The organism is Serinicoccus kebangsaanensis (genome assembly GCF_008919445.1).
In the GTDB taxonomy this organism is placed as follows: Bacteria; Actinomycetota; Actinomycetes; order Actinomycetales; family Dermatophilaceae; genus Ornithinicoccus; species Ornithinicoccus kebangsaanensis.
In genome coordinates, this window is record NZ_VSLG01000013.1 from 55,032 (window position 1) to 95,651 (window position 40,620).

Here is a 40,620-nt window from a genome sequence, read left to right on the forward strand (position 1 = left end):
CCTTGGCCAGGACGAGCAACGGGTTGATCCGCAGGTCGCGCAGGGCACGGTCCGCCTTGAGCCGCTCGATGAGCTCCATCGTGCGGGTCACGTCGACGGTGATGAACTCGGTGACGTGCGGCGCGCTGAACGCCGACCCGACCATGGCCTGGGCGGTCATCTTCCGGACGCCCTTGACGTCGATCCGCTCCTCGCGCTCGCCGGAGCGGTCGAGCACCGGCCGCTGGTATGCGCTCGCGCCGGTCGCCGGGGCGGAGGCGCCCTCGACCTCCGGTGCGGTCGGGGCGCCACCAGGGTCGTCGCCCGGTGCAGCAGGTGAGGACCCTCCGTCGACGAAGGCATCGATGTCGGAGCGCCGGACGATCCCGGTCGGGCCGGCGGCCGTGACCTGGTTGATGTCCACGCCGCGGTCCTGGGCGTACTTGCGCACCGGGGGCGAGGCCTTGGCCTTGCGCTGCGGCGTGGCGTCCGCCTCGGCCTCGGCACCGGACGCGCCCCGCCGCCGCTTGCGCCGGGTCGTCGACCCCTCGATCGCGCCGTAGCCGACGAGCATCGCCTCCCGCTTGCTCTCGGTGCCGCCCTGCCCGCCCTCGGGCGCCGTGGGGACCAGGTCGTCGGAGGCCGCGGTCGCCTCGTCGGTGACCTCGGCCGGGTCGTTCCCGCCGGACGCGGCGGCACCCCCACCGCCGCTCGCGCCGCCCCCGTCGCCGTTGTCGATGAGCACGATCGGGGTGCCGACCTCCACCTCGTCGCCCTCGGCGGCGAGCAGCTCGGTCACCGTCCCGTCCCAGGGGATGGGCAGCTCGACCAGGGACTTCGCGGTCTCCACCTCGACGACGATGTCGTTGGTCTTCACGGTGTCGCCGACGGCGACCTTCCACTGGATGATCGTGGCCTCGACGAGACCTTCACCCGGGTCGGGGAGCTTGAACTCTGGCACGAGGGTCGCCTCTCCTTGGCGTCGGTCTTCAGTATGCGAGCAGGGTCTCGACCGCGTGCAGCACACGGTCCAGGTCGGGGAGGAAGACCTCCTCGTGCCGGCTCGGCGGGTAGGGGATGTTGTAGCCGCCGACCCGGAGCACCGGGGCCTCGAGGTGGTAGAAGCAGTGCTCCTGCACGTGGGCGGCCAGCTCGGAGGTGATGCTGGAGAAGGTCTGCGCCTCGGACAGCGCGATGCACCGACCGGTCTTGCGCACCGACTCCTCGATGAGCTCGGTGTCCAACGGCGACAGCGAGCGCAGGTCGACGACCTCGATGGAGGGTCCGTCCTCCAGCTCGGCCGCCTGCGCCGCCGCGTGGGCCACCTTGACCATGGGGCCGTAGGTGAGGACGGTGACGTCGCTGCCCTCGACGCGGACGACGGCCTCGTCGAGCTGGTTCGGCGCGTCGTCGAGGTCCACTCCCTGGCCACCGTGCTCACCGAGGTCGAGCACGCCGCGCTCGTGGTAGCGGCGCTTGGGCTCGTAGAAGATCACCGGGTCGTCGCTGGCGATGGCCTGCTGCATCATCCAGTAGGCGTCCTCGGTGCTGGAGCAGGTGACCACCCGCAGCCCGGCGGTGTGGGCGAAGTAGGACTCGTTGGACTCGCTGTGGTGCTCGACGGCACCGATGCCGCCGCCGTAGGGGATGCGGATGACCATCGGCACCTTGAGCGCGCCCAGGCTGCGGTTGTGCATCTTGGCGACCTGGCTGACGATGTTGTCGAAGGCGGGGTAGACGAAGCCGTCGAACTGGATCTCGACGACCGGTCGGTAGCCGCGCAGGGCCAGCCCGATCGCGGAGCCGACGATCCCGGACTCCGCCAGCGGGGTGTCGATGACGCGGTCCTCGCCGAAGTCCTTCTGCAGCCCTTCGGTGATGCGGAAGACCCCGCCGAGCTTGCCGACGTCCTCGCCCATGAGGACCACCTTGGGGTCCCGCTCCATCGCCGCCCGCATGCCGGCGTTCAGCGCCTTGGCGATGGTCATCCGGGTCCCGGTGCTGGTGCCGCGTGCGGCGCCGCTCTGCGTGCTCATCGCGCCCCCTCAGTCCTCGAACCCGGCCTGGTAGTCCGCGAACAGCGCGGACTCGCGCTCGATGAGCGTGTGCGGCTCGGCATACACGTGCGCGAACATCTCCTCGTGCGGCGGGTCGGGCATGGTCTGGCACGCCTTGCGGATCCGCGCGGCGAGCTGGTCGGCCTCTCCTTCAGTCTGCTCGACCCACGCGTCGTCGATGACTCCCTCGCTGGTGAGGTATGCCGTCATCCGGTCGATCGGGTCCTTCGCCTTCCAGGCGTCCACCTCGGCGGAGATGCGGTACTTCGTCGGGTCGTCGGAGGTCGTGTGCGCACCCATCCGGTAGGTGAACGCCTCGATCAGCGTCGGCCCCTGGCCGCTCCGCGCCCGCTCCAGGGCGTGCCGGGTGACGGCATAGCTGGCGAGCACGTCGTTGCCGTCCACCCGGATCCCGGGGAAGCCGAAGCCGTCGGCGCGGCGGTAGGGCGGGATGGTGAACTGGCGGTCGTTCGGCTCGGAGATGGCCCAGTGGTTGTTCTGCACGTAGAACACGACCGGGGCGTTCGTCACGGAGGCGAAGACCAACGACTCGTTGAAGTCGCCCTGCGCGGTGCCCCCGTCACCGGTGAACGCCATCACCGCGGTGTCGCGGTCCGGGTCGCCGGTCCCGACGTCGCCGTCGCGGGCGGCGCCCATGGCGTACCCGACGGCGTGCAGCATCTGGTTGCCGATGACGATGGTGTAGAGGTGGAAGTTGTTCTCGTTGGAGTCCCACCCCCCGTGGTTGACCCCGCGGAACATGCCGAGCAGGTTCTCCGGCGGGACGCCCTTGCACCAGGCGACGCCGTGCTCGCGGTAGCCGGGGAAGGCGTAGTCCTGCGGTCGCATCGCGCGGCCCGCGCCGACCTGGGCGGCCTCCTGGCCGAGCAGGCTGGGCCACAGCCCGAGCTCCCCCTGGCGCTGCAGCGCGAACCCCTCGGCGTCCACCCTGCGGACCATGATGAGGTCGCGCAGCATGTCCTTCATCGCGGCCTGGTCGACGTCCTCGAGGTAGGCGGCGTACGGCTCGTTCGTGGCGGTCAGCTCGACCCGGGTCCCGTCGGCGGCGAGGAACTGGACCATGTCCGGCCCGCCGTCGGTGATGTCCCGCTCCGGCGGTTGGTGGTCCTGGGTCACCGGGGCGGTGCTGCTCGGCGCGACCTCGTCGTCGCTCACGCGGAACTCCTTCGTGCTGGGGACGTGGCGAGAGACGTTACCGCAGACGTCAACCTGACCTCGGGGCATGTCGTGGGGCCGCCGCCGACGCTCGTCGCGGTCATTCGCGGCCGTCGGGGAGCAGCATGCCGACGAACATCGACACGACCGAGATGATGATCGAGCCGAGGACGGCGTCCCACCAGAAGTCGTCGACCCGGAAGTCCAGCCCGAGCACGCCCGAGAGCCACGAGGTGAGCAGCAGCATCAGCGCGTTGACGACGAGGAGGAACAACCCCAGGGTGAGGATGATCAGCGGCAGCGAGAGCAGCTGGGCCAGGGGACGGACGATCGCGTTGACCAGGCCGAAGACGACGGCCACCCCGATGATGGTGAGCACCATGGCCCACCCCTGACCGCCGAACTCGATGCCGGAGATGAGGGCCGAGGCGACCCACAGCGCGACGCCGTTCGCGACGATGCCAGCAAGGATCTTCATGCCGCCATGCTCCCACGGGAGCGTCGGCACCGCCGCCCACGGCCCGCGGGGTGGTCCGGGCACGGCTGGCTAGGCTGAGCCTCATGACCGAGCAGTCCTCGCCCGTCCGCCTGCGCACCGCCCTGGCCGGAGTGCCTGCCTACGTCCCCGGCAAGCCCCCGGCACCGGTCGAGGGGGTGAGGGCCTACAAGATCTCCTCCAACGAGAACCCCTACCCCCCGCTGCCGTCGGTCACGCAGGCCATCTCCGACGCCGCGCAGCAGGTCAACCGCTACCCGGACATGGGGGTCGTGGCACTGACCGAGGCGCTGTCGGCCGAGCTCGCGCTCCCGGCGGCCCAGCTCGCCACCGGCACCGGCAGCGTCGCGGTGCTCGCCCAGCTGGTCGCGATCACCTGCGAGCCGGGCGACGAGGTGGTGTATGCCTGGCGCAGCTTCGAGGCATACCCGATCGTCGTGGCGCTGTCCGGGGCGGCCTCGGTCCAGGTGCCGCTGGACGCGGACGCGCGGCACGACCTGGACGCCATGGCGGACGCGATCACCGACCGCACCCGGCTGGTGCTGGTCTGCACCCCGAACAACCCGACCGGGCCGGCGGTCACCGAGGCCGAGCTGCGGGCCTTCCTCGACCGGGTGCCCCGCGACCTGCTGGTGGTCATCGACGAGGCCTACCTGGAGTTCACCACCGACGAGACCGTGCCGGACGCCCTGGCGCTGGCGCACGAGCGCCCGAACGTCGTCGTGCTACGCACCTTCTCCAAGGCCTACGGGCTGGCCGGGCTGCGGGTCGGGTATGCCGTCGCGCACCCGGAGATCGCGACCGCGCTGCGCAAGGCGGCGACCCCGTTCGGCGTCACCGACCTGGCCCAGGCGGCGGCGATCGCCAGCCTCGGCGCCAAGGACGAGCTGATGGTGCGGGTCAAGGAGCTGGTCGGCGAGCGGGAGCGGGTCGTGGCCGCGTTGCGCGAGCAGGGGTGGGACGTGCCGCAGGCGCAGGGCAACTTCTGCTGGCTGCCGCTCGGGGACGAGGCCGTCCCGTTCGCGCAGGCGGCCCAGGCGAAGGGGCTCATGGTGCGGCCGTTCGCGGGCGACGGCGTCCGCTGCACGATCGGCGAGACCGAGGCCAACGACCGGCTGCTCGAGGTCGCCGCGGACTGGCAGCGGTCGAGCTAGCCGGCGGGGCGCACACCTGCGGCCCGCGTCCGCGAGCTCACTGCCGACGGCGGACGGTGATCCTGGTCAGGGTGGACACGACCCAGGTCAGCGCCCAGCTGGACACCGCCACGATGATGGTCGGCACGAGCACACCCTGGCCCTGCTGGGCGACGGCGAGGCCGAAGAACCACGGCACCGTCATCCCGATCGCCCCCGCGGTCGCCATCATCCAGGCCCGGCCCCGCGGACCGGCGATGAGCTGCGCGGCGACAGCCATGACGGCGAGGTTGCCGTAGGCCATGAGCACCTGGAAGACCTCGCCCGACCCGCGCTGCACGCTCCAGGACTGCCCGGCGACCCAGGCGAGGAGACCGCCGAGCAGCATGATGGGCAGTCCCTTGCGCAACGAACCGGTGGCCACGGCGCTGGAGCCGTGGGGTGACAGGGTCATCGGGCCTCCTCCACGCCACCGAGGATAGACGTCCGGTGGGGTCCGGCGCGTCCGCTACGCGCTGCTGGTCGGGGTGACGGACTCGCCCGCGTAGGTGACGACCTGGCCCGGGCGCACCTGGGTGCCGCGCCGCATCATGGTCTCGCCGTCGACCGTGACCTCGCCGTTCTCGATCACCATCCGCGCCATGGCGCCGTCCTGGACCAGGCCGGCCAGCTTGAGCAGCTGCCCCAGCCGGATGCTCTGGTCACGGATCTCGACGGTGGCCGCGTCGGTGCCGTCGCCGTGCGCGTCGTCGGCGCCCTCGAGCAGGTCGGCGTGCTCCGGGTGCTCGGCGAGGTAGCGGGGGACGAACGGGCAGGTCGGGCGCACCCGCAGACCCTCGGCACGGGCATACCCCATCGCCTCCTCGACCAGGCGTCCGCCGAGGCCTTGCCCGCGGCCCTCGGGGTCGACGACCGTGTGCTGCAGGTCGAGGACGTCGCCCTCCAGCTCGTAGGACAGGTGGCCGACGGCGCGGCCCTCGGCCTGCGCCTCGAAGCGGTCCTGGTCAGCCAGGTGGACGATCTCCGGTCCGGTGCTCATGGGGTTCAGGGTATGCCTGCTCAGAGCCAGCCGACACGCCCGGCGAGCGCGGCGTAGCCGACGAAGGCGACGACGTCGAGCAGCGTGTGCGCGACCACCAGCGGCATCACCCGCCGGGTGCGGGTGTAGAACCAGCCGAGGATGACCCCCATGGCGACGTTGCCGACGAAGCCCCCGAAGCCCTGGTAGAGGTGGTAGCTGCCGCGCAGCAGCGCCGAGGTCAGGATGATGGTCCAGGTCGACCAGCCGGCCTGCGCCCAGCGGGTGAAGAGGTAGCCCACCGCGATGACCTCCTCGACCACGGCGTTCTGGGCAGCGGCGAGGACGAGGACCGGCACGGCCCACCAGACCGAGGGCAGGTTGGCCGGGGCGACGCTGGTGTTGACGCCGAGCTCGCGGGCGAGCAGATACAGCCCCAGGCCGGGTATGCCGATCACCGCCGCCAGCATCGTCCCCTGCACCAGGTCTCGCAGCGGCTGGCGCCGGTCCAGGCCGAGCGCCGCCCACGGCCGCGGCAGCTCACGGGCGAGCAGGTGCAGCGCGAGGACCACGGGGACGAGCGCCAGCGCGATGCCGACGAGCTGGTAGGCCAGGTCCAGCCAGGGCTGGTCGGGCGCGGAGCTGGTGTTCATGCTGGTGGTCTGCCCCGCCAGACCGCCCTGCGCGGTGAGCTTGCGGAGCAGGCTGAGCAGGGACCAGACGGCGGACGCGCCCAGGCTGACGCCGAGCACGAGCACGGTCTCGGTCAGCAGGCTGCGGCGGGGCAGCGTGCTGGGTGGTGCCGGCAGCTGGGTGCTCACCCGTCCAGGCTATGTCGTGGCGCCGGCCCGGGGGCTGCCACACCGGACGGTCGAGCCGCCAGGGACGCGGAGGGACGCTGGCCGGGCACCCGGTCACGGATCCAGGGTGCCCGGCCAGCGGGGCGGGCGGCAGGGAGTGCAGCGCAGGGGTGGCTGCTCCGCCCGGGCCTGACAGGTTAGTCCCCGTCAGTCGTCATCGTCGTCATCGTCGTCGTCCCAGTCGTCATCGTCGTCGTCGCACTCCTCCCAGCCGTCGTCGTCCCAGCACGCGGGAGCGGGCTGGACCGGCGCCGGCTGGGCCGGGGCGGGCTGCACGGGGGCGGGCTGCACGGGGGCGGGCTGGACGGGGGCGGGCTGGGCCTGCTGCTCGGCCTTGCGGGCGGCCTCCTGCTCGGCCTTCTTCTTCGCCGCAGCCTTCTCCTCGGCCTTCTTCTTCTCGGCCGCCTTCTTCTTGGCCGCGGCCTGCTCGGCCTTCTTCTCCGCAGCCTGCTTCTCGGCCGCGTCCCGGGCGTCGTCGAAGCTGCCGGACAGGTCCTGGGTGCCCTGGCGCATCGCGCTGACGAGGTGCAGGCTGATGACGGCCGGTCCGCCGGCGGTGCGGGCCTGGCCGACGAGGTCGTCGGGGCCGGCGTCCGCCAGGGCGCCGGCGACGACGATCCCCTCGGTCTCCTGGGCGTCCGCGGCTGCGTCGATCCACAGCCAGCCACCGGTGAGGCCGATGAGGACCAGGGCGAGTGCTGAGGCCACCATCTTCATGATCGGCAGTCTTCCTGGCCCAGGGGAGAGTCCGGTGAGACCCGGATGAGAGTCCTCTCATCCATCGAGGCCACCCGCCCATTCCTGGTCGGCCCACTCGATCACGCGGTCACGCCACCGGGGCCGGAAGGCATAGACCGCCACCAGCCGCGCCACCGTGGCGACGCGGGCGAGCCTCAGTCGCCCTGGGTCCACCTGGTTGTCCGTCACGACCGCCGCCACGGCGTCGCCGACCGTGCGCACGGCCTCGTCCGACCACAGTCCCTGAGCGCCGCGCCACCGCGCGTGCACCTCCAGGTTGGCCAGGTCCAGGGCCGGCTCGGCCCGGCACACCGTGTCCAGGTCGATGACCGCGAGCCGGCTGCCGTCCCAGAGCAGCTGGCCGTCGTGCAGGTCGCGGTGCGCCGGCACCAGGGGTGTCCCGCCGGAGGCGGCGAGCCGCTGCGCGGTCCGCTCGATGCGGTCCGGCCACGGCGTCCCCGCGAGCAGTCCCAGGGAGGCCGACCTGGCCGCCCAGGTCCGGAGCACCTCGGCCTCGTGCCGGGGCGTGTGCTCGGCCCCCTCGGGCCCGTCGAGCCGCTGCCAGCGGGTCCACGCCGCGGCCCAGGTCCGCCAGATCTGCGGCCACCGCGGGTCGGCGGACAACCGCTGCACGGGTATGCCCCGCAGCGCCTGGTAGCGGACGGTGTCGTCGGTGAGCTCCAGCACGTCGGCGGCCTCCAGCCCGGCGGCGCGGGCGAGCCGGGCGCCGTCCACCGAGCCGGCGGCCAGGGGCGTGGCCCGTCCGGGACGGACCACCTTCAGGTAGCCGTCCTGCCGGTGCACGACCGCGCGCCGTCCTGCCCGGTGCACCAGCAGGCTGCCCGCCCGGGCGGCCCCGGCCAGAGCTGGGAGCCGGGGGTCCTGACCGGGTGGGTGGAGCTCGACGTCGCCGCCGGGGGTGAGGTGGCCCGCGCGCAGGCGACCCCTCGCGTCCCGCCCCTCGACCGCCACCCGCACCGTCCCGTCGCGCTCCGGGGCGGGCCAGGCACGCGCCACCTCCATGCCCTCCCCGGTGGTCGGGTCCTCGACCCGGGCGGGCACCTGCCAGCCCGGCCAGCGCGCCGGCGGCGCGGTGTGCGCCCACCCGTCCACGGCGTGCGCGGCCTGCGCGCCGCGGGCCAGCAGACCGCTGGCGAGCAGGTCCAGCGCGACCCGGCCCAAGGCCTCCGTCCGCTCCTCCCACAGTGGTGCCTGGGCGCGCCAGGGCTCGGCGATCCGGCCCAGCAGCGCGGCGGCCACCCAGGGTGCGTCGCTGCCGCTGTCCCCGCGGCCGTAGCCCGCCTCGAAGGCTGCGAGCAGGTCGGACCCTCGCCGATCCTGCTCCACGTCGCCCTCGGCGTCGGCGTCGACCTCCTGGACGATCCGGGCGGCGGCCATCGCGGCGAGGTCGACCTCGGGCGGGCCGGTGGCGGCGCGGTCGAGATCGGTCAGCAGCACGGAGCCGTCCGCGGCCACGAGGACCTGGTCGAGGGACAGGTCTCCGTGCAGCAGCACGGGATCACCTCCTGCTGCCTCGTCCGGCAGACCGGCCAGCGCGAGCCGGGCAGGGTGCGCCAGCGTCGGCGCGACCAGCTGCAGCTGGGCCACGGCGCGCTGCGCCGAGTCCACGACCTCGGGCCAGCCCCGCCGCGGCAGCCGCGGGACGGCAGCGGTGGGCAGCGAGTGCAGCCGGCGGACGATCGCTCCGGCCTCCCGCGCGTGCCGGAGCACCGACGTCGCGGCAGCGGAGGTGTCGTCCGGCTGCGCTGCGGCGGCCTGCAGGTCCTGGCCCTCCACCCAGGGCCACACGCTGACCCGGCCGGCGCTGTCCGGCTGCTGATCGGTCGGGCACAGGACGGGTATGCCGCACCCCGCCAGCGCCTGGGTGACGCGCGTCATCCGCTCCCGGTGCGGCTGCGCGGTGATGCGGACGACGCGGTCGCCGTCGCGCACCACGAGGCGGCGCAGCGGGTTGTAGCGCAGCAGCCGGACCCCGTCCGAGGCCAGGTCGACGCGCGAGCGCCGCAGCGCCTTGGCCAGCGCCGGGTCGGTGGTGAGCGCGCCCCACAGCAGCTCCGCGTCCCACTGCGGGAGCGGCACCGAGAAGATCTGGTCCCCGAGGTCGTAGCGCTCGGCGCGCGCCCGGGCCTTGCCGCCCTTGGTGCGGGCGTCGCCGATCAGCGCCTGGGCCCACCCGAGCACCTGCCCGTCGGCGCCGACGAGGGCGGCGACGTGGCTCACCCCGTGCTTGGGTCGCACCCGCGTGACCGCCACCGGCGTGCGCAGCAGCGCACTCAGCCGCTCGGGGTCCACGACCAGCTCGAGCACCGGGTCGGTCGACCCTGGTCCCCCGGCCGCCGTCAGCCCCCGCCCTGTCCGCATCGTCGGCTCAGCCATGGCTCTCCTCCAGCACTCCGTCGAGGGGCGCGTGCTCCGGCGGGCCGGACCAGGTCACCCTCCCCTGCTGCAGCACGACCACCCGGTCGGCGCTGCGGGCGAGCTCCAGGTCGTGGGTGATCATGATGCTGGTCCGCCCCTTGCTCAGCTCGGTGATGGCCTCGCCCACGAGCACCACGTTGTCCGGGTCCAGCCCGGTGGTCGGCTCGTCCAGGAGCAGCACCGGTGCGTCCCGGAGGAAGGCACGGGCCAGCGAGATGCGCTGTCGCTGGCCGCCAGAGAGACTCCCGCCGCGCTCGCTGACCTCGGTCTGCAGCCCCTCCGGCAGGTCGTCGGTGAACTCGGTCACCCGGGCCAGCCGGGCGGCGCGCTGCACCTGGTGGTCACCGGCCTCCGGCCGCCCCTGGCGGATGTTCTCCTCGATGGTGCCGGTGAACAGGACGGCCTCCTGCTGCACCAGCGCGATCTGGCTCCGCAGGTCGCGCAGGTCCAGCTCGCGCAGGTCGGTCCCGTCCAGGTGCACGGTGCCGGAGCCCGGGTCCAGCAGCCGGAGCAGCAGCGAGGCGACGGTCGACTTGCCGGAGCCGGACGGTCCGACCAGCGCCACCCGCTCCCCCGCCTGGATGCGCAGGTCGACGCCGCGCAGCACCGGCAGGCCGGGCACGAACTCCAGGGTGACGTCCCGCAGCTCGACCCCGCCGCGCACGACGCCGAGCCGCACCGGGTCGGGCGGCGACACGATGTCCGGGGACTCGTCCAGCAGGTCCGCGACCCGCTCGCCGGACGCGCTGGCCCGGGCGATCCTGCCGGTGTACTTCGCGAGGTCGCGCAGCGGCTTCATCGAGGTCTTGAGGTAGGTCAGGAAGATCACCATGTCGCCGGGGGTCATCGCCCCCTGCAGCACCCGGGCGCCCCCGAGCAGAAGCACTGCCGCGGTGGCGACCCCGACGAGCACGTCCGTGCGTCGCTCCAGGCCGGCGGCGAGGCGCCGGGCGACGACCCCGTCCTTGAGGGAGCGGTTGTTCGACCCCTGGAAGGTGGCCGAGCGGTCCCCCTCCATGCCGTAGGCCTGGACGTGCGTCATCCCGGTCAAGGTCTCCTGGGCGACGTTGGCCAGCTCGCCCTCGCTGCGCCGGGTCTTCCGTGACGCGGTGGTGATCTTGCCGGTGGACAGCCGGGAGAACAGTCCGAAGATGACGATGGCGATGAGCACGATGAGGGCGAGGACCGGGTCCAGCCAGGTCATCACGCCGAGCATCGCGACGAGGGTGAAGACATTGACGACCAGCGGCATACCGGCGGTGACGGCGACCTCCTGCAGCCGGCCGACATCGGCGACCAGCCGCTGCACGACGTCACCGGACCGGGCGCGCCCGTGATAGCTGCGCGACAGTCCCTGCACGTGGTCGAAGACCTGGGCGCGCAGCCGGGTCGCGACCCGGGACCCGCCCAGCGCGAAGGCCACGGTTGCGCCGTAGTTGCACACGGCGCGCAGGCCGATGATGGCGATGGTCGCCAGCCCGCAGGCGAGCAGCAGCTGCAGGCTGGCCTGCGGCCCGTCGTCCGCGAGGTCCGCACCGAGGCTGCGGGTCAGCGCGTCGATGGCCAGCTTGGTCGGCCACGGTTCCAGCACCCGGAAGATCACCTCGGACAGCAGCAGCACACCACCTCCGGCGAGCAGCGTGCGCTGGCCGTCCAGGTGCGGCAGCACCAATCGCAGCGTCCGCCGCAGCGGGGAGGGGTCCGGTTGCCCGGTGCGGTCGCTCATCGCGCACCTGCCCCACGACGTGTGCGCAGCGGCGCCAGGGTCGAGCCCAGCACGTGCCCCCAGGAGTGCCGCTCCTCCATCCGGGCGCGGGCCGCGGCACCCATCGTGGTCGCGGCGTCCGGGTCGCTCACGAGGGCGTCGATCGCCGCCGCGAGCGCCTCCGGGTCGGACGGTGGCACGAGCACACCGGTGCGGCCGTCCTCCACCACGGAGGGGATCTGACCGATGCTGGACGCGACGACGGGGAGCCCGGCGGCGGCGTACTCGTAGACCTTGAGCGGCGAGAAGTAGTGGTCCTCGCTCTCCGGGTAGGGCGCCACCGCGACCAGGGCGCCGGACAGCGCCGCCGGGACCTGCTCGGGCGGCAGCGCGCCGGTGAGCTGGACGTCGAGACGGTGACGTGCCGCGGCCCGCTCGACCGCCTCCCGCTGCGGCCCGTCCCCGACGATCCGCAACCGCCACGGTGCCCGCGCGCGGGCGGCCGCCTCGACCAGGTCTTCCACCCCGTGCCACGGCTTGAGCGTGCCGACGAAGACGACGACGGGGTCGCCGGAGAGGTCGGGCGCGCCCGGCCGGATGCGGTCCGTGTTGACCCCGTTCGGCACGACCACGACGTGGGTCCCGGAGGAGGCGCCGAGCCCGGCCCGGTCCCGCACCCAGGCGGCGACCCGCTCGCTGACGCAGGCGACGACGTCGGCCGACCCGGCCTGCACGCGCAGCGCGCCCTCGGTGCCGGCCTCGTCGACGAGGACCCGGTGCTGACGCTGCTCGTCGATGAGCGGGGCGTTGACCTCCAGGACCGTGCTCACCCGGTCGCCGAGACCCCGGCGCGCGGCGTGCAGGACGGTGGAGAAGAGCGAGTAGCGCTCGTAGACCACGTCCGGCGCGGCCGCGACCACGAGCTGGGCGATCCGCGCGGCGGCCTGCCGCTGCGCGACCTCCCGTCGCGCCGCAGCGCCGGACTCGTCGGGACCGGCGCCCACCTTCCCCACCGGCACGTGGTGGACCACCAGGTCCGCGAGGTCGGCCGGCACGTGCTCGGCGTCCCCCAGCCGGACGGCATACACCTCGACCTCGGCGCCGCGGGAGCGCCAGGCGCGGATGATCTCCTGGATGTGGACGCTGGCGCCCTTGGTGCCGAAGACGGGGATGCCGGGGTCGGCGCAGACGTAGGCGACGCGGGTCATCGGTCGGCTCCTGCGGTCACGGCGGCCAGGTGGGCCGCCTGGGTGGTGGTGTCGAAGTCGCGCTCGACGAGCGCCCGGGCGCGGCGGGCCACGTCGGCCCGGGGCCACCCCGGCTCGGCCACCTGCCGCAGCGCGTCGGCGACCCGGGTGGCGAGCCCGTCCCGCTCGTGCGACAGCAGCAGCCCGGTCTGCTCGTGGGTGGCGGGCTGGATCGCCTCGGGTATGCCGGTGACGTCGGTCGCGATGCACGGCACGCCGCTGGCCATCGCCTCGAGCAGGACGGTCGGCAGGCCGTCGGCGTTGCCGTCGGCGCCGACCACGCACGGGGCGACCATGACGTCGGCCCAGTCCAGCTCGGTCACCAGCTCGGCCTGGCTGCGCGAGCCGAGCAGGGTGACCACGTCGTCGAGACCCGACCTGCGCACCTGGGCGGCCAGGTCGTCCGCCAGCTCGCCCTCGCCGACGATCCGGACCTGGAGCCGGGTGCCCTCGTCGCGGAGCAGGGCGGCGGCCTGGACGAGGTGGTCGAAGCCCTTCTTCTCCACGACCCGCCCCACCGCGAGCACCCGGAGGGTGTCGCCGACGGGTGCCGGGTCGCGGTAGGTGAAGCGGCACAGCTCGAGACCGTTGCGCACCAGGGCCACCTTGGGCTCGAGCGCGGGGTCGACCTGCTCGACCAGGAACCGGCGGTTGTAGTCGCTGATGGTGACGACGGTGGACGCCCGGCGCAGCACCTCGCGCAGCACCACGCGGTCCACGTCGTCGTGGAAGAGGTCCTTGGCGTGCGTCGTGACGGTGAAGGGTATGCCGGTGAGGGCGCTGGCGATGGTGGTGCACCAGGAGGCCATGTTGGCGAAGTGGACGTGCACCCGGGTGATGCCGTCACGGCGCAGCCGCAGCGCCAGGTCCACGCCCTGGGCGACGTCGGAGGGGTCGAGCCGGACGAGCAGCGGCATCAGCTCGCCCAGCCGGGCGCCGAAGTCGGGCAGCTCGGCCTGCGCCCGGGCGAAGACCTCCCACTCGGCGGACAGCTTGTGCGCCCGCGGCAGGTGCGTGACCGGGGCCTGGACCTGGGCCAGCTGCGGGTGGAACCGGGAGTCGGTGGTCGGCCGCAGGGCATAGATGGCCAGGTCCTCACCGGCGGCCTCGCGGGCCAGGATCTCGGTGACGACGAAGGTCTCGGAGAAGCGGGGGTAGACCTTGAGCACGTAGGCGATGCGTTCAGACGGCAACGGACAGCCCTTCCTCGCGACCGGACAGGCCTTCGGGGGCCAGGGCCGGCGAACTGCGGACCAGCCGGGCGGCCGAGCTCGCGACCGCGCGCAGCCCACCGAGGTCGAGGGACCCCCGGTCGACGCGACGGTGCACGGCCCGGGTCCACCACCGGCTGATCGCCGCCGGCGACAGGTCGTCCTCGCGCAGCAGGTCGGTGGCCCCGACGGCGGCGAGGGCCCGCGCCCTGATGAGCTGCTCGGTGCGGGGGCGCTCCCGGGGCACGAGCAGCGCCGGGACGTCGGTGGCCAGGGTCTCGGCGACGGTGTTGTAGCCGGCCATGGAGACCGAGGCCGCGGACCGCCGGATGAGCCCGGCCGCGTCGTCGACGCTGCGGGTCACGGCCGTGCGCCGCCCGGCCTCGCGCTCGACCGCACGGTGGTCGGCGTCGGACATCTGGGGGCCGGTGATGAGGATGTGCCGGTGGCCTGCCGGCACCTCGGCCGCGGCCGCGGCCAGGCAGAGCCGGGTGCCGTCGCTGCCGCCACCGGCGGTGGTCACCAGGTAGGGCTGCTCCGGCTCCAGGTGGGTCGGCTCCTCGGCCCGCCCGTGCGCCAGGAACCCCTGGTAGCGCACCAGCGGGGCCAGCTCGGCGGGCAGCTCACCCGAGGCGCGCAGGTCGTGTACCCCGGGGTCGCCGTAGATCCAGATCTCGTCGTAGAGCTCGGCCACCAGGTCGGACGGTGTGCTGCGCCACTCGGAGGCGACGGCCTCGGGCGTGTCGAGGACGTCGCGCAGCCCGAGCACGAAGCGGGTCTGCGGCAGCTCGCGCCGCATGGCGTGCAGCCCCGCGAGCAGCTCCCCACCGACGCCCAGGGCGTGCCGGTCGACGACGACCAGGTCCGGCCGGAAGGCCAGGCCGGTGGCCCGCACGATCTCCCCCCGCACCGACAGCACCGCGTCCATGCCGAGGTCGAGGTGACGCGGCCCATACCCCCGCCGCTCCGCGCTCTTGCCGATCCCCGGCAGCGTGACGACGTCGAAGCCGCGCGGCAGGCTGCGGGCCGCGGCACCGGAGACACCGTTGAGCAGCAGACCCGTGACCAGGCTCCCGGTGAGGACGGGGATCCGCTGGGCGAGGGTGTGCGCCAGGGCGCGGTTGCGCCGGAAGTGCCCCAGACCCTGCGAGTCGTGGGAGTAGAAGACCACGCGCAGCGGCTCGCCGCTGCCACGGGTGGCGGTGACGCTGGTGCCCGTGTCCATCTCGTCCTCTCCCGCCCGACCCGGTGGCCGGGGCGTAGGGATGAGTGAACACAGCGTGAATGAGCGGCACATGACACACCGATGAGAGTCTTCTCATCGGCTCGTCACCGGCCGGAAAGGGTGACCTCTCGGGTCAGCGCTCGAAGCGGTAGCCCACGCCGCGGACCGTGGAGATCCGGTCGGCGCCGAGCTTGGCGCGCAGGTAGCGGATGTAGACGTCGACGACGTTGGAGTTGCCGGTGACCTCGAAGCCCCACACCCGGTCGAGCAGCTGGTCCCGGCTGAGCACCTGACCGGCGTGGTCCATGAGCTCCCGGGCGAGGGTGAACTCGCGCGCGGAGAGCTCGGCCGGCCGGCCCTCGACGGTCACCGTCCGGGCCGGGATGTCCAGCCGCACCCCACCGACGTCGAGCACGTCCTCGCTGCCCCCCGCCCGCTGCGCCTCCGCGTGCTGGCGCAGCCGCAGCTTGACCCGCGCCCGCAGCTCCTCCACGCGGAACGGCTTGGGCAGGTAGTCCTCGGCCCCGCTCTCCAGCCCGTGGACGGTGTCCTCCACCGAGTCCCGCGCGGTGCACATGATCACCGGCACCGGCTCGTCCATGGTCCGCAGCATCCGCAGCACGGTGAAGCCGTCCATCTTGGGCAGCCCCACGTCCAGCACGACCAGGTCGACGTCGGCCGCGGTCGCGGCCTCGAGGGCGGCGATCCCGTCACTGACCAGCGTGGTCCGGTGCCCGTCGCCCCGCAGCCCGCGGTCGATCACCCGGGCGATGCCCTCCTCGTCCTCAGCGATCAGGATGTGCGCCATGCGGGCAGACTACCCACCCGGGTGCAGGCTGCTCGCCCGCTCCGGCGGCGCCGTGGGGGCGCTGACCCGGTGGGCCGTCGGCGCGCTCACGACGGGGATCCAGATGGTGAACCTCGACCCCAGCCCCTCGACCGAGTCGACCGCGACGGCGCCTCCGTGCGCCTCGGCGATGGCGGACACGATGGCCAGCCCCAGCCCGCTGCCCTCGACCTGGCCCGCCGAGGAGGCCCGGCCGAACCGCTCGAAGACCCGCTCCTGCTCTGTCTCCGGTATGCCCGTGCCGTGGTCGGAGACGGACAGGGCGAGGTAGCGGCGGGCGGTGCGCGCGCCGCGCTCGATCGCGCGCTCGCGCTGCGGGTCGTCCTTGTCCACCCACCCGGTGCGCAGCTCGATGACGCTGCCGTGCTCGCTGAACTTCACCGCGTTGGCCGCCAGCTGCACCACCGCCTGGATGGCCCGGTGCCGGTCGAGCCTCATCTCGCCCTCGGCGTCCGCGGCGAGCTGCCACTGCCGCTCGCCCAGCGCGGTGACGCGCTCCATGCACTCGACCGCGAGCTCGGTCACGTCGGCCGGGGTGGGGCGCAGGAAGTCCTGCCGCTGCGCCTTGGCCAGGACCAGCAGGTCGTCGACCAGGCGCTGCATCCGGTCCACCTCGTCCAGCATCAGGGTCCGGGTGGCGGTGACCTCTGCCGGGTCCTCCGGGCGCAGCAGCTCGGCGTTGCCGCGCAGGATGGTCAACGGCGTCCGCAGCTCGTGCGCGGCGTCGTCGAGGAACTGGCGCTGCATCCGGACGCCGTCCTGGATCCGGTCGAGCATCGCGTTGAAGCGGTGCGCCAGCTGGGTGATGTCGGTGTCCCCGGAGACCTCGACCCGTCGGGACAGGTCGTCGGTGCTGACCTGCGCCGTGGCGTCCTGCAGCTCGCGCAGCGGGCGCAGCAGCCGACCCAGCACGACGTGCGCCAGGACACCGGCGACGACGAGCGATCCCAGCCCGACACCGGCATACGTCCAGACCCGGCGCCAGATGTTGCCGTTCAGGGTGCCGGAGTCGATGGCGATGACGAAGGTCCCCTCCCGCTCCTCCTCCGGCAGCTGCACGTCCGCGATCATCACGGTCAGGGTGGTGCCCTGCGTGTCCACGGTGTCGATCACGGCGCGCCCCGGCTCGACGTCCGTCTCGCGAACCAGCGCGAGCACGTCCGGGTGGTCGACGCGGAAGGTCCTCTCCCCTCCGTCCTGCAACGTCGGCTGGCCGTCGATCACCGCGAGGAAGGCCTCGTTGGGCGAGGCGACCGACGTCTCCAGGAAGGCCCGCAGGAGCGCGTCCACCTCCTCGTAGGGTTCGTTGTCCACCTCGGGCCCGGACTCGGCGAGACTCGTCACCTCCTGGACCTCCTGCTCCAGGTCGGCCTGGACCCGGTCCTGCAACGACCGGAACTGGACGGCGAAGGACAGCACGCCGGTGAGCGCGATCCCCAGCGCCATCATGCTGACCATCATCACCAGGAGGCGCCGCCGGACGGTCCAGCCGCGGTGTCCGTCGGCGTTCATGGCCGCGCCGACGCCCCGTCGGCGAGCAGGGCGAAGGAGACCAGCCAGTGCGTGGCCATGAAGTCGCCCTCGGTGACGTGGGACAGCACCGCGTCCTCCTGCTCGTCGGCAGCCTCCCGCAGCCGCGCGGCCGCCGGAGCGTGACTCCAGGGTGCCAGAGTCCGCAGGGCCCACGCGCGGGACAAAGCGAGCCCGAGCAGGTGCGCACCCTGCCCGTCGGTGGGGTCCAGCACCCGTGGCACCGCGAGCAGGTGCTCGTGCCGCCCCGCTCCGAGGTCGGGCAGGACGCGGGCCAGCCAGGCCGCGGCCTCCTCCGCGTCGAGCACGTCGACCATGAGCATCGCCTCGGTCAGCGCCGGGGAGAGGAAGTCCGAGCCTCCGGGCTCCTGGTCGGTGGGGGCCGGGCCGTCCTCGCCGAACCAGCCGCGGGCGGCCTCGTCGCAGGCACGCACCACGTCGTCACGACCGAGCCGTCGGTAGGCGTCGCGCAGCAGCAGGAGCGCGAAGGCGTCGTTCTGGTGCTTCCCGTGCCGCACCGGGTATGCCTGGCGTTCCAGGTGGTCCAGCACGTGTCCGGCGAGCAGGTCGGCGAGCGGCGCCAGCGCGTCGGACCAGCGGCGCGCCTGCACGTCCCGGGAGCCGAGCCGGTCGGCGGCGGCCGCCAGCTGCGCCGCCCAGGCCCAGCCGTAGGGCCGCTCGAAGCCCGGGCGATCCCGCAGGTAGGCGACCTCGACGGCGAGGTTCGCCGGGGTGAGCCGCTCCGACAGCAGCGCCCGGGCGGCGGCCGCCTCGCGCTCGCCGAGCGCGTCGGCATACCTGTCCAGGAGGGTGACCAGGGACCACTGCATGTGCACGCACGAGTGCCAGTCGAAGGAGCCGAAGAAGGCGGGGTGCAGCCGCTGCGGCGTGACGTCGGTGTCGTCCGGGCCGGTGACGACGTGCCCCGGAGCCCACGGGTATACCCTGCCGATCACCTCGCGCGCCAGCCTGCCCCAGGCGGCGGCGTGGCGGCCCGCCACGGTCTCGTGGTGCCCGTCGTGCGGGGGCTGCGGCGGCTGGGCGGGTGCGGAAGGTGTCACGGGTCCATTACTACACTCGCGCACCATGACGGAGGACGCGCGGCACTACTTCACGGCGCTGGGCGAGGGGAGGTATCAGCCGACCGAGCACGTCCAGGGTGCCTGGTCGCCGGAGGAGCAGCACGTCGCGCCGGTGATCGGCCTGCTGCTGCACACGCTCGAGCTGAACCACCCGCGCGAGGGGCTGCAGTGGGCCCGGTTGAGCGTCGACATCCTCGGGTTCATCCGCCGGGAGGAGATGACGGTCACCACCCGGGTGCTGCGCCCCGGGCGGACGATCGAGCTGCTCGAGGCCGGCGTCGAGATCGGCGGCCGGGCCGCGGTGCGGCTCACGGCGTGGCGGCTGGTGCAGGGCGACACCGCGCAGGTGGCGGCCGACGAGGAGCCCGAGCTGCCCGGGCCCGACGGGCTCGAGCCGTGGGCCGGGATGAGCCACTGGGGCGGCGGCTTCATCCGCTCGCTGGACTTCCGCTCGGTGCCGGGGGCCCGTGCCGGCCGGGGGCGGACCTGGGTCCGCACGTCCGTCGCTCTGGTCGGCGGCGCGGAGCAGGCATCGGCCCTGGCGTCCTGGGTGGGGCTCTTGGACACCGCGAACGGCACGGCGGGCCGCGAGGCGCCGCGCGACTGGCTCTACCCCAACGTCGACCTCACGCTGCACCTGCACCGGATCCCGGAGGGCCCGTGGGTGGGGCTGGACACCCGGGTGGCGTGGGGACCGACCGGCGTCGGGCAGACGTCGTCGGTGGTCCACGACGCGCAGGGGCCGGTGGGAACGGTGGTGCAGGCGCTCACATTGAGGCCGGTGACGTGACGTCTGGGGCACGTGGTGCTACGATGTGACACAAATCACAGTATCTGGATGCAACGAATCCGCTCACGAGAACGTCTAGGTAGTGTCGGTTCGGGACAGCCGACACACCCCGTCGTGAGGGGCCGCCTCGTGCGGGACGGTGGGGGTGACAGGAGGGTGGGGCGCCGGTTCAGGGACCGGCGCCCCACCACCCGCACCCTCATCGCGTCGCCGGTCACGCCCCAGACCTAGACTGACGGGACGAGACCTTGGAGGTGTCGCCCGATGACCCGCAGACGCCGAAGCACCCTCGCCGTGGCGGCGTTGAGCCTCTCCGCCGCCCTGGTCGGATGCGGAGACATGGACGGTTCCACCGGGGCGGACCCCACCAGCCCGGCACCCACCTCCGCGACGGAGGACGACGGCGCCGACGACAGCGAGGATGCTGCCACGATGTCCCCCAGCACGAGCGCACCCGGCGAGGGCGACAAGCCGCGCCAGACCGCCCTTCCCTCCACCCCGGGCGCCGAGGCGTCCCTCCCGCTGGGCGCGGTCCCCGACGCGATCGTGCAGCGCGACGACGTGCAGACCGCGATCGCGGCCGAGGCCAAGCGGACCGGCGTCGAGCCGGACGCCGTCACGGTCGCCGGCTACGCCGACGTGACGTGGAACGACGGCTCCCTCGGGTGCCCGACCGAGGGGATGATGTATACCCAGGCCCTGGTCCCCGGGCACCAGCTGGTGCTGGAGGTCGACGGCAGCTACGCCAGCTACCACGCGGCCGAGGGCAAGACCTTCTCCTTCTGCGCCCAGCCGGTCGCCCCCGCCCCCTCGCAGTCCTTCGGCGGCCCGGTCACCGACCGCTGACGTCCTTCGGCGGACGGGTCACCGACCGCTGACCGGCTCAGCTCCGACTGAGCGAGCCGCCGCGGGCGTGCTGTCCGGGCTCAGCAGGTCCACTGTGCTGTCCGAGCTCAGCAGGTCCACTTCACCTGGACGAGGTCACCTCGCGGTGACCTCGGGGTGACTGTCCGCCCCGACCCGACACAGGGCGTCGCGGTCGATGTCGGTGGTGGTGGCGATCGTGCGGGGCACGGCTCCCACTGTGCCCTGGATCGGACTCAGAAGGGCGGTGGAGCGTCGGGCTGATCGCCCCAGGGCCGCCGTAGGTCGCTGTCCTTGCTCTTGCTCACGCTGTCGGTCTTGCTCGTGCTGTCAGTCGTGCTCGTGCTCTCGGTCTTGCTCGTGCTGTCGGTTGCTGGGTCGGGGGGCGTGGCGAACCCGAGGAGGTTGGGGAGGGTGGCCAGGTCCTCGCGCGGCCCGTGGCGTCGCTGCCCGTCGCGGCCGCGGTGGGTGAGGGTGATCCAGCCGGTGAGTCGTGGGTCGTGGTCGGTGGCGCCGTCCGCGTCGTCGTCATCGGCGAGCAGGGCCGCCGTGCCTCGGTGGGCGAGCGCGGTGTAGAGCGCGCGGCAGGCCAGGTCGAGGTCGTCCTCGTGCCCGCCGCAGACGGTGTCGCTCTCGTCGCCGCCCGTGTGGCCCGCGACGGCCTCGCCGCCCGTGCCGGCTGCGTCGGCCTGGGCGCGGATGGTGGGGAGGTACTGGCGGTAGTCGTGTGAGCGGGTCCGTTCGATCTGGCCCAGCAGGGTCTGCCAGGTCAGGTCGCGGTTGGGGGCCATCGTGGTGGACCACCAGCCCGCGGTTTTGAGCTGGTGGCTCGCGACGTCCTTGAGGCTCAGGTTGGTCTCGGTCGTCGCCCCACCATCACCCCAGGGCGTCTCGTGGTCGATCTCGCACGCGGCTGCCGGTCGCCGGTTGCCCGGGGCACGGGAGTAGACGTCCGCGGCGATGATCTGTCGGCGCATCGCGGCGTCCGGACGGTAGGAGGTGATGCTGCGCTCGATCAGCCGCCCGTCCGCCGGGTCGGTCAACAGCCTGGACAAGACGGCACCTGGCGTCAGGGCCAGCTCCCGGGCGTGCCCTGGCGTGATGAAGGCAGAGTGCCGCCCCACGATCTCGCCCACGGCGCCCACGGGCCTGGACCGGGGGTCGCCCGAGCGGTCAGGGCCGAGGCGATCCGGTGGTGAGAGTGGTGGATCGCCGTGAAGGTCGCGGGGTGGATCGTCGCCCGAGCGCTCTGGACCGGATCGATACGGTGAGGCGGGTGGTGCTTCGCCGTGCTCGCGGTCGGGGTCGCCGTGCCGTGCATCGTCGCCCGAGCGCTCCGGCCTGGGACGATCCGGTGGGACAGGCGGTCCTCCGCCATGCTTGCCGGGTGGGCCCTCGGCCGCGTCTGCGGACCGGCTGGTCGAGGGGGACGAGAAGGTGGTCCATGGCACCACGACCTGCAGCGAGATGTGGGGCTGGGCGGTGACGACCTGCGCGATGTGCTCGGCTCCGCCCGGTGTGAGCAGCGGGTCGGTGTCGCTCTCGGGCGGGTCCACCCGGCCATGCAGCAGCAGGGTCTGGGCCACGTCCGAGCGCAGCTGCGCCAGGGTCCGCTCGTCGCCGCCCTTGCGCAGCGCCCTGGCGCAGGCGTCCACCCGTTGGGAGATCGCGCAGAGGCTGGTCAGCGGGCCGGTGATCGCGAGCGTGGCGGTGGAGTCGTCGTCGATCCGCATCCAGAGTCGCCGCTCGGCGCGTGCCTTACGGCGACGCTCACGCTCGGACTGCACGTCCTGGCCCTCGACCCGCACCGCCTCCCGCTCGAGGGCGGCCCAGAACTCCGCGGCGTGCCAGGGTCGGTCCAGCAGCTGGCCGTCCGGCCCGAGGCGCTCCGGCACCACTGTCGCGGCATCGGACCCGAACAGTGCTTCGGCCACCAGCGCTCCCGACTCGGCAGGCAGGGACCCGCACCGGTCCCAGAAGCCGCGCACATGGCCCCAGCCGGCCAGGCCGCTGCGCAGCGCCTCGTGCACCACGGTGCGCACCGACACCGGCGCACAGGCCACGCCGACGAGCTGCCGTGCCTCCTTGATGCCCACACCCAGGGCGATCTGCAGCTCGGCGCACGCGAGCCGCTTCGTCTCGGCCCGCCAGCGTCGACGCTGACCGGCGGAGAGCTCCTCGACGTCGGAGAACCCCTTGTCCGCCAGCAAGGCGCTGCCGACCTCGGCGGCCAGCTCGCGGGCCGATGTCAGCAGCTCCGCCTCCAGCGTGGAACGCCGCGCCGCGACCTCCCGCACCTGCGCCACCGCCGTCGAACCACCACTGCTGTCCCGCACGACCCGCCGCCCGGCCTCGGTGTCCGGCCGGGCCGACGGGCGCCGCGACGGCGCCGCCGAGTCCCGTGGTGAAGTCGACGAGGACTGCTGCGGGGTCGACGACGGCTGTGGTGGAGTCGACAAGGACTGTGGAGGGGAGGGATCAGGTGGAGCAGCAGAGGGGCCAGCCAGCTCCAGGACCACGCGACATCCCCCGGGCGAGGACGTCTGCACCCGCGGGTGGGACTGCACGAGTCGCTGCAGCCGCGCCTCGCACACGGTCGACCCACGCGGCCGCTCGTGCGCGGCCCCTAGAACCCTGAGTCGTCGATCCATCGCCCCTCCCTCCAATACCTCGAACTTAGCACACATGTTCGAATCAACGCAAGCCCACGCCGCCCCCACGTCCCCCATGCCGCCACTGAGAAGGATGGGGAGGTGAGTACGACCCACCACGGTCGGCCAACACGGGCCGCGTGCAGGGTGAGGAGATGGACCTGAGGTCGGACGACGCGACGATCCCTGGCCTCGTGGGCGACGGGTGACGCGTGGTCGCGCGCTCGTGGGCCGCATAGCGACGAGTCGAACCCTAGGGGGCTGGTGTCACGCGTGGGGCCTGCGGGGACCGGTGCTCAGCCGAAGGCCGCGGCGAAGCCCAGGGCCAGGTCTTCGCGCAGGTCGTCGGGGTCCTCCAGGCCCACGGAGAGCCGGATCGTGCCCTCGGTGATCCCGGCCGCGCGGCGTGCCTCCTCCGGCAGCCGACGGTGCGTCGTGGTCGCCGGGTGGGTGGTGAGCGACTTGGTGTCGCCCAGGTTGTTGGAGATGTCGACGACCCGCAGCGCGTTCATGAAGGCGAAGGTCTCCGCCTGGCCGGCGTCGAGGGTGAACGTCACCACCGTCCCACCGCCGCTCATCTGACGCCGGGCCAGCTCGGCCTGCGGGTGCGACTCGAGCCACGGGTGGTGCACCGCACGCACTCTGGGGTCGGCCTCGAGCTCGCGCGCCAGCGCCAGGGCGGTGGCCGCCTGCCGCTCGACCCGGAGGGTCATGGTCTCCAGTCCCTTGAGCGTCACCCAGGCGTTGAACGGCGACATCGCCGGCCCGGTGTGCCGCAGCAGCGTCTGGATGGGCCCGCCCACCAGCTCGGTGGGGCCGAGGATCATCCCGCCCATGACCCTGCCCTGGCCGTCGATGTGCTTGGTCGTGGAGTAGACGACGATGTCGGCGCCGTGCTCCAGCGGCTGGGAGAAGACGGGGGTCCCGAAGACGTTGTCCACCACGACCGCCGCCCCGGCGGCGTGCGCGAGCTCGCTCACCGCCGCGATGTCGACGAGCTCCTGGGTGGGGTTGCTGGGCGTCTCGAAGAAGACTGCCGCGGCAGGTGTGGCCAGGGCCTCGCGCCAGGCCTCCAGGTCGCGCCCGTCGACGAAGGTGCTCTCCACACCCCACCGGCGCAGCACCTCGTCGATGATGACGAAGCAGGAGCCGAAGAGCGCCCGGCTCGCGACGATCCTGTCCCCGGCCGCGCAGAGTCCGCCGAGGGCGGTGAAGACGGCGGACATCCCGGAGGCGGTGGCCTGCGCCGCCTCCGCCCCGTGCATCAGCCGCATCCGCTCCTCGAGCATCGCGACCGTGGGGTTGCCGTAGCGGGTGTAGACGAAGCGCTCGATCTCCTCGGCGAACGCCGCCTGCGCCTCTTCGGCGTTCGGGTAGACGTAGCCCGACGTCGGGTAGAGCGCCTCGGCGGTCTCCTCGAACGGGCTGCGCATCAGGCCGCCGCGCACTGCAAGGGTGTCCGGCCGCCATCCGTCGGGGGTGTCCATGGGGGTCCAATCTAGGCCCACCGCCGTGCTCCCGCCGCATCGCCTCCGGCGCCCGCCGGTATGCCGTCCGCGCAGGTCAGAGCTGGTGCCGAAGAGTCTGCGGGGCGCTGGTCGGCGTCCCGCAGGTCAGTCGGGCAGGCTCGCCACGCCGCGTGGATCCACCGCGAGGCGCACGCTGTCCCCGGGGTGCGGACCGAGGTCGGCCGAGATCGCGGCGACCCGGCCCAGACCGTCGACCTCGACCTCGAGGTGCACGGCGTCGGACACGGTCGTGGAGCGCAGGACGGACCCGCGCAGCGGCCCGGCCGGGTCGACGCGCAGGGCGCTGCGGCGCAGGGCGAGGACCGGGTCGGCCGGGTCTGGGCCAACCACACGCGACGCTCGGTGGGGGTCGGGGAGGTGGGCGCGCAGGGCGTCCGCGGCGGCCCCGGTGAGGACCGTCTCGAAGCCGATGAAGGACGCCACCTCGCGGGAGACGGGCCGGCGCCAGACCTCCGTCGAGGGCCCCTCCTGGGCGATCCGGCCGTCCAGCATCACCGCCATCCGGTCCGCGACGGTGAAGGCCTCGTCGTGGTCGTGGGTCACCAGCACCGCGGTGGTGCCGGTGGAGACCAGGATCTCCCGCAGGTCGCCGGCCAGGCGGTCCCGCAAGGCCCGGTCCAGTGAGCTGAGCGGCTCGTCCAGCAGCAGCAGCTGAGGGTCCGCGGCCAACGACCGCGCCAGCGCCACCCGCTGCTGCTCGCCGCCGGAGAGCGTCGGCGGGCGGCGGTCGGCATACCCCGGCAGCCCGACCAGCTCCAGCAGCTCGGCGACCCGGGTCGCCCGGGCCCGTCGACCGACCCCACGCAGCCGCATCGGGTAGCCGATGTTGTCGGCCACGCTGCCCTGGGCGAAGAGCTGCCCGTCCTGGAACATCAACGCGAAGCCACGCTCGTGCGTGGGCACGCCAGCGAGGTCGGCGCCGCGCCACGCGATCGAGCCGGCGGCGGGGCGCTCCAGCCCGGCGACGGCGCGCAGCAGCGTCGACTTGCCGCAGCCCGAGGGCCCGAGCACGGCGAGCACGTCACCCTCGGCCACCTGCAGCGACACGTCGTCGACGGCGGTGGCGCCCGGGAAGGCGACGGTGAGATCGGTGAGCTCCAGCATCAGAAGGCACCGACCGATCCCACGCGGAGCCGCTCGACCACGCCCATGACCACGACCGTCACCAGGGCGAGCAGGACGCTGGCGGCGAGCGCCATGCCGAGGTGCTCGGCGCCCGGCCGGGAGATGAGCTGGTAGATCACGACGGGGACCGTCGGGCGGTCCGGCCGCGCCAGGAAGCTGGTGGCGCCGAACTCCCCCAGCGACACGGCGAAGGCGAAGCCGGTCGCCGCGAGCAGCGGCCGGGCGAGCACCGGCGCCTCGGCCGTCCACGCGGCGCGCCAGGGCCCGGCGCCCAGGGCCGCGGCCGCCTCCCGCTGCCGCGGGTCGACCGAGCGCAGGACGGGCGCGAGGGTGCGGACGACGAGCGGCAGCGCCACCATGGCCTGCGCGATCGGCACGAGGATCGGCGAGGTCCGCAGGTCCAGGGGCGGCCGGTCCAGGGTGATGAGGAAGCCGAAGCCCACGGTGACCGCGGAGATCCCGAGCGGCAGCATGAAGGCGCCGTCCAGGGTCGACACGAGGCGTGACCAGCCGACCGACCTCGGTCGGCGGGACACCAGCACCGCCACGACCAGCCCGAGCACCATGGCCAGCACCGTCGCGTCCACCGCGGTGCGCAGCGAGTTGGCCATCGCCTCGGTGACGCTCACCCGCAGCGCGCTCGTCGCCTCGGGGTCGGTGAGGGCGCGGTAGTGCGCCAGCCCCCAGCCCTGCCCGACGCGCAGCGAGCGGGCGACGAGGGCTCCGACCGGCGCGAGGACGAAGGCGACCACGAGGCCGGTGACGGCCAGGGCGGGTATGTCGTCGCGACGGGGACGGCGCGCGGCCGCCCGGTCACCCACCCGCCGCAGCACCTGCTCACGCCGGCTCCGGGTGCGGGAGGCCACGGCCAGCATCGCCACGACGGCGACCAGCTGCAGCACGGAGAGCACCGCCGCGCCCTGCAGGTCGAGGAACTGCACCGTCAGCAGGTAGATCTCGGTCTCGATGGTGCCGTAGCGCAACCCGCCGAGGGTGAGCACGACGCCGAAGGCGGTGGAGCAGAAGAGGAAGACGAGGGTGGCCGCGGAGATGATGCCCGGCGCGAGCGCAGGCAGGGTGACCGTGCGCCAGACCTGCCAGGGAGAGGCACCGAGCGTGGCCGCGGACTCCTCCGCCCGCCGGTCCATGCCCTCCCACAGCCCGCCGACCGTGCGCACCACGACCGCCAGGTTGAAGAAGACGAAGGCCAGCAGGATCGGGACCCAGGTGCCGTCGAGCCCGAGGCCGCCGAGCGGGCCGCCCGAGGCCAGCAGCGAGCGGAACATGACGCCCACGACCACGGTCGGAAGCACGAAGGGCATCACCACCACCGCCCGCAGCAGCCCGCGCCCGGGGAAGCGCAGGCGGTAGAGCGCGAACGCCACCGGCAGTCCCAGCAGCAGGGTCACGACCGTGCCCGCCAGGGAGCTGACCAGGGTGAAGCCCAGCACCCGCAGCGTCCGCGCGCGGCCCAGCACCTCGGGCACGCCGGACAGGTCGAGGCGCCCCTCGGGCCACAACCCCCGCGCGAGCATCCCGCCCACCGGCAGCACGAAGAAGACCGCGAGGAAGGCGACCGGGATCAGCGCGGCCAGCCCCAGGGCGATCCCGGGCCTGGTGAGGTATGCCGACGGCGCTCGCCGCGTATGACGAGCTGCGGGCGCGGCTGGCGGACTCACGTCGACTCCCTTCGCCGGTGCTAGCCGGAGCAGGTGCTCTAAGGGTCTGCGGCCGGTCACCGCACTCTCAGCTCGAGGCTCCCCTGTCGTTCGTCGTCACCCTACAAGTCCTCGTCAGCCAGGACGAACCCCGCCGGCGCGTGGGCGTGCGGGTGATGCAGCGCATGCGTGGCCGGCGACCACCGGCCTGAGCACCGACGAGCCGATGATCGCTGCGCGATGAGCGAGTCAATCCCTCGTGAGGAGAGCCTCACGAAAGCCCGCGGTAAACGCCCGCAGCAGGTCCTGCGACGCTAGGCCACCCATCCGGCGTACCAGCCGCTCGATCGACTCCTCCTCGTCGAGCACCTCCAGAAGCCTGGTGCCGTCCCGGACGGCGAAGGGGCGAGCAGCAAGCAGACCGACATGACAAGCTGACGCCAGAGCGATGTCGTAGTCCCAGCGCCGAAGCAACTCACCTTCCGCCCATGTGGCCTCGGAGTGTGGCAGCTGGCCCGCAGCAGTCAGGATCTCGTGCAGATCCTGCGCATCCTTCGGGTTGTCGAACTGACGATCTCTCCAGGCCAGTACCTTGAGAGCGGCTTGAGCTGGGAGGGAGGCCACCGCCACCACCAGGTGCGGCGCCAGTCGGACGCGTACGGCCGTCGCTCGCGCCTCAGCTACGCCGTTGACATCGAGACGAAACCCGTCGCCCAGATGGACCTGGCGATCGCGCTCGACATCCCCGAAGGGCACGACGTCGACCTCGGCTCCGTCCACGACAAACTTGTGTCCGCCGCCACCCAGAGGCAGCAGGCCCGCTGTGAACCTGCGGTATCCATCGCTACTCACACCGACGGCGATGTCGATGTCCTTGGTCGAGCGAGTGGAGTGCTGCTGTAGTGGAGCGTGGACAACGATGTCCCGGGCCGCAGCGCCGATCATGACCATGGACACACCCTGACTGTCCGCACGCCGCTGGAGCGCTTCGACCACGGGGACCGCCACCGGGAGCGAGGCATGGTTCGCGAGGTCGAGGACGTCATCCGGCATGGGTCATCTGCCTCGCGAGATCAGCCAGCCGCGGATCTCCGTCGGCGGCGAGGTCGGCAGCGATGAGAAAGTCGGGAACCGAGCGCTGGCCGCGCAGAAGGTCGTCAGCCCAGAAGCTTCTGCGCAACTCGATCCAGCCAGTGGCATCGCGGCGGAGCCGACCCGCCACGATCAGGTCAGCCCGCGACCTCTGGTCGCAGTAGAGCAAGGCAGTCACCGGTCGGATCGAACGGCCCGTCGCAGCCGCGGCCAGCTCAGACCCTGCGTAGGCCCCGTCGACGACATCGAGTGCGTCATCAGGCACCGTCCACCGTGGGGAGGAGTACTTCTCCCCTGGCGCGACCTTTTGCTGCTGGATCAGGTAGGCATCGATCCAGCGCTGCTTCAGCAGATCTTCTCGCTCCAGGAGTCCACCCGTGGTCAGGTGCCCATCATCGCGCAGTGCCCGGACCACGCCGTTGGCTGTCCCCAGAGAGACCTGCGCCAGGTCTGCGAGGTCGCGTTGAGTACCGATCTCCCGTAGACCCCCGCGGACCAGGAGGGTGAAGGTCACTGGTATCCCGGTAGCGGTGAAGGGAGCCGCAGCAGACAGCCTCGTGCCCCCTCCGGCGCGCTGCCCCTCAACTCGAAAGATGAGCCCGGGAGCTGCGAGATGGCCGTTGCCGGCCCGATCGAGGAAGTACCAGCCTCGGTCGTCGAGTGCTTCCCGCGTGGCGGCACTGACCTTGTTCGTCACCATGACTCTGCCCTCGCCCGGTGGCAGCAGGGCTACTGCTCCTGGGCTCAAGGTCGGTTGGACCGCGGCGTCGAAACGCGCGTCGCCGCCATCCCAGGTAACGCGGAGAGTGGCATCTCTGCTCCGGCCCTCGACCGCCGATCCCGACCACGCGCAGGAGAGCCCCTCCCGCCGTAGGCGTTCGGTGATGACACTCATCAGCGTGTGTTCAGAATTGCCCATGTGTTCAGAATACGTGAACATGTGAAAAAATTGAACACAGGACTAGATAAGTCCCTCGCTCATCCGGTGGCGATGTCCGCCCACTCGCGCAGCCAGGTCTCGCGCTCGGCCTCGATCTGGCCGGGAGCGACCACGATCGGGTCCTCCGCCACCTGCGCCCACTGGGCCCAGATGTCGGGCAGCGCGACCTGGTCGTCGACCGGGAAGACATACATCGCGTCGGGGATGGCGGCCTGCACCTCGGGGCTGATCAGCCAGTCGACCACCGCCTGGGCGCCCTCGGGGTTGTCCGTGCCGGCGAGGACACCGGCATACTCCACCTGGCGGAAGCAGGTGTCGAGCAGTGCGGTCGTGGTCGGCTCGAAGCCGCCCTCGGGGATGGTGAACGGCGGGCTGGAGGCATACGAGAGGACGATCGGACGGTCGCCGTCGCCGCCGCCGGCGGTGAAGTCGACGGTGTAGGCGTCGGTCCAGCCGCTGGTGACCTTGGCGCCGTTGTCCATCAGGTCGCTCCAGTAGCCCTGCCACTGCCCGGGGCCGAACTCGCCGATCGTCGCCAGGAGGAAGGCCATGCCCGGGCTGGAGGTGCTGGCACCGGGCGTGACGAAGAGATCCTCGTAGCGCGGCCGGGTGAGGTCGGCCAGGGTCTGCGGCGGCTCGATGCCCTGGTTCGCGAACCACTGGGTGTCGATGTTGACGCAGACGTCGCCGTAGTCGACCGGGGTGAGGTAGGCCTCGCCGCCCTCGGTCAGGTCGTGCTGGGTGGCCGACTCGGGCACCGACTCGGGGCGGTATGCCTCGAGCGCCTCGGCCATGACCACCCGGCTGGCGAAGGTGGTGTCGACCCCGAAGACGACGTCGGCGGTGGGGTTGCCGGCGGTGAGCACGATCTGGTTGGCCATCTGACCGGCGTCCCCGGCCAGCTGGATCTCCAGCTCGTATCCGGTGTCGGCCTCGAAAGCGGCGATCAGCTCGTCCGGCAGGGTGAAGGAGTCGTGGGCGGTGAGCACCACGGTGCCGGTGTCGGCGGGGGCCGGGGCGGCGGCGGTCTCCTCCTGCTCGTCTCCCCCGTCGCCGGCGCCGTCGTCGGTGCTGCCCTCCGCTCCCGAGGTGTCAGCCGACTCGCTCGCGCTGGGCTCGTCATCTCCGCCGCCCGTGAGGGTGCACGAGGTGAGCGTCAGGCCGGCCGCGATGGCCAGGGTCAGGGCAGTGGTGGTCCGTCGTGGACGGGTATGGGTCATGGTGCTGCGTCTCCTCATCGACTTCCTTCGCCGGTGCTAGCCGGTGCAGGTTCGAGGGTCTGCGGCGGGTGCCGCACTCTCAGCGCTCTGGCGCTCCCCTGTCGTGGTCGTCGTCGACGATATCACCGTCATCCGGCCCGTCCTCCGCCGCGGGGCCCTGGCCGGGTGCGGCGTCCTGACTCGGCTGGTCGTCGCGGTCGTCCTCGTCATCCTCCCGAGGTGGCCCGAGCACGACATCGGCCCCCCGCAGCACGTTGCGGCTCATCCCGACCAGGATGCCCAGCCCCGCCAGCGCCAGGAGGATCCACAGGCACACGACGACCCATGCTGGCAGCTCGAACGGCATAGTTCGGCGGTCAACCTCTCCGGTGCTGGCTCAGGGACAATGGGCACGCATCAACCCTGACGTCATTGCCAGGGGAAGAAAGCCCTTCAGACCATAGCAAGGACGTCAACGACGTCGAGTTCACCCCACGGGGTGAGGCGATGGACCTGTGGACCCGCGGCCCCGCCGGTGTGGCAGGATCGCCTCATGGGCAACCTCGTCGCCAAGATCCTCACCGTCGGTGCCGTGCTCGCGGCCAGCACCATCGCGCGCAAGGCCACGGACGGCACCTGGAAGTTCGTCACGGGCAACGACTCCCCGACGAACCCGGAGGACCCGGAGATCGACCTCAAGGAGGCCGTGGCCTTCGCGGTGCTGTCCGGTGCTCTCGTCGGGCTGGCGCGGATGCTGGCCAACAGGGAGTCCAGCAAGGTGATCGCCAAGGCGAGCCGCAAGAGCTCGGAGCAGGTCGCCCAGCAGACTAGTTGAACATTTCTTGACTGTTCTTCCAGTTTTGCGAGCAGTGAATCGGGGCTTTTGAGCCGGGTGGGGCCCTAGTTGCGCTGACCTCGGCCTTTACACCATACTGTCGCGCGTCCCGAACATTTCCCTCGGAGAGTCGTCGATGCCGAACGTCCCCCAGAAGAGTCTCCGCGAAGTCGCCATCCGCGCATTCTGGCTGCTCTGCGACGGCTTGTGCTGGGTCTTGGCGCTCTTCATCGCCATCTGGACCCGCGGTGGTGCCAGTCTCGAGGTCCTGACGGACCCCAACTTGTGGATGGCGGCGGGTCTCGCGGCGACGCTGCACGCTGCCGTCGGCATCGCAGGCGGCCCCTACATGGTGAAGCACATGCGAGGGAGCTTCGACGAGGTCACGGCCGTGGTGAAGACGGCCGGCATGGCCGCCCTGATCCTCGTCGCGATCGCCTGGATGACCCCCGCCATCTTCCTACCGCGGTCGGCCGCGCTGCTCGCGCCGGCCCTGGCCATCGTCTTCATGCTGGCCTCGCGCTTCCTGGTGCGCACCTACCGCTCGCGCCTGGTGAGCCGGAACCCGGAGGGCGAGCGCGTCATCGTCTTCGGCGCCGGCCTCGCCGGCCGCCGCCTGGTGCACAACATGCTGCACGACGACCGCTCCCAGTTCACGCCGGTCGCCCTCCTCGACGACGACCGCAGCAAGCGCCGGCTGAAGATCGAGGGGGTCCCGGTGGTGGGCACCTTCGCCAAGCTGGCGTGGGCGGTCGAGAAGACGGGGGCGACCTACCTCGCGGTGGCCGTGCCGCACGCCACGCCGGAGCTGCTGCGGGCTGTGCAGCACGAGGCGCGCGAGCTCGAGCTGAAGCTGCAGGTGCTGCCTCCCATCGGGGACTGGCTTCGTCAAGCCGACCCCAAGGCCACCGACCTTCGCGACATCAACCTGGAGGACCTGCTGGGGCGCCGCGCCGTCCAGCTGGACCAGGAGGCCATCTCCGAGCATCTCACCGGCAAGGTGGTGCTCGTCACCGGCGCAGGAGGGTCGATCGGGTCTGAGCTGTGCCGTCAGATCGCCAAGTTCTCCCCCGCCCGGCTGGTCATGCTCGACCGGGACGAGTCTGCGCTGCACGCTGTGCAGCTGTCTCTGACGGGTCGCGGGCTCCTCGAGGGTGAGGACCTCTTGCTGGCAGACATCCGCGACGGCGACAATCTGCAGACGCAGTTCGCCACCTGCAAGCCGGACGTCGTCTTCCACGCTGCGGCGCTGAAGCACCTGAGCCTGCTGGAGCGCTACCCCAAGGAGGCCTGGCAGACCAACGTGCTCGGCACCCTCAACGTGCTGCACGCCGCCGCGCAGAACGGTGTGGGGACGTTCGTCAACATCTCCACCGACAAGGCTGCCAGCCCGACCTCGGTCCTGGGCACGAGCAAGCGGATGGCGGAGCGGCTGACGGCCGAGTTCGCCCACCGCGAGCCGGGGCGCTATGTCTCCGTACGCTTCGGCAACGTGCTCGGGTCTCGCGGCTCGGTCATCCCCGCGTTCACCGAGCAGATCCGCCAGGGCGGTCCGGTGACGGTGACGCACCAGGACGTGGAGCGCTACTTCATGCTCATCCCCGAGGCCTCTCAGCTGGTCCTCCAGGCCGGTGCGATCGGCCGGGACGGAGACGTGCTGGTCCTCGACATGGGCACCCCGGTCAAGATCGTCGACGTCGCACGTGACCTGATCCGCACCTCGGGCAAGGACATCGAGATCCGCTTCACCGGGCTGCGCCCCGGCGAGAAGCTGAGCGAGGTGCTCTTCACCGACGGCGAGGTGTTCCGCGAGACCGAGCACCCCCTGATCACGGCAGTGAACGTCCCGCGCATCGCGCCAGAACTGGTGCGCCCACGCTCCTTCAGTACAGCGGACCAAGCTGCGGCGTGGCTTGCTGCGCACGTCGAGAACTCACCCACGACCGCCCTGGAGCCTGCGGAGTGACCGATCGGATCCACCTCTCCAAGGCTGACATCACCGAGGTCGAGGAGGAGTTCGTTCTCGCTGCCCTGCGCTCGGGATGGGTGGCGCCCCTCGGACCAGACGTCGACGCGTTCGAGCGAGAGGTAGCCGAACGGGTCGGCGTACGTCACGCGTTGGCGCTGGCCTCCGGCACCGCTGCTCTCCACCTGGCGCTTCTGGATCTTGGCGCACGACCCGGCACCGCAGTGGTGCTACCGAGCATGACCTTCGCCGCGTCGGCGAACGCGGTGGCCTACACAGGAGCTGAGACGGTCTTCGTCGACTGCCAGGTGGAGGACGGGAACGTGGACCCCGACCTGCTGATCGAGGCGGTCGACACGCTCAGGGCTGAGGGCACGCAGGTCGTGGCGGCCATGACGGTCGATCTCTTCGGACGCGCCTGCGACTACGACCAGATCGAGTCTGACCTCGGGGCTCGCGGAGTGCCGCTCCTGGAGGACGCCGCAGAGTCACTCGGAGCCACCTATCGCGGGCGTCCGGCGGGGTCGTTCGGCGCCGCGGCAGCCCTCTCCTTCAACGGCAACAAGATCATGACGACGTCCGGCGGAGGCATGCTGCTGAGCGACGACTCGCGGCTCATCGAGCACGCCCGCAAGCTGTCCACCCAGGCCAGGGAGCCGGTGCCGTGGTACGAGCACACAGAAGTGGGCTACAACTACCGGATGTCGAACATCCTGGCCGCTCTCGGCCGTGGTCAACTCACCAGGCTCGATCGCATGATCCAGCGCAGGCACAGCATCCGCCGGCGCTACGTCGAGGCTTTGGCCGACCTTCCGCTCCGCTTCCTCGGCGTCCGCCCGGAGCGCGGCGACGAGTCCGACAACTGCTGGCTGACCACCGCAGTCATCGAGAGCAACCGAATCGACGTCAACGACGTTCTCGCAGACTTGGAGGGGCGAGGAATCGAAGCACGTCATCTGTGGAAGCCGATGCATCTGCAGCCGGTCTACACCTCTGACCGCTTCTTCGGCTCCACTCACGGAGAGAGTCTGTTCCGGCGTGGGCTGACCCTGCCCAGCGGTTCTGCTCTGACGGACGACGACATCGACACGGTCATCGCGGCTCTACGCGATGCGCTGATCTCGCTGCGATGAGGTACGCGGAGAAGGATGCGGGGTTCGAAGCCTTTCTCGATCGGCTGAACATCACGATCGCGGCCGAGTTTTCTGTCGGCGAGGTCATCGGGCCGACCTTTCCCTCGGGGCATGTCGTCGGGCTTCCTCGATCTGGCACGACCTTTCTCTTCCAGGCACTCGCGGCGTCCGGTCGGGTCGGCTACCCCAGCAATCTGATGGCTCTCTTCTGGCGCAGCCCATGGGTAGGAGCCCGACTCCAGAGGCAACTGTCTGTGACAGCCAGCACGACGTCACTGAACTCCGTGGCCGGCCGCACTCCGGAGCCCTTGGATCCCCACGAGTTCGGATACTTCTGGCGAGACGCGCTCGGCCACGACACCAACGCCTTGGAGCCTTCTGGATCAGCAAGACCGCCAGCGGACCTCCGGAGGGCGTTGGACGCGATCTCGTCCATATTCCAGGCTCCGACGGTCTACAAGAACTTCTTGGTGCCCGCCCATCTCGACTACCTCTCCGAGGTCGGTGCTCAGCGGTACCTCCTCGTCGAGCGCTCGCTCGATCAGGTTGCCGCGAGCCTGGTGCGAACGCGCAGATCTCTTGAGATCCCTGAGTCATCGTGGTTCGGCATCGCGCCCCCTGGCCCGTGGCCTGCTTTCTCCAGCGACCTCGAGAGGGTGGCTTTCCAGGTCGCCCACGTCCAGCGGGCCATCGAGAGCAGCGGCATCCGAGACCGGGCCGAGACCCTGGTGGTCACCTACGAGCAGCTCTGTCGCAATCCAGCCCAAGAGCTCCCTCGAGTCCTGGACCACCTTGACGTAGCGCCAGATGTGCAGAGGGCATGGCCGCAGCCTCGCCAGCCGCAGGACTCACTACACTCGCTACCGGCCATGGACCGACGTGCCCTCCTGACTTACCTCGACCACTATCTGGGACAGACGACTTGTGACTCTCCGAACTGACAGCAACAGGTCTCTGCGGATCCTGGACCTGGCCGTCGTGGGGCTCACCGCTCCCGGTTGGGGACCGCTCCTCGCAGGCTGTGCCCTGCTGTGCCGAGTCGCGCAGGGCGCACCGGTGATCTTCACGCAGGAGCGAGCAGGTCTGCACGCCGAGCCGTTCACCGCGTACAAGTTCCGCACGATGATCAACGATGCCGACTCCTACCTGGATGACAGCGGTGCGCCGACCCGCCAGCGCGTGACTCCGACGGGCGCGCTGCTGAGGCGAACCGGGCTGGACGAGCTTCCGCAGATAGCCAACGTGATCCGAGGCGATATGAGCCTGGTGGGCCCCCGGCCGGTGCTGCCCAGCTGGGTGGACCGGTTCCCGGAAGGCGCGAGCCACCCACGATTCCGGACCCGGCCAGGCCTCACCGGCCTGGCGCAGATCGCCGGCCGCAACACCGTCCTTTGGTCGGAGCGTCTGGCCCTGGACACCCGCTGGTCCGACACGGCGTCGGTTCGCCTCTACCTGAGCACCCTCCTTCGCACACCACTCGCCCTGCTGCGACCCACGGTGTCGGCCGACCGCAACGCTCATGCCGTCGACGACCTCCAGCAGCCGGCGTGATGCCTGTGATCTCCTTTCATCAGCACGACCCAGGGATTGCCGTCGCCGATGTCTACGCGCACTCGGCCTACGGGCACAGCGCGGAGCTGATCGACGGTGGCAGGTGGGAGTGCGCCGCCGATCAGAGCACCGGCATCGTCTACCCCTACATCCGCCGCGAAGCTGGTGGTCCGCGGATGTACGACACGGTGACGCCCTACGGGTACGGCGGCATCTCTGTGCCCGACGGCACGTCACCAGAGTCGGTCACGGCCTTCCGACACGCCTACATCGCTGCGGCCAGGGCGCGAGGACTCGTGGCTGAGGTCTTCCGGCTCTCCCCGCTTGATCCGCAGGGCGCCCTCGTGGAGACCACGTCGCATCTCCGCGATCACCCGACCTTCTTGTCCCACATCCATGACGTAGACAGCGAGTTCGCGGCCGTCTCGGGCGCTCACCGCACCGCCTGCCGCAAGGCAGACAGGTCCGGCGTCAGCGTCGCCGAGACCGATCCTGCGGGCCTGGTGACGGCCGATCACCCCTTCCGAGAGATCTACGACGAGACCATGGCCCGAGTCGGGGCTCGCGGCTCGCTACGCCTCCCGGACGAGTACTACCGTCGGCTTCTGCAGCTACCTGGCCGAGCCCTCAGACTCGTCCTGGCCTCGATCGATGGGGACGTGGTTGCGGGGGCCATCTTCCTGGCCTGGGGAAGCCGCCTCCACTACCACCTCTCCGGAGCGACCGTGCAGGGCCGACGCGCTCAGGCGACCAATGCGATCATCGAGTTCGCCAAGCGTGAGATGTTGCCGACCCCCTTCACCCTGCACCTGGGTGGCGGACTCGGAGGTGACGACGCCCTGGCCAGGTTCAAGAGCCGCTGCACCAGCTCGACCGCGGTGATGCAGCTCCGCACTGCCGTCATCGATTCCTCGGCGTTTGCGAGCTTGTCGTCCGAGGTGCCGTCTACGGACTACTTCCCCCCGTGGCACGCCCCGCCGGCGAGGGCTGAGTCATGACGAAAATTCTCTTCGGAGTCACTTCCGAAAATACGGCGCATGCGTTCTTGGACGGCCATCTCCACGAACTCGCTAGCGCTGGCTGTCAGGTGCATCTGCTGTGCGGCGATGGACAGGGTAGCCTACTCCAAGAACTAGCCGACAGAAACCAGACAACTCTCCACACCATTCCGCTAAGCCGGCAGCCTGCCCCGCTCCGTGACCTCAAAGCACTCCTGGCCGTCTACCGCATCGTACGATCCGTGGCACCAAATATCGTGAGCGCAGGAACACCGAAGATGTCGATGCTCCTACTAGTAGCGAGTTGGTGCGCGCGAGTCCCTCGCCGGGTCTACATTGTCCATGGCCTACGCCATGAAGGGATGTCGGGCTGGCGAAAGAAGAGTCAACAACTCCTTGAGTTCATGCTCTGCAAAGTAGCAACGGATACTGCAGCTGTTAGCGAGTCAGTGCGACATGGGCTGTCCGCGATAGGCGTCCCGAAGAAAGCAATCGATGTGGTCGGCCACGGATCCCCCGACGGCGTTGACAAAGAGTTCTTCCAGCTTCCCACTCCGGCGAATCTTGATTTGTTTCGCGCGCACTACGCAATCGATCCAACGCGCCCTACCATCGGCTTTGCAGCTCGGTTGACGCATGACAAAGGCATTGGCGTCATGGCCGATGCTGCGAGAAATCTGCCATACGTGCAATTCTTGCTCGCGGGACGGCCAGAACCCGCGAATCAAGAAGACGTCCGAATACTGCAGCGTCTCAACGACAGTCCCAACGTAATCCTCGTGGGTCGTCTTGACGACATGCGCCCTCTGTACGCCGTTAGCGACGTGTTCGCCCTCCCAACCCGGAGAGAAGGACTCCCTACTGTCATTCTTGAGGCTTCAGCAAGCGGAACCCCAACAGTCGCCATGGATGCCACAGGAACTCGAGATCTGGTTCAGGACGAGTCCAATGGACGACTGGTTGCGCAGGGCGACACCGCCGCCTTTATCGACGCGCTGCGCGACTTGGTTGACAACACAGACAAGAGGCGACGATTTGGTCAGTGCGCCCGGGCCTTCGTGGCCGCGAGGTACGATCAGAATACAGTTCGACGAGACTGGCGGCACTACTACCTAGAATCTCGCGCTGTAAGCAAGCGCAACACCATCTCTCCAAAAAGTAGACCACGCAACGTGGAGGACTCTTGAACATAACCTCACGCCTAGGCAGGCACTCGTCCATGAAGAGGGTCAAAGAATCTGCTAGACGCGCATACGGCGAAATTATCCGCGGGCGAACTCGCGTCCGATTAATCCACGAGGAGTCTAGACCCGCAGAAACCCCACCGCGCTTCATCTTATCTCTTTATAGGTCTGGAACAACCCTGCTGAGATACTGCCTCGACTCACATCCCCAGCTAGCCGTCCCTCCGGAGACTGATTTCATTGGCCTGCTCGCCAAGATTCTGGAGGATCAGCAGTCACTAGCCGGCTACCGCGACTTGGGCTACGACGCAGAAGACGCGCGGAGAGTTCTCGCAGATGCAGCTCGTCGGCCACTTGACACTTACGCGGCAGGCAGGGACGCTTCCGCCGGGTGGGTCGACAAGTCACCGCGCAACGCAGAGAGTCCCGCATCGATATATGCGCTCTTTCCCGATTCGAGAATGGTGATAATGCACCGACACCCATTGGATCAGATTCATTCCTTCACGCGTGGCGGGAGCTTCTGTCATCCTGCATTGCGCGTGTCGATACACGGAGAAGAATTGATCGCGGCTGCGGCCGAATACTGGCGCGCCAATACTAAGCTGCTCATCCAGGAGAGCGAGTCACACGCCGAATCAACCTTGGCCATGCGCTACGAAGATCTGTGCGCGCAACCTGAGAGAATCTTGCGGGATGTTCTGTCTCACTACGGTCTAGAGTGGTCCTCGGAAGTACTCAAGTATCATGCCCATGATCATGATCTGGGGCGAGAGGCTGGCAGGGTTGCAGGAACGCGAGGCTTTAGCGTCTCTGCCGATGCTTGGCGAAACTGGCCAGCGGAGTGGGCAGAACGCGCGTGGGAAGTGACCTCACGCGAGGCTACCCTACTAGGCTACACGATTGCGTAGAGGCGTCGTCTACTGCGAATACGTAAGGAACGAGGTTAAGTGGCCGCGATTTTGCCCTCACTAGTCATGGGCGTGGCGTCGCTGCTCCTGCTTGTGGTTGTGTGTGTCCGAACCGACAGGAGCTTCTTCTTCCCACTTGTGTGTGTGTTCTCTTTCAACCTTGTGTCCGGCCTCTTCCTTTTTAATGCAACTGGGCTGGGAGTGGATGCCAGCCTCTACGACGAGACAGCTCGAGGGACGTTGGCCTATTGGACTGGTGATTCTGATACAGCGCCGGATTCACTCCCCGGGAAAACGGGTTACGTCTGGTTTTTGGCGGCAGTCTACCTCGTGCTTGGCGTGACGCCGTATCCGATATTGGTCCTGAATGCCTTGGCGGTAGCACTTTCCGGACTAGCCATCGCCCGTACAGTTGGTCTGCTAGGTGGACTGCAGCTGGCTCAGAAGTTGGGTGCTTGGAGTGGCATTCTGGTCCCTGGCCTTGTGTTTTGGACCAAGGACGTCTTGCGGGAGCCGTATATTTTTCTCTTCACGGCACTGTCCGCCATGGCCGTGATTCTGTGCGCCGATGGGAGAAGATGGATATCATGGTCGATTATCTCTGTCGTGGGTCTCTTCGGAACTCGGCAGGAGTCAGTGATCATCGTTGGCGCAGCCTTAATTGTGGCATTGCTGCTCTCGAAGGGCCAGCGGTTTGGTTCTCGAATATTTGTCCTTGCAGCGTCGGGGCTTCTAGTAAGTCCCGTCCTTGCTTATGCCCTTCGACAGCTTCCTTCAGCTGACCTGCAGTCTCTACGGGTGACCAATGCGAGAGGAGCGACCAGCATTGCGCCTGGGACGGATCTGCCAATAGATCCCCTTAGTGTAGCAAGGAGTTTTGGCGGACCGTTCCCATGGGAGTGGTCTGGTCCGCTGTTCTTGCTGGCGATTGATGCCGTTTTCTCCTGGATCATCTTATTCTTCGCTATCTACTGGGTGAGGCGCAATTCCTGGCCGGGGCTATGGGCGCTGTTCTTGCCCGCGGTCGCGTTATACCTCGTGGTTTCGGTAACTGCCGCTTACAACTACGGGCTCCTTGTTCGGATACGCACTCAGCCCTTAGTGCTTCTACTGCCACTAGGTCTGGCAGGCCTCGGCGACTTCCTAGATCGCTTTGCCCGCCGCGGTAGCCGGCCTTCTCAGGCGCCTTCCCGCGCTGGGGCAAGCCCTGTGCCTTAGCGTGCTCTGCAGCGGGTGCACCTCCGCATAGGCATCGGGCGGTGCGTCCGCTCTTAAGGGTCGAGAAGCGGCCCCTGGGCTCACCAGCCCAGGGACTAGAGAGGCTCGGTGCATGCCAACCTGGAGCCGTAGTTGAGTCCAGCACACGGGTGTAAGCGTGTCAACGGCAGGCCAAATCTGACCCCCTGACGGCAGGTGAAAGCTGACCCCCTGCATGTCAGTTCTCTTCCTGG

At 70.6% G+C, this 40,620-nt stretch carries 35 protein-coding genes (1 of these 35 cut by a window edge); 11 read left to right on the plus strand and 24 right to left on the minus strand.

Annotated elements, in window-relative coordinates; all coding sequences use genetic code 11:
- From FXF60_RS13175 to FXF60_RS13190, 4 genes are all read right to left on the minus strand, one after another.
- Positions 1-940: the 5' portion of a dihydrolipoamide acetyltransferase family protein gene (locus FXF60_RS13175; protein WP_151526436.1), read on the minus strand. The gene continues 515 nt to the left of window position 1, outside the view; the window shows 940 of its 1,455 coding nt (coding positions 1-940); its start codon is at positions 938-940; its stop codon lies beyond the left edge, outside the window.
- A gap of 28 nt (positions 941-968) precedes the next feature.
- Complete coding sequence (locus FXF60_RS13180) at positions 969-2,015, minus strand: alpha-ketoacid dehydrogenase subunit beta (protein WP_151526437.1); 1,047 nt, start codon at positions 2,013-2,015, stop codon at positions 969-971.
- A gap of 9 nt (positions 2,016-2,024) precedes the next feature.
- On the minus strand, positions 2,025-3,212 hold the full coding sequence (pdhA, locus tag FXF60_RS13185) for a pyruvate dehydrogenase (acetyl-transferring) E1 component subunit alpha (protein ID WP_238335855.1): 1,188 nt from the start codon (positions 3,210-3,212) through the stop codon (positions 2,025-2,027).
- 100 nt (positions 3,213-3,312) lie between these two features.
- Positions 3,313-3,690, minus strand: a complete 378-nt coding sequence (locus FXF60_RS13190; RefSeq protein WP_151526439.1) for a phage holin family protein — start codon at positions 3,688-3,690, stop codon at positions 3,313-3,315.
- Positions 3,691-3,773: 83 nt separating this feature from the next.
- Between FXF60_RS13190 and hisC the strand changes: the two genes are divergently transcribed.
- Positions 3,774-4,862, plus strand: coding sequence for a histidinol-phosphate transaminase (hisC, locus tag FXF60_RS13195; RefSeq protein WP_151526440.1), 1,089 nt, complete (start codon positions 3,774-3,776; stop codon positions 4,860-4,862).
- Positions 4,863-4,899: 37 nt separating this feature from the next.
- On the opposite strand, the gene FXF60_RS13200 is transcribed toward hisC, so the two are convergent.
- From FXF60_RS13200 to FXF60_RS13255, 12 genes are all read right to left on the minus strand, one after another.
- Positions 4,900-5,295 carry a hypothetical protein gene (locus tag FXF60_RS13200; protein WP_151526441.1) on the minus strand — a complete coding sequence of 132 codons (396 nt, stop codon included), beginning with the start codon at positions 5,293-5,295 and terminating at the stop codon, positions 4,900-4,902.
- Positions 5,296-5,349: 54 nt separating this feature from the next.
- The gene (locus FXF60_RS16985; protein WP_367889967.1) at positions 5,350-5,880 is read right to left on the minus strand and encodes a GNAT family N-acetyltransferase; all 531 of its coding nucleotides are present in this window, start codon (positions 5,878-5,880) and stop codon (positions 5,350-5,352) included.
- Positions 5,881-5,900: 20 nt separating this feature from the next.
- Complete coding sequence (locus FXF60_RS13210) at positions 5,901-6,680, minus strand: CPBP family intramembrane glutamic endopeptidase (protein ID WP_238335856.1); 780 nt, start codon at positions 6,678-6,680, stop codon at positions 5,901-5,903.
- A 186-nt stretch (positions 6,681-6,866) separates the two neighbouring features.
- Positions 6,867-7,436, minus strand: coding sequence for a hypothetical protein (locus tag FXF60_RS13215; RefSeq protein WP_151526442.1), 570 nt, complete (start codon positions 7,434-7,436; stop codon positions 6,867-6,869).
- A gap of 57 nt (positions 7,437-7,493) precedes the next feature.
- Complete coding sequence (locus tag FXF60_RS13220; RefSeq protein ID WP_151526443.1) at positions 7,494-9,854, minus strand: aminoglycoside phosphotransferase family protein; 2,361 nt, start codon at positions 9,852-9,854, stop codon at positions 7,494-7,496.
- A complete protein-coding gene (locus tag FXF60_RS13225) occupies positions 9,847-11,622 on the minus strand; it encodes an ABC transporter ATP-binding protein (protein WP_151526444.1) in 1,776 nt (591 codons plus the stop codon). Before FXF60_RS13225 ends, FXF60_RS13220 begins: the two co-directional genes overlap by 8 nt.
- Complete coding sequence (locus tag FXF60_RS13230; protein ID WP_151526445.1) at positions 11,619-12,809, minus strand: glycosyltransferase family 4 protein; 1,191 nt, start codon at positions 12,807-12,809, stop codon at positions 11,619-11,621. The genes FXF60_RS13225 and FXF60_RS13230 overlap by 4 nt, the downstream gene beginning before the upstream one ends.
- Positions 12,806-14,041, minus strand: a complete 1,236-nt coding sequence (locus FXF60_RS13235; RefSeq protein WP_151526446.1) for a glycosyltransferase — start codon at positions 14,039-14,041, stop codon at positions 12,806-12,808. Before FXF60_RS13235 ends, FXF60_RS13230 begins: the two co-directional genes overlap by 4 nt.
- A complete protein-coding gene (locus FXF60_RS13240; RefSeq protein ID WP_151526447.1) occupies positions 14,031-15,284 on the minus strand; it encodes a glycosyltransferase family protein in 1,254 nt (417 codons plus the stop codon). The genes FXF60_RS13235 and FXF60_RS13240 overlap by 11 nt, the downstream gene beginning before the upstream one ends.
- Before the next feature lie 133 nt (positions 15,285-15,417).
- Positions 15,418-16,092 (minus strand): response regulator transcription factor, encoded by a 675-nt coding sequence (locus tag FXF60_RS13245; RefSeq protein WP_151526448.1) that lies wholly within the window; start codon positions 16,090-16,092, stop codon positions 15,418-15,420.
- A gap of 9 nt (positions 16,093-16,101) precedes the next feature.
- Positions 16,102-17,643 (minus strand): sensor histidine kinase, encoded by a 1,542-nt coding sequence (locus tag FXF60_RS13250; RefSeq protein ID WP_151526449.1) that lies wholly within the window; start codon positions 17,641-17,643, stop codon positions 16,102-16,104.
- A complete protein-coding gene (locus tag FXF60_RS13255) occupies positions 17,640-18,722 on the minus strand; it encodes a DUF2891 family protein (protein ID WP_202879635.1) in 1,083 nt (360 codons plus the stop codon). Before FXF60_RS13255 ends, FXF60_RS13250 begins: the two co-directional genes overlap by 4 nt.
- Positions 18,723-18,747: 25 nt before the next feature.
- On the opposite strand from FXF60_RS13255, the gene FXF60_RS13260 reads away from it, so the two are divergent.
- The gene (locus FXF60_RS13260; protein ID WP_151526451.1) at positions 18,748-19,533 is read left to right on the plus strand and encodes a thioesterase family protein; all 786 of its coding nucleotides are present in this window, start codon (positions 18,748-18,750) and stop codon (positions 19,531-19,533) included.
- Between the two features lie 339 nt (positions 19,534-19,872).
- Positions 19,873-20,379 carry a DUF8738 domain-containing protein gene (locus FXF60_RS13265; RefSeq protein ID WP_151526452.1) on the plus strand — a complete coding sequence of 169 codons (507 nt, stop codon included), beginning with the start codon at positions 19,873-19,875 and terminating at the stop codon, positions 20,377-20,379.
- A 254-nt stretch (positions 20,380-20,633) separates the two neighbouring features.
- Here the strand turns inward: FXF60_RS13265 and FXF60_RS13270 are convergent, their stop codons facing one another.
- The 8 genes from FXF60_RS13270 to FXF60_RS13305 form a co-directional block, all read right to left on the minus strand.
- Complete coding sequence (locus FXF60_RS13270) at positions 20,634-22,703, minus strand: HNH endonuclease signature motif containing protein (protein ID WP_202879636.1); 2,070 nt, start codon at positions 22,701-22,703, stop codon at positions 20,634-20,636.
- Between the two features lie 641 nt (positions 22,704-23,344).
- Complete coding sequence (locus FXF60_RS13275; protein WP_151526454.1) at positions 23,345-24,535, minus strand: O-succinylhomoserine sulfhydrylase; 1,191 nt, start codon at positions 24,533-24,535, stop codon at positions 23,345-23,347.
- A 126-nt stretch (positions 24,536-24,661) separates the two neighbouring features.
- The gene (locus FXF60_RS13280) at positions 24,662-25,681 is read right to left on the minus strand and encodes an ABC transporter ATP-binding protein (RefSeq protein WP_151526455.1); all 1,020 of its coding nucleotides are present in this window, start codon (positions 25,679-25,681) and stop codon (positions 24,662-24,664) included.
- Positions 25,681-27,381, minus strand: coding sequence for an ABC transporter permease (locus tag FXF60_RS13285; RefSeq protein ID WP_437440871.1), 1,701 nt, complete (start codon positions 27,379-27,381; stop codon positions 25,681-25,683). Before FXF60_RS13285 ends, FXF60_RS13280 begins: the two co-directional genes overlap by 1 nt.
- A 228-nt stretch (positions 27,382-27,609) precedes the next feature.
- Complete coding sequence (locus FXF60_RS13290; RefSeq protein WP_151526456.1) at positions 27,610-28,413, minus strand: hypothetical protein; 804 nt, start codon at positions 28,411-28,413, stop codon at positions 27,610-27,612.
- Complete coding sequence (locus FXF60_RS13295) at positions 28,403-29,371, minus strand: type IV toxin-antitoxin system AbiEi family antitoxin (protein WP_192796745.1); 969 nt, start codon at positions 29,369-29,371, stop codon at positions 28,403-28,405. The genes FXF60_RS13290 and FXF60_RS13295 overlap by 11 nt, the downstream gene beginning before the upstream one ends.
- A gap of 59 nt (positions 29,372-29,430) precedes the next feature.
- On the minus strand, positions 29,431-30,612 hold the full coding sequence (locus FXF60_RS13300; protein ID WP_151526458.1) for a thiamine ABC transporter substrate-binding protein: 1,182 nt from the start codon (positions 30,610-30,612) through the stop codon (positions 29,431-29,433).
- Positions 30,613-30,691: 79 nt separating this feature from the next.
- Positions 30,692-30,958, minus strand: a complete 267-nt coding sequence (locus tag FXF60_RS13305; protein WP_151526459.1) for a hypothetical protein — start codon at positions 30,956-30,958, stop codon at positions 30,692-30,694.
- 186 nt (positions 30,959-31,144) lie between these two features.
- Between FXF60_RS13305 and FXF60_RS13310 the strand changes: the two genes are divergently transcribed.
- From FXF60_RS13310 to FXF60_RS16990, 8 genes are all read left to right on the plus strand, one after another.
- On the plus strand, positions 31,145-31,426 hold the full coding sequence (locus tag FXF60_RS13310; RefSeq protein ID WP_151526460.1) for a DUF4235 domain-containing protein: 282 nt from the start codon (positions 31,145-31,147) through the stop codon (positions 31,424-31,426).
- A 136-nt stretch (positions 31,427-31,562) separates the two neighbouring features.
- Positions 31,563-33,392: a polysaccharide biosynthesis protein gene (locus FXF60_RS13315; protein WP_238335857.1), complete on the plus strand. Its 1,830-nt coding sequence runs from the start codon at positions 31,563-31,565 to the stop codon at positions 33,390-33,392.
- Positions 33,389-34,525 carry a DegT/DnrJ/EryC1/StrS family aminotransferase gene (locus FXF60_RS13320; RefSeq protein WP_151526461.1) on the plus strand — a complete coding sequence of 379 codons (1,137 nt, stop codon included), beginning with the start codon at positions 33,389-33,391 and terminating at the stop codon, positions 34,523-34,525. The genes FXF60_RS13315 and FXF60_RS13320 overlap by 4 nt, the downstream gene beginning before the upstream one ends.
- Positions 34,522-35,466 (plus strand): sulfotransferase, encoded by a 945-nt coding sequence (locus FXF60_RS13325; RefSeq protein WP_151526462.1) that lies wholly within the window; start codon positions 34,522-34,524, stop codon positions 35,464-35,466. Before FXF60_RS13320 ends, FXF60_RS13325 begins: the two co-directional genes overlap by 4 nt.
- Positions 35,450-36,076, plus strand: a complete 627-nt coding sequence (locus tag FXF60_RS13330; protein WP_302849031.1) for a sugar transferase — start codon at positions 35,450-35,452, stop codon at positions 36,074-36,076. The genes FXF60_RS13325 and FXF60_RS13330 overlap by 17 nt, the downstream gene beginning before the upstream one ends.
- Entirely contained in the window at positions 36,076-37,074 is a 999-nt protein-coding gene (locus FXF60_RS13335; RefSeq protein ID WP_151526464.1) for a GNAT family N-acetyltransferase, read from the plus strand. Before FXF60_RS13330 ends, FXF60_RS13335 begins: the two co-directional genes overlap by 1 nt.
- A complete protein-coding gene (locus tag FXF60_RS13340) occupies positions 37,071-38,261 on the plus strand; it encodes a glycosyltransferase family 4 protein (RefSeq protein ID WP_151526465.1) in 1,191 nt (396 codons plus the stop codon). The genes FXF60_RS13335 and FXF60_RS13340 overlap by 4 nt, the downstream gene beginning before the upstream one ends.
- 32 nt (positions 38,262-38,293) lie before the next feature.
- Positions 38,294-39,169: a sulfotransferase family protein gene (locus FXF60_RS16990; RefSeq protein ID WP_151526466.1), complete on the plus strand. Its 876-nt coding sequence runs from the start codon at positions 38,294-38,296 to the stop codon at positions 39,167-39,169.
- The last annotated feature ends 1,451 nt before the right edge of the window (positions 39,170-40,620 follow it).

Coding starts and splice junctions, on each gene's coding strand:
- FXF60_RS13180 (WP_151526437.1), bottom strand. CDS start 2,015: ATGAGCACGCAGAGCGGCGCCGCACGCGGCACCAGCACCGGGACCCGG.
- FXF60_RS13190 (WP_151526439.1), bottom strand. CDS start 3,690: ATGAAGATCCTTGCTGGCATCGTCGCGAACGGCGTCGCGCTGTGGGTC.
- hisC (WP_151526440.1), top strand. CDS start 3,774: ATGACCGAGCAGTCCTCGCCCGTCCGCCTGCGCACCGCCCTGGCCGGA.
- FXF60_RS13200 (WP_151526441.1), bottom strand. CDS start 5,295: ATGACCCTGTCACCCCACGGCTCCAGCGCCGTGGCCACCGGTTCGTTG.
- FXF60_RS16985 (WP_367889967.1), bottom strand. CDS start 5,880: ATGAGCACCGGACCGGAGATCGTCCACCTGGCTGACCAGGACCGCTTC.
- FXF60_RS13215 (WP_151526442.1), bottom strand. CDS start 7,436: ATGAAGATGGTGGCCTCAGCACTCGCCCTGGTCCTCATCGGCCTCACC.
- FXF60_RS13220 (WP_151526443.1), bottom strand. CDS start 9,854: ATGGCTGAGCCGACGATGCGGACAGGGCGGGGGCTGACGGCGGCCGGG.
- FXF60_RS13225 (WP_151526444.1), bottom strand. CDS start 11,622: ATGAGCGACCGCACCGGGCAACCGGACCCCTCCCCGCTGCGGCGGACG.
- FXF60_RS13230 (WP_151526445.1), bottom strand. CDS start 12,809: ATGACCCGCGTCGCCTACGTCTGCGCCGACCCCGGCATCCCCGTCTTC.
- FXF60_RS13240 (WP_151526447.1), bottom strand. CDS start 15,284: ATGGACACGGGCACCAGCGTCACCGCCACCCGTGGCAGCGGCGAGCCG.
- FXF60_RS13245 (WP_151526448.1), bottom strand. CDS start 16,092: ATGGCGCACATCCTGATCGCTGAGGACGAGGAGGGCATCGCCCGGGTG.
- FXF60_RS13250 (WP_151526449.1), bottom strand. CDS start 17,643: ATGAACGCCGACGGACACCGCGGCTGGACCGTCCGGCGGCGCCTCCTG.
- FXF60_RS13260 (WP_151526451.1), top strand. CDS start 18,748: ATGACGGAGGACGCGCGGCACTACTTCACGGCGCTGGGCGAGGGGAGG.
- FXF60_RS13265 (WP_151526452.1), top strand. CDS start 19,873: ATGGACGGTTCCACCGGGGCGGACCCCACCAGCCCGGCACCCACCTCC.
- FXF60_RS13275 (WP_151526454.1), bottom strand. CDS start 24,535: ATGGACACCCCCGACGGATGGCGGCCGGACACCCTTGCAGTGCGCGGC.
- FXF60_RS13280 (WP_151526455.1), bottom strand. CDS start 25,681: ATGCTGGAGCTCACCGATCTCACCGTCGCCTTCCCGGGCGCCACCGCC.
- FXF60_RS13290 (WP_151526456.1), bottom strand. CDS start 28,413: ATGCCGGATGACGTCCTCGACCTCGCGAACCATGCCTCGCTCCCGGTG.
- FXF60_RS13295 (WP_192796745.1), bottom strand. CDS start 29,371: ATGGGCAATTCTGAACACACGCTGATGAGTGTCATCACCGAACGCCTA.
- FXF60_RS13300 (WP_151526458.1), bottom strand. CDS start 30,612: ATGACCCATACCCGTCCACGACGGACCACCACTGCCCTGACCCTGGCC.
- FXF60_RS13305 (WP_151526459.1), bottom strand. CDS start 30,958: ATGCCGTTCGAGCTGCCAGCATGGGTCGTCGTGTGCCTGTGGATCCTC.
- FXF60_RS13310 (WP_151526460.1), top strand. CDS start 31,145: ATGGGCAACCTCGTCGCCAAGATCCTCACCGTCGGTGCCGTGCTCGCG.
- FXF60_RS13315 (WP_238335857.1), top strand. CDS start 31,563: ATGCCGAACGTCCCCCAGAAGAGTCTCCGCGAAGTCGCCATCCGCGCA.
- FXF60_RS13325 (WP_151526462.1), top strand. CDS start 34,522: ATGAGGTACGCGGAGAAGGATGCGGGGTTCGAAGCCTTTCTCGATCGG.
- FXF60_RS13335 (WP_151526464.1), top strand. CDS start 36,076: ATGCCTGTGATCTCCTTTCATCAGCACGACCCAGGGATTGCCGTCGCC.
- FXF60_RS13340 (WP_151526465.1), top strand. CDS start 37,071: ATGACGAAAATTCTCTTCGGAGTCACTTCCGAAAATACGGCGCATGCG.
- FXF60_RS16990 (WP_151526466.1), top strand. CDS start 38,294: ATGAAGAGGGTCAAAGAATCTGCTAGACGCGCATACGGCGAAATTATC.